The 56,392-nt window shown below is 60.9% G+C and carries 54 protein-coding genes, 1 tRNA gene, 1 pseudogene and 1 riboswitch (2 of these 57 cut by a window edge); of the genes and pseudogenes, 21 read left to right on the plus strand and 35 right to left on the minus strand.

The window, feature by feature from the left end; all coding sequences use genetic code 11:
• Positions 1-1,107: the 3' portion of a relaxase/mobilization nuclease domain-containing protein gene (locus JJ918_RS03735; protein WP_291883434.1), read on the plus strand. The gene continues 156 nt to the left of window position 1, outside the view; the window shows 1,107 of its 1,263 coding nt (coding positions 157-1,263); the start codon falls outside the window, past its left edge; the stop codon is at positions 1,105-1,107.
• Positions 1,108-1,259: 152 nt separating this feature from the next.
• On the opposite strand, the gene JJ918_RS03740 is transcribed toward JJ918_RS03735, so the two are convergent.
• The 9 genes from JJ918_RS03740 to JJ918_RS03775 all read right to left on the minus strand — a co-directional run bounded on the left by JJ918_RS03740 (position 1,260) and on the right by JJ918_RS03775 (position 13,521).
• Positions 1,260-3,116, minus strand: coding sequence for an ATP-dependent helicase (locus tag JJ918_RS03740; protein WP_291883437.1), 1,857 nt, complete (start codon positions 3,114-3,116; stop codon positions 1,260-1,262).
• Entirely contained in the window at positions 3,113-5,077 is a 1,965-nt protein-coding gene (locus JJ918_RS03745; RefSeq protein WP_291883440.1) for an AAA family ATPase, read from the minus strand. Before JJ918_RS03745 ends, JJ918_RS03740 begins: the two co-directional genes overlap by 4 nt.
• Positions 5,077-6,282: a GIY-YIG nuclease family protein gene (locus JJ918_RS03750; RefSeq protein ID WP_291883442.1), complete on the minus strand. Its 1,206-nt coding sequence runs from the start codon at positions 6,280-6,282 to the stop codon at positions 5,077-5,079. The genes JJ918_RS03745 and JJ918_RS03750 overlap by 1 nt, the downstream gene beginning before the upstream one ends.
• Complete coding sequence (locus JJ918_RS03755) at positions 6,275-8,332, minus strand: DEAD/DEAH box helicase (protein WP_291883444.1); 2,058 nt, start codon at positions 8,330-8,332, stop codon at positions 6,275-6,277. The genes JJ918_RS03750 and JJ918_RS03755 overlap by 8 nt, the downstream gene beginning before the upstream one ends.
• Before the next feature lie 31 nt (positions 8,333-8,363).
• A complete protein-coding gene (locus JJ918_RS03760; RefSeq protein ID WP_291883447.1) occupies positions 8,364-9,197 on the minus strand; it encodes a hypothetical protein in 834 nt (277 codons plus the stop codon).
• Positions 9,194-11,947 (minus strand): DNA methyltransferase, encoded by a 2,754-nt coding sequence (locus tag JJ918_RS03765; RefSeq protein WP_291883449.1) that lies wholly within the window; start codon positions 11,945-11,947, stop codon positions 9,194-9,196. The genes JJ918_RS03760 and JJ918_RS03765 overlap by 4 nt, the downstream gene beginning before the upstream one ends.
• Positions 11,934-12,119 carry a hypothetical protein gene (locus tag JJ918_RS17220; protein WP_367277628.1) on the minus strand — a complete coding sequence of 62 codons (186 nt, stop codon included), beginning with the start codon at positions 12,117-12,119 and terminating at the stop codon, positions 11,934-11,936. Before JJ918_RS17220 ends, JJ918_RS03765 begins: the two co-directional genes overlap by 14 nt.
• 539 nt (positions 12,120-12,658) lie before the next feature.
• On the minus strand, positions 12,659-13,306 hold the full coding sequence (locus JJ918_RS03770; RefSeq protein ID WP_291883452.1) for a Fic family protein: 648 nt from the start codon (positions 13,304-13,306) through the stop codon (positions 12,659-12,661).
• Entirely contained in the window at positions 13,303-13,521 is a 219-nt protein-coding gene (locus tag JJ918_RS03775; RefSeq protein ID WP_291883454.1) for a hypothetical protein, read from the minus strand. The genes JJ918_RS03770 and JJ918_RS03775 overlap by 4 nt, the downstream gene beginning before the upstream one ends.
• A 143-nt stretch (positions 13,522-13,664) precedes the next feature.
• On the opposite strand from JJ918_RS03775, the gene JJ918_RS03780 reads away from it, so the two are divergent.
• From JJ918_RS03780 to JJ918_RS03800, 5 genes are all read left to right on the plus strand, one after another.
• Complete coding sequence (locus JJ918_RS03780) at positions 13,665-14,063, plus strand: hypothetical protein (RefSeq protein ID WP_291883457.1); 399 nt, start codon at positions 13,665-13,667, stop codon at positions 14,061-14,063.
• 120 nt (positions 14,064-14,183) lie between these two features.
• Positions 14,184-16,271, plus strand: a complete 2,088-nt coding sequence (locus JJ918_RS03785) for a type IV secretory system conjugative DNA transfer family protein (protein WP_291883459.1) — start codon at positions 14,184-14,186, stop codon at positions 16,269-16,271.
• A gap of 133 nt (positions 16,272-16,404) precedes the next feature.
• Positions 16,405-16,605, plus strand: coding sequence for a hypothetical protein (locus JJ918_RS03790; RefSeq protein ID WP_291883462.1), 201 nt, complete (start codon positions 16,405-16,407; stop codon positions 16,603-16,605).
• A 189-nt stretch (positions 16,606-16,794) separates the two neighbouring features.
• Positions 16,795-17,046, plus strand: a complete 252-nt coding sequence (locus JJ918_RS03795; RefSeq protein WP_271186080.1) for a helix-turn-helix transcriptional regulator — start codon at positions 16,795-16,797, stop codon at positions 17,044-17,046.
• Positions 17,046-18,347, plus strand: coding sequence for a type II toxin-antitoxin system HipA family toxin (locus JJ918_RS03800; RefSeq protein WP_291883464.1), 1,302 nt, complete (start codon positions 17,046-17,048; stop codon positions 18,345-18,347). Before JJ918_RS03795 ends, JJ918_RS03800 begins: the two co-directional genes overlap by 1 nt.
• A 34-nt stretch (positions 18,348-18,381) precedes the next feature.
• Here JJ918_RS03800 and JJ918_RS03805 read toward each other — a convergent pair whose 3' ends face one another.
• The gene (locus tag JJ918_RS03805) at positions 18,382-18,882 is read right to left on the minus strand and encodes an antirestriction protein ArdA (RefSeq protein WP_271186082.1); all 501 of its coding nucleotides are present in this window, start codon (positions 18,880-18,882) and stop codon (positions 18,382-18,384) included.
• A 186-nt stretch (positions 18,883-19,068) separates the two neighbouring features.
• Positions 19,069-19,671 carry a hypothetical protein gene (locus JJ918_RS03810; RefSeq protein ID WP_291883468.1) on the minus strand — a complete coding sequence of 201 codons (603 nt, stop codon included), beginning with the start codon at positions 19,669-19,671 and terminating at the stop codon, positions 19,069-19,071.
• Positions 19,672-19,916: 245 nt separating this feature from the next.
• On the opposite strand from JJ918_RS03810, the gene JJ918_RS03815 reads away from it, so the two are divergent.
• Both JJ918_RS03815 and JJ918_RS17225 read left to right on the plus strand, forming a co-directional pair.
• Positions 19,917-20,213: a hypothetical protein gene (locus tag JJ918_RS03815; protein ID WP_286800108.1), complete on the plus strand. Its 297-nt coding sequence runs from the start codon at positions 19,917-19,919 to the stop codon at positions 20,211-20,213.
• A pseudogene (locus JJ918_RS17225) lies at positions 20,213-21,250 on the plus strand (recombinase family protein); the annotation flags it as partial. The gene JJ918_RS03815 and the pseudogene JJ918_RS17225, both read left to right, overlap by 1 nt.
• Positions 21,251-21,743: 493 nt before the next feature.
• Here JJ918_RS17225 and JJ918_RS03820 read toward each other — a convergent pair.
• Positions 21,744-21,820: transfer RNA gene (locus JJ918_RS03820), tRNA-Arg, on the minus strand.
• A 110-nt stretch (positions 21,821-21,930) separates the two neighbouring features.
• Positions 21,931-22,929: a P1 family peptidase gene (locus tag JJ918_RS03825; RefSeq protein ID WP_367277629.1), complete on the minus strand. Its 999-nt coding sequence runs from the start codon at positions 22,927-22,929 to the stop codon at positions 21,931-21,933.
• A 67-nt stretch (positions 22,930-22,996) separates the two neighbouring features.
• Here JJ918_RS03825 and ggt point away from each other — a divergent pair, with 67 nt between their 5' ends.
• Positions 22,997-24,754, plus strand: coding sequence for a gamma-glutamyltransferase (ggt, locus tag JJ918_RS03830; RefSeq protein WP_291883479.1), 1,758 nt, complete (start codon positions 22,997-22,999; stop codon positions 24,752-24,754).
• A 111-nt stretch (positions 24,755-24,865) separates the two neighbouring features.
• Here the strand turns inward: ggt and JJ918_RS03835 are convergent, their stop codons facing one another.
• From JJ918_RS03835 to JJ918_RS03850, 4 genes are all read right to left on the minus strand, one after another.
• A complete protein-coding gene (locus JJ918_RS03835; RefSeq protein ID WP_291883482.1) occupies positions 24,866-25,045 on the minus strand; it encodes a hypothetical protein in 180 nt (59 codons plus the stop codon).
• A gap of 256 nt (positions 25,046-25,301) precedes the next feature.
• Positions 25,302-26,360 (minus strand): DUF481 domain-containing protein, encoded by a 1,059-nt coding sequence (locus JJ918_RS03840; protein ID WP_291883485.1) that lies wholly within the window; start codon positions 26,358-26,360, stop codon positions 25,302-25,304.
• Positions 26,361-26,439: 79 nt separating this feature from the next.
• The gene (locus JJ918_RS03845; protein WP_291883487.1) at positions 26,440-26,859 is read right to left on the minus strand and encodes a hypothetical protein; all 420 of its coding nucleotides are present in this window, start codon (positions 26,857-26,859) and stop codon (positions 26,440-26,442) included.
• A gap of 285 nt (positions 26,860-27,144) precedes the next feature.
• A complete protein-coding gene (locus JJ918_RS03850) occupies positions 27,145-27,546 on the minus strand; it encodes a hypothetical protein (protein WP_291883489.1) in 402 nt (133 codons plus the stop codon).
• Positions 27,547-27,777: 231 nt separating this feature from the next.
• Between JJ918_RS03850 and JJ918_RS03855 the strand changes: the two genes are divergently transcribed.
• Both JJ918_RS03855 and JJ918_RS03860 read left to right on the plus strand, forming a co-directional pair.
• Complete coding sequence (locus JJ918_RS03855; RefSeq protein WP_291883492.1) at positions 27,778-28,194, plus strand: YkgJ family cysteine cluster protein; 417 nt, start codon at positions 27,778-27,780, stop codon at positions 28,192-28,194.
• Between the two features lie 142 nt (positions 28,195-28,336).
• Positions 28,337-28,768: a helix-turn-helix domain-containing protein gene (locus JJ918_RS03860; RefSeq protein ID WP_291883495.1), complete on the plus strand. Its 432-nt coding sequence runs from the start codon at positions 28,337-28,339 to the stop codon at positions 28,766-28,768.
• Positions 28,769-29,025: 257 nt separating this feature from the next.
• On the opposite strand, the gene JJ918_RS03865 is transcribed toward JJ918_RS03860, so the two are convergent.
• Positions 29,026-29,499 (minus strand): hypothetical protein, encoded by a 474-nt coding sequence (locus JJ918_RS03865; protein WP_291883498.1) that lies wholly within the window; start codon positions 29,497-29,499, stop codon positions 29,026-29,028.
• 273 nt (positions 29,500-29,772) lie between these two features.
• Positions 29,773-30,438, minus strand: coding sequence for a hypothetical protein (locus JJ918_RS03870; RefSeq protein WP_291883501.1), 666 nt, complete (start codon positions 30,436-30,438; stop codon positions 29,773-29,775).
• 731 nt (positions 30,439-31,169) lie between these two features.
• On the opposite strand from JJ918_RS03870, the gene JJ918_RS03875 reads away from it, so the two are divergent.
• From JJ918_RS03875 to JJ918_RS03885, 3 genes are read left to right on the plus strand one after another with little or no spacing between them, the layout of a single operon-like run.
• Positions 31,170-31,562: a hypothetical protein gene (locus tag JJ918_RS03875; RefSeq protein WP_291883503.1), complete on the plus strand. Its 393-nt coding sequence runs from the start codon at positions 31,170-31,172 to the stop codon at positions 31,560-31,562.
• Complete coding sequence (locus tag JJ918_RS03880) at positions 31,559-32,068, plus strand: ImmA/IrrE family metallo-endopeptidase (RefSeq protein WP_291883505.1); 510 nt, start codon at positions 31,559-31,561, stop codon at positions 32,066-32,068. Before JJ918_RS03875 ends, JJ918_RS03880 begins: the two co-directional genes overlap by 4 nt.
• A complete protein-coding gene (locus JJ918_RS03885) occupies positions 32,069-33,124 on the plus strand; it encodes a hypothetical protein (RefSeq protein WP_291883508.1) in 1,056 nt (351 codons plus the stop codon). It begins immediately after the preceding gene.
• Positions 33,125-33,214: 90 nt separating this feature from the next.
• Here the strand turns inward: JJ918_RS03885 and thiC are convergent, their stop codons facing one another.
• The 3 genes from thiC to JJ918_RS03900 all read right to left on the minus strand — a co-directional run bounded on the left by thiC (position 33,215) and on the right by JJ918_RS03900 (position 36,455).
• Positions 33,215-35,164: a phosphomethylpyrimidine synthase ThiC gene (gene thiC / locus JJ918_RS03890; protein WP_291883511.1), complete on the minus strand. Its 1,950-nt coding sequence runs from the start codon at positions 35,162-35,164 to the stop codon at positions 33,215-33,217.
• A complete protein-coding gene (locus tag JJ918_RS03895; protein WP_291883514.1) occupies positions 35,161-35,694 on the minus strand; it encodes a hypothetical protein in 534 nt (177 codons plus the stop codon). The genes thiC and JJ918_RS03895 overlap by 4 nt, the downstream gene beginning before the upstream one ends.
• A gap of 58 nt (positions 35,695-35,752) precedes the next feature.
• Positions 35,753-35,856: riboswitch (TPP riboswitch) on the minus strand.
• Positions 35,857-35,897: 41 nt separating this feature from the next.
• Positions 35,898-36,455 carry a hypothetical protein gene (locus JJ918_RS03900; protein ID WP_291883518.1) on the minus strand — a complete coding sequence of 186 codons (558 nt, stop codon included), beginning with the start codon at positions 36,453-36,455 and terminating at the stop codon, positions 35,898-35,900.
• Between the two features lie 168 nt (positions 36,456-36,623).
• On the opposite strand from JJ918_RS03900, the gene JJ918_RS03905 reads away from it, so the two are divergent.
• Positions 36,624-37,172 (plus strand): hypothetical protein, encoded by a 549-nt coding sequence (locus JJ918_RS03905; protein ID WP_291883522.1) that lies wholly within the window; start codon positions 36,624-36,626, stop codon positions 37,170-37,172.
• A 185-nt stretch (positions 37,173-37,357) separates the two neighbouring features.
• Here JJ918_RS03905 and JJ918_RS03910 read toward each other — a convergent pair whose 3' ends face one another.
• From JJ918_RS03910 to JJ918_RS03920, 3 genes are all read right to left on the minus strand, one after another.
• The gene (locus JJ918_RS03910) at positions 37,358-38,329 is read right to left on the minus strand and encodes a hypothetical protein (RefSeq protein ID WP_291883525.1); all 972 of its coding nucleotides are present in this window, start codon (positions 38,327-38,329) and stop codon (positions 37,358-37,360) included.
• Between the two features lie 98 nt (positions 38,330-38,427).
• A complete protein-coding gene (locus JJ918_RS03915) occupies positions 38,428-38,772 on the minus strand; it encodes an antibiotic biosynthesis monooxygenase (protein ID WP_291883527.1) in 345 nt (114 codons plus the stop codon).
• Positions 38,769-39,077, minus strand: coding sequence for an NIPSNAP family protein (locus JJ918_RS03920; RefSeq protein ID WP_291883530.1), 309 nt, complete (start codon positions 39,075-39,077; stop codon positions 38,769-38,771). Before JJ918_RS03920 ends, JJ918_RS03915 begins: the two co-directional genes overlap by 4 nt.
• Positions 39,078-39,187: 110 nt before the next feature.
• On the opposite strand from JJ918_RS03920, the gene JJ918_RS03925 reads away from it, so the two are divergent.
• Complete coding sequence (locus JJ918_RS03925; RefSeq protein WP_291883532.1) at positions 39,188-39,901, plus strand: helix-turn-helix transcriptional regulator; 714 nt, start codon at positions 39,188-39,190, stop codon at positions 39,899-39,901.
• Positions 39,902-39,950: 49 nt separating this feature from the next.
• Here the strand turns inward: JJ918_RS03925 and JJ918_RS03930 are convergent, their stop codons facing one another.
• On the minus strand, positions 39,951-41,276 hold the full coding sequence (locus tag JJ918_RS03930; protein ID WP_291883536.1) for a membrane dipeptidase: 1,326 nt from the start codon (positions 41,274-41,276) through the stop codon (positions 39,951-39,953).
• A gap of 237 nt (positions 41,277-41,513) precedes the next feature.
• Between JJ918_RS03930 and JJ918_RS03935 the strand changes: the two genes are divergently transcribed.
• Positions 41,514-42,608, plus strand: coding sequence for an acyltransferase (locus JJ918_RS03935; RefSeq protein ID WP_291883539.1), 1,095 nt, complete (start codon positions 41,514-41,516; stop codon positions 42,606-42,608).
• 277 nt (positions 42,609-42,885) lie between these two features.
• On the opposite strand, the gene JJ918_RS03940 is transcribed toward JJ918_RS03935, so the two are convergent.
• From JJ918_RS03940 to JJ918_RS03955, 4 genes are all read right to left on the minus strand, one after another.
• On the minus strand, positions 42,886-44,175 hold the full coding sequence (locus JJ918_RS03940; RefSeq protein WP_291883541.1) for an adenylosuccinate synthase: 1,290 nt from the start codon (positions 44,173-44,175) through the stop codon (positions 42,886-42,888).
• Positions 44,176-44,368: 193 nt separating this feature from the next.
• Positions 44,369-45,892, minus strand: coding sequence for a serine hydrolase (locus JJ918_RS03945; RefSeq protein WP_291883544.1), 1,524 nt, complete (start codon positions 45,890-45,892; stop codon positions 44,369-44,371).
• An 80-nt stretch (positions 45,893-45,972) separates the two neighbouring features.
• Complete coding sequence (locus tag JJ918_RS03950; protein ID WP_291883547.1) at positions 45,973-46,737, minus strand: AraC family transcriptional regulator; 765 nt, start codon at positions 46,735-46,737, stop codon at positions 45,973-45,975.
• Positions 46,738-46,816: 79 nt separating this feature from the next.
• Complete coding sequence (locus tag JJ918_RS03955; RefSeq protein ID WP_291883550.1) at positions 46,817-47,758, minus strand: LysR family transcriptional regulator; 942 nt, start codon at positions 47,756-47,758, stop codon at positions 46,817-46,819.
• An 83-nt stretch (positions 47,759-47,841) separates the two neighbouring features.
• On the opposite strand from JJ918_RS03955, the gene JJ918_RS03960 reads away from it, so the two are divergent.
• A complete protein-coding gene (locus tag JJ918_RS03960) occupies positions 47,842-48,411 on the plus strand; it encodes an NAD(P)H-dependent oxidoreductase (protein WP_291883553.1) in 570 nt (189 codons plus the stop codon).
• A 107-nt stretch (positions 48,412-48,518) separates the two neighbouring features.
• Positions 48,519-49,082, plus strand: coding sequence for a hypothetical protein (locus JJ918_RS03965; RefSeq protein ID WP_291883555.1), 564 nt, complete (start codon positions 48,519-48,521; stop codon positions 49,080-49,082).
• 515 nt (positions 49,083-49,597) lie between these two features.
• Here the strand turns inward: JJ918_RS03965 and JJ918_RS03970 are convergent.
• Complete coding sequence (locus JJ918_RS03970) at positions 49,598-50,170, minus strand: acyloxyacyl hydrolase (RefSeq protein ID WP_291883558.1); 573 nt, start codon at positions 50,168-50,170, stop codon at positions 49,598-49,600.
• Between the two features lie 46 nt (positions 50,171-50,216).
• Positions 50,217-51,410 (minus strand): phosphoserine transaminase, encoded by a 1,194-nt coding sequence (locus JJ918_RS03975; protein WP_291883559.1) that lies wholly within the window; start codon positions 51,408-51,410, stop codon positions 50,217-50,219.
• Positions 51,411-51,498: 88 nt separating this feature from the next.
• On the opposite strand from JJ918_RS03975, the gene JJ918_RS03980 reads away from it, so the two are divergent.
• Together JJ918_RS03980 and JJ918_RS03985 are read left to right on the plus strand one after the other, a co-directional pair.
• On the plus strand, positions 51,499-52,635 hold the full coding sequence (locus JJ918_RS03980; RefSeq protein ID WP_291883563.1) for an aminotransferase class V-fold PLP-dependent enzyme: 1,137 nt from the start codon (positions 51,499-51,501) through the stop codon (positions 52,633-52,635).
• A gap of 190 nt (positions 52,636-52,825) precedes the next feature.
• A complete protein-coding gene (locus JJ918_RS03985; RefSeq protein WP_291883565.1) occupies positions 52,826-53,731 on the plus strand; it encodes a DMT family transporter in 906 nt (301 codons plus the stop codon).
• A 4-nt stretch (positions 53,732-53,735) separates the two neighbouring features.
• Here the strand turns inward: JJ918_RS03985 and thiD are convergent, their stop codons facing one another.
• The 3 genes in view from thiD to JJ918_RS04000 are tightly spaced (at most 48 nt apart) and all read right to left on the minus strand, a layout consistent with a single transcriptional unit that may run on beyond the window.
• On the minus strand, positions 53,736-54,545 hold the full coding sequence (gene thiD / locus JJ918_RS03990) for a bifunctional hydroxymethylpyrimidine kinase/phosphomethylpyrimidine kinase (protein ID WP_291883567.1): 810 nt from the start codon (positions 54,543-54,545) through the stop codon (positions 53,736-53,738).
• A 25-nt stretch (positions 54,546-54,570) separates the two neighbouring features.
• The gene (locus JJ918_RS03995; RefSeq protein WP_291883570.1) at positions 54,571-55,554 is read right to left on the minus strand and encodes a hypothetical protein; all 984 of its coding nucleotides are present in this window, start codon (positions 55,552-55,554) and stop codon (positions 54,571-54,573) included.
• Between the two features lie 48 nt (positions 55,555-55,602).
• On the minus strand, positions 55,603-56,392 hold the 3' portion of the coding sequence (locus JJ918_RS04000; protein WP_291883573.1) for a hypothetical protein. The gene runs 89 nt beyond the window's last position; 790 of the gene's 879 nt are visible here — the last part of the coding sequence; the start codon falls outside the window, past its right edge — the gene reads right to left on this strand; the stop codon is at positions 55,603-55,605.

The following is a 56,392-nucleotide window of genomic DNA, read 5'->3' on the forward strand; positions in this document are numbered from 1 at the left end:
ACGCGCTGCAAACAGTTTTTGTTCTCGCTGAGCCTGAATCCACCCGAAAAGGAATTGGTGGCTGTTTCAGAATTTGAGGCCGCGATTGATAAGGTCGAGAAAAAGCTCGGACTTGAAGGCCAGCCTCGTGCCATCGTCTTTCATGAAAAGAATGGGCGTCGTCATGCTCATGCTGTGTGGAGCCGGATCGATACGGTCAACATGAAGGCGATCCAGCTCTCGCATTCTCATCGAAAGCTGAGAGACGTATCCCGCGAAATCTACAGAGAGCATGGTTGGGAGATGCCCTCCGGGCTCATTGATCGCGACGCCCGTGATCCGAAGAATTTCTCACTCGCCGAATGGCAACAAGCTCGGCGCATTGGGAAGGACCCACGAGCGATCAAATCAGCGCTGCAAGATGCCTGGGCAATCTCTGATTCCAAGTCAGCATTGGTGCAAGCGCTCGAAGAAAGGGGGTTCACCCTCGCCAAGGGCGACCGACGCGGCTTTGTTGTCCTGGATCGGGACTGCGAGATTTATTCACTTCCCAAGTGGCTTGGCATCAAAACGAAGGCCGTTCGCAAAAAAGTCGGGCCTTCTGCCCCTCTAATGAGCGTTGAAGCGGCCAAGGCCGAAATTGCAGTGGCCATGACCCCAGCCATGCAGCGCCTCGAAGCTGAACGACGCGCCAAAGCGAGATTGGAGCGTCAGGCTCTAAACAAGCAACGCAAAGAGCTTGTCCGCGTGCAGATTGCGGAGAGAAAGGCGCTAACAGAACGTCACCGCAAGCGCAGGATTGTTGAAGCCCAAAGGCGGCAAGACCGCTATCGCTTCGGGATCGCTGGCATGTGGGACATGCTGCGGGGCGAGACGCGTCGGCTTAAAAAGCAAAATGAATTTGAGGCTTGGCAGTGCCAGGTTCGCGACCGTTCCGAATTGGATGCGCTCATCTTTGAGCACTTGGAGCAACGCCGCGAGTTAAACCGTGAGCAGAAACAACAGCATCAACGTCAGGCCGACTTGAAACTTTCTCTCAATGATGAGCAACGCAGATACGAGCAAATGCGCAAGCATCTACAACGCTCTGCGAAATCTCGATCGTCGCGAAATCTGGATCGGGAATGACCTGAGACCCATTTGGTCCCGCTTATAAATTGAGAGCCTGTCGCATTGCAGATAGACAAAGAGCAAGAGCGAATTTCCCGTGGAACGGCTCATCACGTTCCTGGCTGAACAGGAGAGTGGAATGGCCACGGCAGAGACGCAGTAAATACTGACTAGGGGCTGACGAATTTAACGTCAGCGTCTTGGAGGTTTTTCACAAATTTCCCGACATTATTGAACCCCCGAGAATCTTTTGTGAAGGAAAACCTTATCTTTTCTCTAGCTCTTGATAGAGCGACAAAAAATACGTTTACATCATCATCATTGCCCCAAAACGATTCATCGTTGAATTCTAAGAATATGACGGTGTGGTACTCCAGTCCTTTGCTTTTATGGATCGTCATCAGCCGAACGCTGTCATTCCCCTCCATGTCGCAGATACAATCTTCCCATGTAGAAGCTTCGCTCGCGCATTCTCGTAGAAACTCTTTGAAGCCAGAAATCGCGTCAAACAATCTGTCACCGCCACCATATTCTCTGTAAGCGCGCTTGAACTCATTAGGTGTTATCTCCGCCATAATCCTGTCTGTGAGTTCGTTGAAAGAAATTTCATCTGGTCCGCGATTTCCTATATAAGTGCCGATGTTTTCAACTAGCGCCCTCACCATAATTAGTGAATCGCTGTGACCACGATCAGTGTTGATATCAATACCTCTGACGTCAGCAATAATATCTCTACAGACCTGAAAAGGACTGCCTACTCGCACATTAGTCGCAAGTTTCAAAACGGCGAAAAGAAACTCGTAAATTCGCTCTTTTACTAAATCTTGAATGGCTATTCCGCCAACGGATCTCGCTTCATTCCGTATCTTGATACCTTTGTTCTGGAACTCCTCACGAATTCGATTTTCAACATCATCGACTCTCATTCTGGCCAATATGACAATGTCAGACGGGTTTAAACTTTCGTTCTGTCCCAACTCTTTTTTTACAAACTCAGCTAAGTGACGCCCTTCATCGCTTCTAGTCTCGAAGACCCACCCTTCGATGGCATCTTCGCGCACAGGATCGTCCTTTCGCGCCGCTTCAGTTTCAACGTAGTCGTCGTCAAATGTTTTAGCCAAAGAGTTGATTAGCTTCACAATTGCGTTGTTCGAACGGAAATTGAAAAGCAGGCGATCGCTGTTGGCATGAAAATCTTGCTCGAAGCGATCAAAAATATCCGCCTTGGCACCAGCCCATCGCATGATGGCTTGGTTTGAATCTCCTACCGCTGTTATGACAGTTTTTGAATTTAAGAACGCCGCTCTGACCAAATCATATTGCTGATTGGTGACATCTTGAAATTCATCGAGGAACACGTGCGTATAAGTACTTTGCAACGCAGATTTTATCGTGCCTTCGCTCTTGATAATATATGCTGCGAGCAACATTATCATATCAAATGTTACGTTCGATCGTGCGGCATTTAAATTGTGATTCCACCATAAACCACGTATTTTCTGTTCGTCTGTGGTCGCATCTTCAAGTGTCGTTTCCGGTACCCGTTCATGCACAATTTTGGCCAATTGGGTGTTGTTATAGGCGCGGATGGATGGAACATCCGCGCTGCAAGCGGTTCCAAAATCCTCCCATATATCTCGATTAGGAAACATGACGCGATAATCGCTCGAAGGCTGGAGTTCTTTAGGCAAGGCTTCACGAAACTGATCGACTACCCTTTTCGCAAAAGCATGGAGGGTTAAAGATTCAAAGCGTCCAGCCAGCTCTGGGGAGCACCTTTGTTCTACTCGCTTTTGTAGGTTACGAGCAGCATCGACCTTGAACGATATTGCGAGAATCCGCTTCGGGACGGGACAAACTCCTGTAGTCAAGAGATACATGGCCCTTTGAGCTAGTAGCTCAGTTTTCCCCGCTCCAGGCCCCGCTAAGATGGAGGCAGAGGCATTTGCTGTCGCTATTTCTAGAGCTTTTCCGTCCAAGTTAATCCCGGGAGAGGGGCGCCAATCTTCAGGTTTTACGATGGTCATTCTGCGCCACCATCTGAGTTTTCTGCGGGAGCGGCCAGTAACACTTTCGCTCGCTCCACCAGCGCCCTGAGCGGTTCAGGACAATCTTTTACAATGTCTTGGTCAGATAAACGCCCTAAAGCATTGTAGTGAGAAGCTGGCTTTGCCCTGGATTTGAAGAGGTTTTTATAGGCGTGCAGCTCTTCAGCTGAAAAAGACTGCCCAATCCGGCCAAGGTCGGAATTTCCAAGTCCTTTTTCGCCGAAAACTGACACTGAGATTTTGGCGATGTCGTCCTTGGCTGAATCATAGGTTTTCGTTGGCTGATAGGCGTTAGGAAAGGCCTTGATCATCATCATGTCGAGATCGAGGTATGTGGAATAATAGACATCATGCTGTCGAAGCCATTTGGCCCAACGATCCACGGAAGTGCTATCTATTCCGTCATTCGATGGTATTTGAACGCTCGGATCATGTGATACACCAGCGCCCTCGAGCCACTTCGCGGCATTCATTATGCGCCCCATTCCTCCACCGTGCCGACCGAGATCGAAATCCAGAAGCGTTAGGCACGGAATGTTTAGGCCCGTCGCCAGTTTCCACAAATGCTGCGCGTGCCTGCCACCAATTGGGACGAATGCGATAAAAGACGGATCAAGAGGAATGCCTAGAGCTTGGGCAATTCGGGGAATCACAATTCTCTCGCTATCACCTTCCCCAATGATAATCAGTCTAGCAAAATAGATTTCAGGATTTGCGAGGATTGCTTGTGTAACAAACTTGTCTTCGTCGGAGCCAGATTTTGGTAGCGGAATGTCACGAATGTCAGAAACCAATTTCTGTCGGCAGTTTCTCACATACCTGACATTCCTTGGCGCTATCCGCGTAAGAATGCTCGTTGAATGACTAGTAACAAATGACTGGGCATCACCATCTTGATTAAGTTTTTCCAGCAAGGAAATGAGCCGGGGAAGATAGAACGGTGCCAGATGATTTTCTGGTTCCTCCAAAGCAAAAATCGTTAGGGGCGGAGGCGAGAAATCAAGCGTCTTAAACCCCTCAAGCTCTCCAGGAGTTGCTGCTTGCATTTTCCAAATTAAGTTATGCAGCGTTGCAGACAGCGCAAAGTACAGAAGCGAAACCTGCCCTTCGCTCAGCTCCTCAAGCTGTCTCTGACCGCCGCCTGGCGATTTCTCAAATCGTAAAGTGAGCTCCCGAATGAGCTGTTCAAATTCGGTAGCTACCACGCTCACGATCGGATCAGCGTCGTAGTGCCCATCATGAAGATCGCCCCAGAAAGACTTGAGGTCGTCCCTTACCGAGTCGACTGCTTTTTCGGCATTCAGACTGGCCTCTAAATCCTGAGCAAATTTCCGAGACTTATCTTTGGTTGCTTGATCCCAATCTGCTGAACGCTCAATTCGTTTCAGCACGTTTTTCAACGCATGTCGGGTTACCCCAAGAGAGTCGCGGTGCGCAGGGATATAGACCAGTTCTGCGAATTGTGTCGCGCGTCCGCGAAGCGGTGTTTTGCGTTCATCATCTGGCCCAAAAGGCACATCGTCGAGTGTCCTGATTGTGTATATTTTCACCTCGATATCATCTTCGAACGACTCAGAGCGCTTATAAAGACACTCAAGTGCTACTCGCACTTTCAGCGATTCATCCTTTGCGTTGAAGAATATATCGTTGAAAACGTGTGGTATCGCGTTGGCATCCATAAAGCCAAATACGACGTCTATAACCACTTCTCGTTCGTCAATACTTTGACTGTCCTCACCGTGGCCGAAATGTACATCTGCCTTTTGAATTCGGCGCTCAGAAGCGATGGGGGAGAAAAGTCGTTTTAAAGCCTCCAGTACAGCTGATTTTCCTGCACCATTGTCTCCGACAAGGCCTGTCAAGCCAGGGTTAATGGCTGTTTTGGCTGGTGTGTTTCCGAAACACCTAAAGTTTCTGATCGAGATAGATTCGATATGCACTAGCTCGCCTCCTTAAGAGAGGCGCTTTCAGGATCATAGACGTATTCACCGATGGTACCGTCCTTGAACTTTTCAATCGCTTCGTCGATCACGAAGAGCGGGACCAGAAACCACTCACGCGGCGCGACGGGATTTCCAAAACGGTCCTTGATATCGATCTTCAACTGAGCGGGCTCGAAGACGCGGTGCATAAGCCGTTCGAACTTCTTTCGATTGATATTGAACAGTTCATAGGTGGCGACGACCTCGACATCCGCCAGGAGATAGGTCGCGTCTTTTGAAGCATTGGCGATGCGCTTCTCTACACTACCGCCGGTAACGCCGATCTTGTGCAGCACCTCACGATTTTCGGCGACGACTGGATGGCTGGATTTGCTCCTGAGCACGTAAATTGTGCCACTGGCTAGGTCTTCTTCTTCCTGTTCTCCGCCGAATAGGGGGCCAGCAGACGGTTCAGAGACACTCCGGCTTGTCTCGTCCTTGTAGAGCGCGCGTTGGAGCGATCTCAGCAGCAAGTTGCTCTCTGTGCCATTCGAGTAAATGACCCGCAATCTGGCATCAAACTCGCCATTCGGTGCTTTGATCCGTTTTCCGACCTCAGCAACGTACGCCACTTGCCCACCGAGAATGAAAAACTGCCCCTGGGAGATATCAGTTTTGAGAAATCCCGCATCTTTGCGGATTTGGCGTGTGATCCGAACACCTTGGTCTAACTCAGTCTGGACCGCTTCAAATAGCGGCTTGAACCTCTCAAAATCCTCGCACTTCTCACGATTGGCGATTTCCTCGGCCGCTCGCTTCTCAGCAGCAGATCGCACATGACGCAATTCGGTGATTGATGCAGTTTCGCTCTCGACGCCCAGTTCGCGAAGAAGCGCATCATCATCAAGTTCTTCTACATCAGGCGAGTCCGCTGGCGATGTTCCTGCCAGAAGCCCTTGGTGATCCATCGGCTCAACCAAGGCCCGGCACTCTTCCAACTTACGGATACGATCTAACCGGACGGCATAGAGGCGTTCAAAGATATCTCGCTCTTCGCCGTGCTGCGGGACACGATCGTGCTCTTCGACAAAGCGCTGAATTTCTTCAAAACCAGCGATGATACGCTCCTCACGCGGTGTGCGTGTGACCGCTTTCTTGGCTTCGACCTCAACGCCTAGCTCGGCTAATAGGGCATCATCTTCTTCTGTGAACTCTTTAGCCATTAGCAGCCTCCGCTTTCATGCGGGCGAGGAAGGCGACGCCTTCGGCCATTTTCTTTTCCCAGGCATCCTGCGAGGTAATTGACGGCAAACGTCCACGTTCCTGCTTGAACTTCAGGGCGCGTTTAGCGAGGTCGCGCGCCTCTTCAGCGGTAAGCTTCACCTGCTTGCCAGACATGATCGCTTTAACGTGTTTCAAGCGATCTTCGTTCATAGTCTTGGAGAGGATGGCATAAGCCTCAGAGAACGGATTGATCCGGTCGATCAAGTCGATATCCAGCTCGCGAACGTCGGTGACATACTTACGGACGCCTTCGACAAACGCCGTGTTCGCCTTGATTTCGCTGTCGCCGCTTGAATTTGCGGCTTTCTTGGCTTCTTGAGTGAGGTTCAGCGCTGCGATAGCGCGTTGACGCACGGCCTCTTGATCATCTTCGTCCAGTTCGGGGTAGCGATCCTTGATGATCTTGCCCATACGCACCTGGGTCAGTTCTTCGGGCACAAGCTCTTCGTCGAACAAGCCGCGCTCGATGGAGGTTTTGTCTTGTACGAACGCTGTGATGACCTCGTTCAGGTCTTCGCTACAAATCCGTTCGGCCTCTTTGGATTTTGGCTCTTTCAGTCCGTTGATTTCGATTTGGAACTGGCCGCTGTCCTCGTTGAAACCGACATTGCATTTATTTGGATCGTAGCCGTCTTCGCCATAGTCGAAATCCGCCTGCGGACCAGTGTTCGGGTTCTTAGGTGTGAAGTTGAAGCGTGGCGCGAGAACTTGCTCCATGAGCAAGCTTGCGGCGATGGCTTTCAGCGTATCATTCACCGCTTCAGTCACGGCTTCTTCGGAGGCATCTGGCTCGGCGATCAGATTGGTGAAGCGCGCTCGTGTCTTGCCTTCAGCGTCACGGGTGGCGCGTCCAATGATCTGCACAATCTCGGTGAGGCTCGAACGGTAGCCAACGGTCAGCGCATGTTCACACCAAATCCAATCAAACCCTTCCTTGGCCATGCCCAGGGCGATGATGATATCGACATGATCGCGGTTATTCTTCTGGGCCGGGTCTTTCAGCGCGGCTGAAACCTTGTCCCGCTTGGAAGGATCGTCATCGACCAAATCAGCAATTTTAAGGATGCGCCCATCTGGGCGTTTCACCAGTTGGAAGCCAGTGACCGCGTCGGTCCCTTGCCAATCGCCCAGCTCCTCGATGATGTGCTCCACCTCGCGGATTTTGTCTTTAGTGCTCTCACGGGAGTTCACACTCGGAATGTGAATGATCGTCTTCTGATTGGGATTAAGTACTTTGAGAATGTCGTCGGCGTAAGCACCTGAATAGAAGAAGTAGCCTATGTCGAGCGACTTCAGCCACGTGTAGCCATTGAGCTGCTCGTAATAGGTGTAGGTGACAGGCTCAAATTTCACTTCGTCTTCCGGCATCAGAACCGGGTCGGCATCGCCACGGAAATAGGAACCCGTCATCGCGACGATATGAACCTTGTCGCGCGCGATCAGAGCGGCGAGATGCTGGCCAAGCTTGTTGTCGGGATTGGCTGAGACGTGGTGGAATTCATCAACAGCTATCAGACGGCCATCGAAAGCTTCGATCCCGAACTTATCGACGGCAAAGCGGAAGGTCGCGTGGGTGCAGACCAAAATCTGGTCGGCGCTATCTAGGAAAGCGCTGACGGAATTGACCTTGCCGCCGTCTTCCCCAGGCGCGTTGCAGAGATTCCACTTCGGAACAACGGTCCAGTCAGCCCAAAAACCGAATTTGGAAAGCGGCTCGTCGTTAAAGCTTGAGCCGATGGATTTTTCGGGCACGACAATGATCGCTTGCTTCACACCCTGATTATGCAGCTTGTCGAGCGCGACAAACATCAAGGCACGGCTTTTCCCCGAAGCAGGGGGGGACTTTATCAGCAGGTATTGCTCGCCACGCTTCTCGTAGACCTGTTCCTGCATTGGGCGCATGCCCAGTTCATTCGATTTCGTCGAATTACCATTGGCGGCATATTGAACCGAAACCGACGGAACGGATTTGTTAGTTTCTTGTGTCATTGCGTCACCGCCTTTCGTTTATTGTTCTTGCTCATCGGCGCTCTCCTGCCACGCTAGCCAACGCCGCCTTCAGAACCTGAAAGCAAACTTTCGCTGTGTGCTCGTCTGGGGTGAAGCCAGAAACCATCTCTTCATAGGGATGAATGTAATTGCGATAATCGCGCAGCCCGTGGCTGAATTTCTTCACGTCCGGCTTCAGCACACCGATTTCGCAGGCCACATCTATAAAACTGGCCAGTGTCCAATCTTGGAATTTCTTAACCGTGCCATCATCCGATTTTGGAGAAGCATTCGCTCGATTAAAGCTCGCTGGGTTGCTCTGCGCCGCGCCCAGCAAGACTCCCTCAAGAACGCTGCCACAAAGAAAAATGACGGATAAGTAGGCGCCCGTTCCTAGCGCGGTGCGTGCTTCTTCAAGGCGTCGTCGGATCACAGAGGCGACGGCCTGTTCTATTGGGAGCTTCTCGATATTCGGTATCGAGAACTCTTTGCTGAGAAATTCGCTCTCAGTCTCCGCATTGGTTCGATTGACCGGCTTCCCGCCAAGCCTTGCGACAATGGCCCGCGATTTTTCTAGGATCGGTTTATCCAGTTCCTGGCCATCAAGTTCGCAACTCGCCTCGTAGGAATCGAGCATCTCATTAAGGACCGTGCCAACCAACTCGTCCGACTCTTGTTCCCAAAACGCACGAAGCTTCTTCGCTTTGGAGGTTCCGTAGGTCTGATACTTTGGCCCGTGAATATCGATCTTATGTCGCTGAAAAAACTCGCTATAAGTTGGGTCAGTATAATCCAAAATATAGCCAGGCTGCGTGACGAGAAGCCTTTCAAGGTAACGCTTGTCAATGTCGGTCAGGCTACTCACGCAACCTCCTTCCGACTAGTCATTTTGGTGTAAAGCTCGAACAGTTTTTCGAGCCTCTCAGTGTCATTCTTGAAACGACGCCCGATGTAGATGCGTTCAAGTACTTCATCGTTACGCTCATGCGCAGCACGCAGGTCGTCAGGCATTTTCTCGGGGTCGTAGAGATCGGCGATGGTCGCGGGGAAATGCGCCTCGCGCGCCAGAAGAATATCCTCGGCACAGCGGGTCAGGTCTGCCTTGTTCTTCTCGGTCAGCTTGGGGATAGGGAATGTGTTCCAGCCAAGCGTATTCGAGTAGTTAAAACGTGTCTCTAGCTTACCGCATACAGCGTCTACCCAAACCCAGTGCAGTCTCGATGCGACTATCGCTAGATTCCAAATCGGCGCGTTGAATATGCCAAAATTCCGATTTGTTATAATGGTTCCTGGCTGAAGTAGCCCGCAAGGCAAGTAGTCACGACCTTCGGAAGATACCGCGGGCACAACAATGATTTGTTCTGTTCCGTCTTGCCTTCGCTCATCGAAGCGATGCGGCCAGGCAGCACCTGCTTGGGTGGCCGCTTTTTTGCTCTTTTGACGCATTTCTCGGACGGCAGATATTCTTGAACGAAGTTTGGGGTGATGAATCGCAACGTCTGCATCTTGGTCTCGCACCCATACGCAGTATCGCATCTTGCCGTTTATGAATTCGTCTGAGCCCACAATTCTTGCTGTGAATTTTGACTGATCATCCGGGGTTAGATTCAATTGATCGAGCTCGCTTCTGCTCAGCAATAGGTTCCCGCCATCAACCGGTTTGCTTCCAAATGTCATCTCGGCCACTCCGAAAAGCGGCTTAGAAGACTTTTGAACAATGACGTTATCTGCGGGGACCAAATACGCATTAATTTGATGGACGCTTTTTCGTTCGAGCGCACCATCTGGAGACACGGAGAAGAGAACTTTTTGCTCTCTAGTTCTCAATCCAATCCCTACTATGGCGACAGTTACTCCGGCGTTGTGGCTCGCCAAATTGGTCCATTTGAACGAAGTATGAGCAAATTTTATCTCATAGCCTTCTCGAAAAATTATAGGCCAAATGATCGGGACATGTTGGCCTTGGCAAATCGAGTTAGTGGAAACAAACGCTGAAACTGTTGGGGTTCGAAGTCCGTAGTCGACAGCTTTCATGAACCAGCCTGAGACGTAATCGAGAGACTTCCAGCTTGTGGTCCGGTCTTCAAAGATTGCTGCAAGGTCCGCTTTTTGCTCGGGCGATTGCCATGTCGATCCAAGATATGGTGGGTTTCCACAAATATATGTCTCACCCCCCTCATTCTCAAAACCTATCTCCGCTTGGTCTAGTGGCGTCTCGAAAAGATCATCCGATGAAATTTTTACACCGGTACCAGTTGGCGGGCATATGCTTAGCCAATCCAGACGAAGGGCATTGCCGCAAGTGATCCAATTCATGGCGTTGAGCGGTAGGAATTCTTTCAAAGCTTCCTGTTGTCCGCGATGAAGAACGTCACATTGGAATTCTGCGATGATAAGTGCAAGGCGCGCGATCTCTGCCGAGAAGTCCCGTAGCTCGATGCCACGAAAGTTCGTAAGCGGGATATCCGTTCGTCGCTCTTTCTCGCCGCGCCGCTTGTTGATTTCGGCCTCTATCGCACGCATTTCCTTGTAGGCAATCACAAGGAAATTGCCTGAGCCACATGCTGGATCGAAGACGCGAATTTTGGCCATTCGGTTTCGCAGATTGAGAAGCTTGCGTGAGTTGTCGCTTGCCTCCTCCAGCTTCTCGCGCAAATCATCCAGAAAGAGGGGATTAAGCACCTTCAGGATGTTGGGCACGCTCGTGTAGTGCATGCCCAAAGCACCGCGTTCTTCATCATCCGCGACGGCCTGGATCATTGATCCGAAAATGTCAGGATTGATTTTTTTCCAATCGAGACTGCCGATATGGAAGAAATAGCGCTGCGCGATCCGACTAAAGCGCGGCACGTCGGTCGAGCCAGAAAAGAGGCCGCCATTCACATACGGGAATTTGTCAGCCCAACGAGGAATCTTAGCGTCGGCGCGTTCCTCAAATTTCGTGTTCATCGAACGAAAAAGTTCGCCAATAACCTCATGCGTGTTTGAGGAATCGCGCTCGCTCATTTGCTCGATCGTCGCGGTGAAAAGGTTCTCACCGTCGAAGATGTCGGTGTCTTCCGCAAAGAAACAGAAGATCAACCGCGCCATGAAATGGTTCATGTCGTGTCGGCGTTCTTCTGTCCCCCATTCGGGATTGTCTTTCAAAAGCTCGACATAGAGCCGGTTCAGACGACTGGTGGCCTTAATGTCGAAGGCGTTTTCGCGGATTTGCTTGACGGTCGAGATACCCGCCAGCGAGAGAAAGAAGCCGAAATGGTCGGGGAAATCCTTGTAGGCGCAGGCGACGGTCTCGCCTCCAATCAGGTCTTCCGCCTCGAACTCGTTGCCATCGGTCGCCAGCACATACTTGGCTTTGGCCTTTGTCGTCGCAGGGCTTTCCTTCAACGCGCGAAGCGTCTCTGTCACCGCGCCAGGATTACAGACCTTGATATGGATGTTGTTGGTTTGAAGAACGCCGCCTTGGTCGGACTTGTTCGATGCGCCAGAGCGAAGCTTCTTGATCGTTGTGGCTTTGTTGCCGAATGCTTCAAGGAACGCGAAGGGAAACTCCTGCGGCTCAAATGGCTGCTCAGCTAGCTCCGAAATAGCTTCTTCAATTTCAACTGCGTTCACGGTCGGACGTATCCTTGTTGTCTTGTTCTTCGTCGTGATCCCGGATGTGCGCCCGCATATAGTCCCGAAGGACTTGCGCAGCTGGGCGATCCTGCGCGCGACAGACTTCTATGAATTTTTCACGGAGGTCTCGTTCCACGCGGATACGGAAACCGGAATCTTTTCCCGACATCTAGAAAGTGTATCCATTGTGGTCACGATTGTGAAGAGCAAATACAACTTAATGTAGCGCCTCATATCCTCGCGTTGATAGCAAAGGTTTGAACATACCGGGAAAAGGTTATGTGGGTTTCAAGGGGCGCGAAAGCCCTTTGATCGATGGGTGCAGGGAGAGCTTAATTCTCACCTGCGAGTAGTTCAGCGGCGATACGCTGACGGCATCCAAACGGCGCACGGTTGGTCTCGATGAAGTCGGCTCCATGACATGGCCATGGGGGTATCGGGGGAGCTTGGAGGCTCCCTTGATCTGCGATCGAACGGCAGGCTGTTCGGACATGGGGAGGTGTCGGAGGGGAGAGGTCATTCTCCGCCTCTGATGAGGGATCAATCGGCGATACGATTGGATGGTGCTGAGTAGGTTCAATACCTGGTCAGTGCCAAGGCTTGGGGTATCCAACAGGGGGCGCAGCAGCCCCTTTGGCAAGGTCGGCGTTGTAGTACAACGCACACCTTGCGCGTCAAGAAACGCGTCAGATAGGATAAGAGGGTCTTTTAACGCTCATGGTCACCGCGCTCTGTTCGCTTTAAGGCTATTTGATGCCGCAGCCTTACACGTTCATTCTCTATAATGAGGTCGCGAATACAGGCGCTTATTGGGGCATATTCGGCAACATTTGAGGCACGTGACGCTTCTATCCATTTTTGCTTATGCATGCGCCGTAAATCAATACTATGCCCTGCTTGGGCGGCAAGTTGCTTGAGATACTGTGTTTGGGTGCGACCATTGCCTTCGCGAAAAGGGTGAAGATGATTTACGTCCCCTAGAATGATGCCAGCCTTATCCGCGAAAGCATCGGCACTCAGCCCTTTTAGTCTGTTTTGTTCGCACAGCCTGCGATGTATGTCCGCCATACCGGATTCGAGCCGCTCTTTAGGCATGAACCAATGACCGCCTTTGCCTATATCAACCTGCCGTAATTGGCCTGCCCATTCGTATAGGTCTTGGAACAAGTGGCGATGAATGGCCTGCAAGTGCTGAAGGTCGAAATTTCCCGTGGGAGAGCCCTCACGGATTCGCATAACAACAAGACGGCGTTCTGCCTTATTCAGGCTGTCGGTATCGCGTAGATTCAGCTTGTTCTTAAGAATGTCGCTATCGGGATAGCGATAGAGCGCCTTGTCGCGCGTTTCGTTGTTCATTTATCCGTGAAATGGGACGCATTCCCGGTGAGTTCAGCAATGATGCGCGCGCGTTGCTCATCGTCACTTATGCCGTCCCGATCAAATTGCGCAAAAAGCGCGTAGTCTTCTGCTGTAAAGGGGTTTTCTTCAACAGCTTGCATATGCACCGCTTCCTCAAAGCGCTCACGCGCTTCTTTTGCAGCAATCAATTCAGACTCTGATGAATTACTCATTTGATAATCTTACCACAAACTTCCTCTGATTGCACGGTTTAGTCCGTATACCTATGAGAGATTATTTCGCTTCAAGCTTGGTTCTACTGCACTTTTGACGATTTCCGTGCTACGTCGATTCCCATCGAGACGTGGAGTGCGATGTGTCTGATAGCTGGGATGAGAAACACGCCCGGAACGAAGGAGCGGCGAAAAATGCCTTCGAAGAGAAGGCTTCGGACGCTCCAAAAGAGGAGCCGTCGAGCGACCTTTTGAAAGCGCTCGAAGGGCTCAATGACCGGCGATCGGGAGTCCCAGACCGCCGGAACTCTGACATTCACCGCATTGCACAAGAGCTGGATGACGAGGCTCAAAAGGAAGAAGAAGCCGAACTTCCCGAACTGGAAAAGCCGCGTCCCAGACCACCTTCGTTGAGCCTGGGCGGTGAAACTATCCGGCCAGCTCCAAAGTATGCCGCGCCTGAACGCGATGAAGCTGCACGCGATCGTATGCGGGCTCTTTTGCAACGCGGCAAAGAGCAGGATCGAGAACGCGACCGTTAGTGAAAAAATCTGCGGGCCTTGGCGGCTAATTTCGCAAAACGGGCGAATTGGTTAACTTTCAATAATAAACGGCACTCACACACGTTGACAGTTTTTCAACGTAAGAGGAGTGCCCAAACGATGGACCCAATAGTTTCGTGGTTCCGCTCTCTATGGGACGGCATACACGGTTTTATCGACCCAGAACGAGCGAAACAGCTTCGCGCAAAAAGAGCGACGGAAGCGTACCTTCGGAGCAAGCCAGGATCAAAATCATCTCCTGAGCAACAGCTAAAGGCCAAGCCAGACAGCAAGCCGTTTCTCAAATGGCTCGCGTGGGCCGCGCTCGCTGTCTTCGGTGTAGCCGTCACCGTGGCCGTCGTGAGCTTTGGTTTCAGCGGCGAAGAAAGCGGCGGCAGCCAAGTTCAATATGATGCCTATGGCATGCCAATCGGTGGCGGCGATCTTGGCGCTGCAATGAACCCAATGCGCGGCCTGACCTTGAGCAGCCTCATGGGCGGATTCGTGCTCGGGGTTGGATTGGTCGCAATCCTCGCCTTTTGGCGTTGGGTTGTTCACAAACATGGATGGGTGGCGCTCATTGTTCTGTGCGCGTTGCTCGTGCTCATCGGAGACACAAGTGACTCTGCATCGACAACATCCATGGCGTCGATGCTGGCCTTCATCACTGGCTTTAGCGCAGGCATTGCCCTGGCGGCGAAGTTTCTTCTCGTCATCAGACCGCCTACGGAAATCCCGGACATCTTTGGTTCGTCACGGTGGGCAACTTTCGATGACATCACAGATGCCGACCTAATTGGTTCAATGGATAAGGGAGACGGTCTTTTCCTCGGCAAAGAGCAAGAAAAAGGCATCCCACTCGTCTATCGAGGCGACATGCACGCATTGACAGTCGCACCAACGCGAACGGGTAAAGGCGCTGCTGCCATTATTCCGAACCTTCTCCGGTCAAAAGGCTCCATTCTCGTCATTGATCCCAAAGGCGAGAATGCGCGGCGTACGGCAGAAAAGCGTGCTGCGATGGGGCACAACATCAAGATTGTAGACCCGTGGGGCATAGCACAAGAAGCCGATAAATTTGGCCCTGAGGCCGATGCGGGCTTCCATGCCCATTTCAATCCTTTGGACGCTCTTCACGCAGATGATCCAGACCTTGGGTCGGACGCGATGCAACTCGCGGATGCGCTTGTTGTCTCAACCGACAAGGAGCCATTTTGGAGCGACGAGGCCAAAGCGCTGATTGCTGGTTTCATCCTCTATGTCGTTGTTGATCCCGAAGAAGAGGGCAACCGAACGCTTGGCCGAGTCCGGGATATTCTGTCGCTGCCTCCGGCTGCGGATACTGAAGATGAGAATCTTCCTGGCACAATGGATGAGATTTTGATGCGGATGGCGGTCTCGCCTCATCCGCTGGTGAGCGCCGCTGCTTTCCGCATTGCTCAAAAGGCAGAGAAGGAACGCTCTGGTGTGATCTCCTCGGCGCAATCGAACACGCATTTTCTCGATAGCCCGAAAATTCGTGACAGCCTGGCCAAGTCAGACTTCCGCTTCTCCGATCTCAAAACCGCCGATGCGCCGACGACGATTTATCTGGTGCTGCCGCTCGATCGTCTCTCGACGTTCAATCGCTGGCTTCGGTTGATGATCTCAAGCGCCATGATCGATCTGACCCGCACCCCTGCGAAGTCGGACGCTGAGCCGGTGCGCGTTATTCTGGATGAGTTTGCAGCCCTCGAAAGGCTCAAGATTATTGAGACGGCCTTCGGGACGATGGCGGGCCTCGGTGTGCAGCTCTGGGCGGTTACGCAAGACCTCTCCCAGCTCATGCGCCTGTATGGCGATAAGGGCTGGCAGACATTCGTCAGCAATGCGGGCGTGTTTCAGTATTTTGGAAGCCGCGACTATGAGACGGCGAAATACGCGGAACATTTGACCGGCATGACGACAATGAAAAAGCGGTCCATCAGCTTCGGATCGTCCTCATCGGCAACCACGTCTTACCCGAGTAGCTCATCCACTACGGGCCATTCGAAAACTATCTCGTACGATGATGTGCAGCGTCCGCTGGCTTATGCAGATGAGATGATGACTCTTCACCGCGATTTGCAGATTCTCTTCGTGGAGAACAACTATCCAATCATCGCTCGAAAACACTGGTGGTTTCGTCATGTGCAGGCCAGCAAGCCTGTGAAACCTAAATCCTCATAGCATCGCAGCCTTTACGGATACGCGGCGCTGAACCGAACCGATCGACACCCATTGCCTGAAAATTGTGTGGCGGGACAGGCGAGGTGCTCGAACGGTTCGGTCGCCGCAATTACAAACGTAAAGGAGCGACGCGATGTCTCTTCAAATCATTTCAAAGGCGGAAGCTGCCCGCATGCCGATAGCGCAGCTTCGAGCGCTGCATCAATTGCTCGCTGAAGAGCTGGCAAATAGCGAATGCGATTCAGAGCTTGCTCAAGCGATTGCGCACAATCTGCATATCGTCATCAACGAGCTTAGTGCTCGAAATCGGCTGAGCCGTCTGCCACGGCTTTAGCTGCTCTTTCGATTGGGTCGCCCGGCAGAGAGCGGGGCGACCTGGTAGCATGGGCCTCAAGTCAGACTCTTATGATCCATTTATCATATTTTGGTTTTATGATGATTGGATCATAATCGAGCTTTATGCCCTAAAGATCATATTGACATTTTATGAGTTTTAGATCATAATTCTGTTAAAGGAGTCGCCATGCAAAAAATAATCCGTTCTCCAAAAGATTTTGGTCAACTGATCCGCCATGTACGTAAGCAGGCGGGGATGACCCAAAGCCAGCTCGCCGTTCGTAGTGGGGTCTGGCAGGAAACCATTTCCAAGATTGAGAACGGCCATGCGGGCTCAAAGCTGGAGACAATCTTCGAGATTCTGGCCGCCCTTGATCTGGAGATTACAGGGCAAGAACGCTCGAAAGGATCAACAGACGATTTTGAGGATATGTTCTGATGGGGCGGCGTCGAAGCTACATACCGCTCAATATCTTTCTCAACAATCGGCTTGTTGGACAGATGGAACGTCAAAAGGGCGGCGCGATCAATTTTCAATATGCCAGGGAGTGGCTCGATTGGGATACGAGCATGCCCATTTCTCTGTCACTGCCGCTGACACAAGATCGCTACACAGGCGGCGCTGTTCTCGCCGTATTTGAAAACCTCTTGCCGGACAATGAAGCCATTCTACGCCGTGTTGCCGAACGCACGGGTGCGCAAGGCACGGACGCTTACAGCATGCTCTCGGCAATCGGGAGAGATTGTGTGGGAGCCCTGCAATTCGTTCCAGAAGGTGAGGATTCCACGCCTTCTGAAAAAATCGAAGGCCGTCCCCTGACGGATGCACAGATAGGCAATCTGCTTCAAAACCTTGATGTCAGTCCTCTTGGCATCCGACCAGAAAATGACTTCAGGATTTCGATTGCTGGGGCGCAGGAGAAAACAGCGCTTCTCTTCCATGAAGGGCAATGGATGGAACCAGTTGGCACAACACCAACAACCCACATTATCAAGCCGCAGATTGGCAAGCTGCCCAACGGCATGGATTTATCCAATAGTGTCGAGAACGAGTTCGTATGCCTGAAGCTGATGGAAAATTTCGGACTGCGGGTTGCCAAGGCGGAGATACAAACATTTGCTAAACAAAAAGCGCTTGTCGTGGAGCGCTTCGATCGACTTTGGACGCGCAATAAGCGCCTGATACGCTTGCCGCAGGAGGATTGTTGCCAGGCGCTGTCTGTCCCACCTACGCAGAAATACGAAAATGTCGGCGGGCCGGGCATCCCCGCGATAATGGAATTGCTACGCGCCAGCGACGAGCCGAATAAAGATCAACGCGACTTCTTCAAAGCGAACATCCTTTTTTGGCTGATTGGTGCCACGGATGGCCATGCGAAGAATTTCAGCATCAATATTTTGCCCGGCGGACGGTTCCGTATGTCGCCGCTTTACGATGTCCTGACAGCAGAGCCGGAATATGCCGCGAACCGCATTCGCCGTAAGGATTACAAACTAGCGATGAAGTGGGGAAAGTCGCGTCACTATAAAATCACTGATATACGCGCTCACCATATTCAAGAAACCGGCTTAGAGTCCGGTTTGTCCAGAGAGGCCATACAGGAAGTCATTCAAGAAATTTTGGATGACGCCGCACCTGCCCTTGAAAAAACAATTCGCGCGCTGCCGAAATCATTTCCGCAAGTGCTCATTGATGCGCTGTCCGGTGCCATCGAAAGCCGGTGTAAAATCCTTCAATAGAAAATCGCGGTATAGGAGCGATGTCACGTCCAGCTTATAGCTGGACGATCCATTGACGATTGCCGAGTTCCAGTTCGGTGACTTCACCGCCCAGGCGCATGTCGCGGGCAAAGGCCTCGACATCGAAATAGTAGCGCAGGCTTTCCGGTAGCTGGTCAAGAAGCCCGGTGCTCTCGACGTAATCCTCGGCGAATTCGAGAAGCGTGCCTTCAAAGAGCATCACTTCGTCCAGGCGATCGATGATCTCTTCCGGCGCGATACATTCGTATCCAGCGAGGTATATGGCGCGGGCGGCCTCGTCTTCGTCGAGGTCTTCAAATTGATCGAACCATAGAGGCAGATTTGCTTGGTTCACGCCGATTGCTTTGAACAGCTCGTAATTGTCGCCATCAATGAACTGAATCTCATATTCTTCGACGGGATCGCCGTACTCGTTGCGATGTCGCGATGCTTTTTCGCGGTACTCATTGAGCGTTTTGAAATAGAAGCCCACCGCTGAAATGTCGTAGGGCGTAGCATGATAAATGTTGGGCATATTGTCCTCCTTTGCTTTGAACGCAGGAGGCTCGGGCGACTGGAACAAAGGCACGCTGCAACTGCCTTCACGGTCACTGGTGCGGAAGGTCGGTTGCAGTGGGCCTGCCAGTCGCCACGGATGCGGTTATCTCAAAGCGGAGGACGGTTTTGCCCAGGCTCGGATGCCTCGGCTGACAGGAGGCGTTCAGGCTTTTCGTAGCGTTTGCTTACATGCCTCGAACATCATCGTCATATGATTGCGCCGGGTCGAACCCAATCGCTTCATAGCTTCATCGTCTTTGAGGGCACGGTCGAGTTCAATGTCGCGGAAACGGTCATAGACCAATGCCGTAAGAAACACCGATTTGAAGCTTCCTGTAGGCAGGCCGCGTTGCTCTGTTCTGAGATGCCGGAGTGTGCGGAGCAGCATGGGGCGCGGCTGGACGAGCGGAAGAAACTCGCACGCTGAACAAAGGCGTCTGTTGCCGAGAAGGGCTGTTCCTGGGCCATCGACGCTTTCGAACGACTCTCTGATTTCAGACGGACAGTCGAATACGCAAGTGTGAAGGCGCTGCCAAAGCGGATCGTCATCATCAGGCCAGTCAAGCGGTAGGCCAGTCTGATGGAATAGCGCGTCAGACCGGGCAATCATGTCGCGCAGTTTGCGCATGGTTTCGGCGGCTGATCGCACAGAAATACCTGCATTCTCACTGGCAATCGGCACAGAAAAGTTTGAGCAAACCGCCCAAAGGAGCGCTTCGACTTGTTCATTGCTCAGTTTTGAGCGGGCGATGTAACGGTTTGCCATAGAAAATATTATTTAATCTCAGAGGATTAACCTACTCTTCTTCCTCTGATCAGGACAGGTAATTGTCGCATCGCAATAAGCACCGCATTTTGAGTTCGAACATTGCGAAACGGTGCTTTTATGCCGGAAAAGTTATGCACAAAAAGGGCTGAAAGCCCTGAAAATGCTGGACTCTTTAATCCGTATACGGCATAATAAAAATAGAGCCCCCTTCGCGTGCGTGAGACACAAGAAAGGAGTTCAGGATGCCAGACGATCAAAAGAACATCCTGCAATCGTCAACCGTTGACGGTTTTAATCAGGAGGCTCGCAAGGTTCGTTTCGATCCTGAAGCGTACGCTCACCACATTGCACAACTCGACCTCACCGAGACGCAGAAGCTTACGCTCATGCGAACTGTTTGGGACCTTATGGTTCTGTTCGTGGATGCTGGCTTCGGAATCGATGGGCCGACTCTGGCAATGGCTGATAAAGAAAACCAAGAGGCTGAACGCGAGGACAAACCGCGCAAGCAGCTCGAAACGCCGGAGAGCACACCATGATGAATCTAACGAACAAGAAAAGCGAAACCGGCGGAATCGCAGTGATCTATTGCCGGGTGTCGAACGTCAAACAGACGACGCGCGGCGATGGCCTTGGAAGCCAAGAAACACGTTGCCGGGAATATGCTGGCTACAAGGGCTATCGCGTAGAGCAGGTCTTTACAGATGATATGAGCGGCGGCGTCGCTGATCGTCCTGGCATGATGGAGATGCTGGACTGGCTTAAAGAACACCATGCAGAAAATCCGGTTGTCATCATCGACGATGTGTCGCGTCTCGCACGGGGGCTGGACGCGCATATTCGATTGAGAACGGCAATCGGTGGCGCGGGAGGCCGGTTGGAAAGCCCATCGATCGAATTTGGGGAGGACTCAGATTCGGTGCTGGTGGAAAACCTTCTGGCCTCGGTGTCGCAACACCAAAGACAAAAGAACGCGGAGCAAACCACGAACCGCATGCGCGCTCGCGCGATGAACGGTTACTGGGTGTTTGCAGCGCCTAAAGGCTATCGCTTCGAGCGCTCCAACGAAGGCAAGGTTTTGGTTCGCGATGAGCCTCTAGCCTCAATCGTTCAAGAAGCTCTTGAAGGCTTCGCGTCTGGCCGCTTCGGCACCCAAGCGGAGGTGAAGCGCTATCTCGAAGCCCAGCCCCTTTTCCCAAAAGATTTGCCGGGCGGATTTATGCGCAACCAGCGTGTGAACGATCTACTCACTCAGCCGCTTTATGCCGGCCTGATCTCAATTCCAAAGTGGGGAATTGCGATGCGTGAAGGCCGTCACGAAGCATTGGTCTCTGTCTCGACCTTCGAGAGAATTCAAAAACGACTGGCAAACCCTGACCGTCAGATCATCCGTAAAGATATGCGGGAAGACTTTCCGCTTCGCGGGGCCGCGCTGTGTGGTGATTGCGATCACCCTCTGACGGCGGCGTGGTCCACGAGCAAGACCGGCACAAAGCATCCGTACTATCTCTGCTATAACCGTGACTGCGAGAGCCACAGAAAGTCTATCAGACGCGATGCAATCGAAGGGGAGGTCGAAGCGGCGCTCGCAAGCGTTACGCCTGCCAAGAGCCTGTTTGAGCTAGCGAGAGCGATGCTGAAAGACCTCTGGGATGGTCGTGTCGATCAAGAACAATCACGCGCGAAAGAAGCTCAAGCGCGTATCAAGGAACTCGACAAGAAGATCGATCAACTCCTCGACCGGATCGTTGATTCTAACTCTTCACGCGTAATCGCGGCTTATGAGGCCAAGATCGAAGGATTCGAAAAAGATAAGCTATTGCTTCGGGAACAGACCAATCGTGTAGGCCAAAAACCGCACACCTTCGAGGAGATGTTCGAACTCGCCTGCCAATTCCTCGCAAACCCCTATGAAATATGGACAAATGGTACTTTGGCGGTGCGCAAATTGGTGCTGAAAATGGTGTTTCCAGCAGGCATTACGTATGATCGGGAAAATGGACTTCGAACCCCAGATTTAGCCTTACCGTTCAAGGTGTTAGGCGGTCTCGATGGGGGTGATTGTAAAATGGCGCACCGGGGAAGATTCGAACTCCCGACCCCCAGATTCGTAGTCTGGTGCTCTATCCAGCTGAGCTACCGGTGCAGGCCGTATGGCTCCGAGGTCTCAGCCCCGAAGAGGCGCGGAAACTAGCCGCGGCTTTCACCGAATGCAAGTCCCGCAAAGCGGCAAATGCACACCCGTGTGCAGCGGCGTCATGCCGCCTGTGTGCGGGCTGCGTGGACGCCGCGCGCCACGGCCCGGGCCAGCGTGTCGGCACAGGCCGATCCCAGCGCCGCAAGGGCCAGTTCGGCACCGCTCTCCGGCAGCGGGCGCGCCGATGTCGAGAGGGCAAACACCACATCGCCGTCAAAGGGCGTGTGCACGGGCCGGATCGCGCGGGCCAGACCGTCCTGGGCCATGATGGCCAGGCGCCGGGCCTGGGCGGGCGTGAGCGCGGCATCGGTCGCCACGACGGCGATGGTCGTGTTCTCGCGCACGCCGGGATTGACCTTGGCCGCGCCCCAGTCGGCCGGTGCCGCTTGCCAGCCGGCCGGCGGGCGGCCGCCGCCGAACTCGCCGTCGATCTCGTGGGGCCAGGCCCAGTAGACATCGTCCAGACCGGGCATCGTCACCGAGCCGAAAGCGTTGACGCAGACCAGGGCGCCGACGGTGTAGCCCTCGCCCGTCACCAGGCTGGCACTGCCGGTACCGCCGGGATGTGTGCCGGCCATTGCTCCGAAGCCGGCGCCGGCGCGGCCGAGGGCGACCGGTCCGGACGACACGGCGGCCAGCGCGTCGCGTCCGAGATCGCGATAGGGCGGACTGGCGCCCCAGGCCTTGTCGCCGCCATTAGCCAGATCGTAGAGGATGGCCGAGGGCACGACCGGCGAGCGCGGCACGCCGGGCATGTCGAACAGGGCGAAGCCGCGGCCGGACGCACCGAGTTCAGCGGCGACGCCATCGGCGGCTGCCAGGCCGTAGGACGAGCCGCCGGACAGCACCACCGCATCGACGGCATCGACCAGGGTGTGGGCGTCCAGGGCGTCGGTTTCGCGTGTACCCGGACCGCCGCCGCGGACATCGACGGCACAGACCGCCCGGCTGTCCGGCAGGATGACGGTGACGCCGGTCTTTGCGCCCGCGGCCTCGGCCTGGCCGACGGCAATCCCGGAAACATCCGTCAAACTGTTGGTTTTTCCTGGCATCGCCATGATCGGCCCCTTACCTGTTGCGAACGCTGTGTCTATCGTGACCGGAAGAGAATGAGGGGCAAGTCACATGTTGCGTATGTTCGAGACCACTACTGCCATTGCCGCCAGCCTGTTGCTGGCCGCCTGTTCCCAGGCCGGACAGGATGCCGGACCGGCGGCCCCGGCGCCAGCGCCGGACAGTACCGCGCAAGCCCCGGCCGAAGGGCCGGCAATGGTGGCCGCGGCCAACCCGCTGGCTGTCGAGGCGGGTCTGGAAGCACTGCGCAATGGCGGCGATGCGGTGGATGCGGCGATCGCCGTGCAGGCCGTTCTGGGCCTGGTCGAGCCGCAAAGCTCGGGCCTGGGCGGCGGTGCCTTCATGCTCTACTACGACGCCCAGACTGGCGAACTGACCGCCTATGACGGCCGGGAGAAAGCGCCGGCCGCCGCCGGGCCCGATCTCTTCATCGATCCGGAGACCGGCGAACCGCTGAGCTTTTTCGACGCGATCTTCTCCGGCCATTCGGTCGGCGCGCCGGGCGCGGTGGCGATGCTGGCCATGGCCCATGGCGATCACGGCACGCTGGACTGGGCCGAGGGTTTCACGGCGGCGACGGACCTGGCCGAGAACGGGTTCGAGGTCTCCCCGCGCCTGCACAACCTGATCGCCGGTGTTGCGCCGCGCACGCCGCTGGATGAGTGGGAAGCGACCCGGGACTATTTCTTTACCGATGAGGGCGAGGCCCTGCCGGTCGGCCATGTGCTGCGCAATCCGGACTATGCCGCCACCACGCGGGCGCTCGCCGAGGACTGGCGCAATCTCTACACCGGCCGTATCGCCGAGGAGATTGTCGCGGCGGTCCAGGCCGGACCGCGCCCGGGCACACTGACGCTGGAAGACCTGGCGAACTACGAGCCGGTGCGGCGCGAGGCGATCTGCCGGGACTATCGCGAATGGTCGGTCTGCGGCATGCCGCCGCCGGCCTCGGGCGGGGTGTCGGTCAACGAGATCCTCGGCCTCCTGGAACCCTATGACATGAGCCAGACCGGCCCGGACACGGTGGAGGGCTGGCGCCGCTTTATCGAGGCGAGCCGCCTCGCCTATGCCGACCGTGACGCCTATATCGGCGATCCGGACTTTGTCTTCGTGCCCTCCGAAGGCCTGCTGGACACGGATTATATCGCCACCCGTTCGGCCCTGATCGACCGGGATACCGCGATCGAGCATGCCGTGCCGGGTATTCCCGAGGGCGTGGACGCGCCGGGCGCCGATGCCACGGCCGACGTTCCGGGCACCAGCCATTTCGTGATCGTGGACAGCGATGGCGATGTGGTGTCGATGACCACGACGGTGGAGAGTATTTTCGGCAGCCACCGCATGGCCGGCGGCTTCCTGCTCAACAACCAGCTGACCGACTTCTCGCGCGATCCGCGCGATGCGGAGGGGCGCCTGGTGCCGAATGCGCCGGATGGCGGCAAGCGGCCGCGCTCCTCCATGTCGCCGACCATCGTCTTCGATGCGGACGGCAATTTCGAACTGGCCACCGGTTCGCCCGGCGGCTCGTCGATCATCGGCTATGTCGCGAAAAGCCTGGTCGGCATGCTGGACTGGGAGCTGACGCCGCAGGATGCCGTTGCCCTGCCCAATGTCGTGGCGCGTGGCGACACGGTGCGGATCGAGGACGGGATGCCGGCAGAGGTGCTGGACGGGCTGCGCGAACTGGGCTTCAGCATTGATGCCAATCGCGGGGAAAACTCCGGCCTGCACGCGGTGCGGCGGCTCGAGGATGGCTCGCTGATCGGCGGGGCGGACCCGCGCCGTGAGGGCGCCGCTCTGGAGCCATAGGTGCTCCATACCTGCCCGATAGATACCCCATAAAGACAACGCCCGTGCCACAGCCAGTGACACGGGCGTTTCCTTTGGGGGATTTGGGGGATCTCGTGAAACAGGCGCGGATCAGACGCGCTCGACCTCGCGCTCGGCCTCGGCGGCGGCTGCGAGCTGGGCCGGTGTGCGTCCGGTCCAGAACAGGAAAGTGTCGAGCGGGCTTACCGGCGCGGACGCCGTGCGGCCCGGCTGGTCTTCGCGTTCAACCTTGTCGGCCAGCATGGCCAGTTTCAGCATTTCTTCCGACATGTACGCCTCCTGGCTTCAAGGGCGGCCGGACGGCCGCCGGGATCGGTACTCTGCTGCAGCGCCGGAAACCGGGGGACCGGCAGGGAAGGCCGGCGCATGCATAATAAATTCACGGAGACGGATTTGGTTCCCTCCGCCGGAGCGGAAAGCGTTTTCGATGCGCAACACTGAGACAGAACCGCGCCAGTATCGCACGGCCCGGAGGGGGTGGGGATAAGTTGGATCGCGGCCCGCCCTGGCGGCAAGCGCGGCCGGATCAGTCGAACGCGTAGAGCAGCGAGATGTCGAGGCGGACATCGGTGGGTTCGAAACCGGGACGGTCCTCGAACTCGTGCTCGATGCGCAGACCGGTCTGCACCGCCCAGTCGCCGAACAGGCGGTTGGTCAGCGTGAAGCGCTGGTCGATGCGCGAACCGCCGCCGGCATAGGCGGTGGTCTCGGAGGCAAAGCGCGAGGTTTCCGACAGATCATAGCTGAAGCTGGAACCGGCCTCGGCGACCCAGTCGGTCGTCGTCACACCGGTCGCAGCCGCTTCGCGGAAGCGCTGACCGGCACCGGCGCGCAGTTTCCAGTCCATGCGCTGGCGTTCCAGCACGTGCCAGATACCGCCCGCGGTCAGGAAGGCCGACTGCGAGTAAAGGCCGATCTCGTCGCGGTCATAGGACCCGCCGGCATAATAGCCCGTGCCATTGTCCAGCTCGCGCTCGACCCGCAGCTCGACCAGCCAGTTGTCGCGCGTGGTGCGGCCGTCATGTTCGGCGATGAAGTATTCGAACTGGCTGTCGACGCGCCAGCCATCCTCCAGCTCGCGGTCCAGCTCGACGGCGAAGGTGAGATCGGTGAGTTCCGAATTGCCCCGCTCCAGCTGGATGCCGGCCCGGATATGGCCGGCCCATGTGTCGTCCTGCAGAGCACGCAGCGGCGCGGCAAGCCAGCCGCCCGAGCCCTCGGGCGCTTCGGCCAGATCGACCGGGGCCTCGCCCAGATCGCGATGTTGCGGCTGCGGCGCTGCCGGAGCCGGCGCCGGCGCGGCCGGTTCCGGATCGGGCAGCGGCCAGTCGGCCACGACACCGGCGCGGCCCGGCAGATGCGCCAGGATGGCGGCATGCACTTCGGCGCGACCGCCATCGACCAGCACGGACACCATGTCGGCGGTTTCCAGGAAGCGGTCGTCGGACAGGTCGCGGCTGTCGGCTTCCTGCAGCAGGGCCAGATAGGTCTGCGGCAGTTCGGCCAGGGCTGCGGGTGCCAGACCCGACAGCAGGACAACAGCGAATGCGGCCCGGACACAGGGCTCGAAACGGCGCGACGGCATGACGTCCCCTCAAAACGGTGTTTCACCGCCTTGCTGGGCGAACAGGCTTAATATTTCGTTGGTTACGTCGTCAGACCGGTCAGTTCACCGAGGTGAGCGCACCTTCCTGAACAGCTTCGACCAGATCATCGCTCAGCCAGCAGGTGCCGTCCGGCGTCCCGTCCAGCGTGCCGTTATAGCCATAGTCCGGCCAGGCCTCGCAATGCCGGGTCTCGCCGGTATCCCAGGTGACGGTCAGCGCGCCATCGGCATCGAGGCTCCACTGGCCCACCGGGCCTTCGGGAAGCTCGCTGAAGGGCCGGCCGTCATGCGGCTGGGTGAGGACACGGATGGTCAGCGCGCCGCCGGGCTGGAATTTGTAGAACCAGTATTCGTCGACCGTCTCGCTGCGCAGGTCGATCGTCACCTCCACGCCCTCGGGCGGGGTCTGTGCCAGCGCCGTCCCCGCCGGCACGCATGTCAGGCCAAGGGCCGCCAGGCCCGCAAGTGCTCTCTTCATGAACGCCTCCCCGGTTTGCAGCCAGAAGATGAGCACGCGCCGGATTAACGGAGGGTGAGCGCCCTCTTCTCCCCGGCCGGGGAGAAGAAGTTACCCATTTTTCCCGGCCGGATGGCCCGCGAAGGCGGGCCGCAGAGCTTTTTCCCGGCCGCATGGCCCGCGAAGGCGGGCCGCAGAGCCGGGACCGACCGCGCATGCCTTCAAGCGATGAGTCTCCCGTCGGTCCCGGATCACGCTGGCGCGTGTCCGGGAAAAATGGAGAGTATTCGGGAGAGGAAGCGCCCCCTACTCCGTCCGTGTCACTGTTACGCGCAGGGTGCCGCCGCCCAGCTCGGGGTCTAGCCAGCAGGCGCCGTCGCGGCGTTCGCCGATTTCGAAATGCGGCCAGCCCCCGGCGCAGCTGGCATTCTCGAACCGCGGAGCGCCGGTGATCCGGAATTCGCCTTCGCCCGGCTCGCCGATCAGGGTCCAGCTGATCATGCTGGGATAGCCGTTGCAGTCCAGGCTGCCGATCCCCATCCGGTGCGCCGCATCGCGCGCCTCGACCGTATCGTCGAAACGCAGCGTGCAATGCTCCGTGGACACGGCAATGTCGAATTCCTGCCCGGCGGGCGTGTCCGAATTGTCCTGGGCCATGGCGGGCGTGCCTGCCAGCAAGGCCGTGATCGCGATGAGTGCTGTGCGCATGATGTCTCCCCCTGTGTGAGCGTCCAGCCAAACACGGGCCGGATTAATGCAGGGTGAGCGCCCCCTTCTCCCCGGTCGGGGAGAAGGAGTCTTCCATTTTTCCCGGCCGGATGGCCCGCAAAAGCGGGCCGGAGAGCCGGGACCGACCGCGCATGCCTTCAAGCGATGAGTTTCCCGTCGGTCCCGGATCACGCTGGCGCGTGTCCGGGAAAAATGGGAGAAAAATTTCAGATGCACGCAGCCGCGTTTTCAACTAAAGCCCCTCCGCCGCGGGCCGGGGCGGGCGGCCGCCTTCGCGCGGTGGATTTTGACACACCGATGTCGGACACGGCGTTTGACTGCGTCGCCTGCGGAGCCTGCTGTTTCAGCCGCAATCCGCGCTATCTCGTCCTGCTCCCGGAAGACCGCGGGCGCGACCTCCCCCGGGACAGCCTCGTCATCGACGGCGAGCGACGCTTCGTCGACTTCTCCTGCGGCCATTGCGTGCACCTGCAACTGGACCTGACCGCCGGCCAGGCGATCTGCACCGTCTATGACAACCGCCCCGAAGCCTGCCGCGCCTTCCGCGCCGGCAGTTTCGAATGCGGCAAGGCGATCCGCGCCAACGGCATACTGGGCGAAAAGGTGCGCGAGGTGCGGGTGGCTTGAGCGGCCCTTGCCCGCCCACAAACACAAGACGCATTGCCTGGACGGGCTGTCCTTGTCACCTTCGTGTCGCCTGCCTGTCGTGGGCGACAGGGGGCGGGGCGGCTAGAAGACGAGGCCGCAATTGAACGGGACGGCTCGACCGATGGGACTGAAATCACTGCGTCTTGAGAAAGGCTGGTCACAGGAACAGCTCGCCGCGATCAGCGGTCTGAGCGACCGCACGATCCAGCGGGCCGAGCGCGGCGAGACCCCGAGCCTGGAAACCGTGCGCGCCCTGGCCGCCAGTTTCGACCTCTCCCCGGCGCAATTGCGTGAGCTGATCGACACACCGGAGGAGCCCGCCACCATGGCCACGCCCGAGACATCCACCCCGCCCGCCGCATCCATCCCCGCCGCCTGGCAACGCGTCATCCTGGCAGCCGCGGCCTCGATCGCCGTCCTGACCGGGCTCGCCCTGATGCAGGCCTTCGCCGGCTGGGACCCCGAACTCCTGCCCGTCGCCGGCCTCATCGGCGCCGGCATCACCGCCACGCTGATCTTCCTGGCGATGGGACGCGCGAAGGGGGATGAGTGAGGGGTGAGTGAGCTTGTCATCCCGGATGAATGCCCCGCGACGGCGGGGCGCAAGTCCGGGACCCATACGCCCGGTGATCATCCAGATGTCGCCGGTATCGAACCTGCTTTCGGCCGTCAGCGAGCGTATGGGTCCCGGCCCTCCGGCCTGCCTGCGCAGGCCATACGGCCGGGATGACACGCTGTTGTGTTTGAAGAGAAAAGCGCCACTTCCCCCGGACGTGTTCCGGGGAAAGCGCTTGAGCCCCGGACAGCCTCCTACTGCCGCCGCTCCACGGCGGTGACATCGGGGTTGGTGATCCAGCACAGGGATTGCGGATCGGCGCTTTCGCCCACGGCGATCTGCGGCCATGCCTCGCACAGGGCCTGGTCGGACCCCGCAGCCAGCAATTGCAGATGATAGGCCGGGTGGGTCCCGAACGGCGGCGCGTCGGACAGGCCATCCACGCCATTGCCCGCGATCTCGACGAAGCCGCGGGCATACCAGCGGCCGTTTCCACCCGGCTCGCCATAGCCGTCAAACCCGTCCGGCCCGCGCGGGGCCTCTGAGGAGATCTCGGAACCGGCATGGAATGTATAGACCACGGTCATCCCGCTGACCGGCGGACTGTCCCCGAACGTCACGGCATAGACCTGCCCGGCCGGCGTGGCGTCCTCCCGGGCAAACCCGGCCGCCGGCATGGCCAGCGCCGCCGCGAGCGCGGTGAGTGTCAGGGTCGAAATCGGGTGCATGCTGTCCCCCTGTGTGCAAGCTGGCGCTCAGTGTGACCGGGCCGGAATGAAGACGGTATGAATGGGGGACGCCATTCTCCCCCACCGGGGAGAAGGTGCCGCGAAGCGGCGGATGAGGGCCGCGCGTCAGCGCCGCAAAGAGTCTTGAGTGGGCCGCTCCCGCGGCCGCCCCTCACCTTTGATTCCTCTCCCCGGCCGGGGAGAGGACGTGTCTGCCGCGACCACCAAGCGCCACTTCCCCCGGACCCCGTTCCGGGGCCTGCCAACGGAGGGTCAGGCTTGCTCCGCCAGGAGCGCGCTTTCGGGCCGCAGGCGCACGGCGTCGGCCCAGGCGGCGAGGTCGGCATTGCTCATCCCGTGGTCGCGCAGGAAGTGACCGAATGTCCTTGCCCAGTCGAGACCGCTGAAACCGCTGGAGGGGTGGCTTGCCCAGAAGACGGGGCGCCCGGCGATCCGGCCGGCCCAGTAGGGATCGCCCCGGCGTCCGTCCGCCACGAAATGCCCGGGCTGTTCGAACCCGTCCCACACCTGATCGCCCAGCAGGACGATATGCGTGGGATCGACCGCCTCGAACACCGCGACCAGCGCCGCCGAGTCGGCGGCCAGGTCGGCAGGATCGGCCGCCATCCGCGCCGCATCGAGATAGGACTGCAACAGGTTGGCAAAGCCGATCCGCGCATAGAAGGCGCCGCGATCCACATAGGCGTGGTGCAGACCGGTCGCCATCTGGATCAGCCCGGAATAGAAGCGCAACCCGACGGTCTCGCCAATGTGCAGATTGATCGCGTCGCGCGTCAGACCGGGCGTCACCGGCTGACCGCCAAACCCTTCCTCATAATGACTGTGCCCGACAAAGATCGGCCGGAAGCGCGACACCCGGAATTCAGCCCCGATCCAGGGCTCGGCATTGAGGCCGTCGATCTGCTGGACGAGGTTCATTGTGTCTCGCTTTGCTGCACGACGCCCCACTTCCCCCGGACCCGTTCCGGGGCCTGCCGCCCCTGGCAATAACGCACGAAACCGCGACGCTCACCAGACCCCGGAACGGGTCCGGGGAAAGCGGGTGCGTGTGCGAGGAAGAGCGCGCCCGGCGCGCAGCCAGCCATAAATCGCTTGCCAGCAGGGGGACTTCTCTTCTCCCCCACCGGGGAGAAGGTGCCGCGAAGCGGCGGATGAGGGGCCGCGCGTCAGCGCCACAAAGAGTCTTGAGTGGCCGCTCCGCGGCCGCCCCTCACCCTGCCCTCTCCCCGGTCGGGGAGAGGAGGCACCGGCCGCGACCACCAAGCGCCACTTCCCCCGGACCTGTTCCGGGGCCTGCCGCCCTCCCCCGTCCAGGCACCCCTGCGCGACCCTCACAAGACCCCGGAACGGGTCCGGGGAAAACGGGTGAGTGTGTGAGGAAGAGCGCGGCCGGCGCGCAGCCAGCCTTAAATCCCTTGCCGGCAGGGGGCCGTATTGAATTCCCGCGGTCAAGGGTGAGAACCGCGAAGCGGCGGCTCCGCCGCCCTTGACCGCGGGAATTCAATACGGCTGGGTCTCGGCATGGGGTTTATGGGGCGGTGTGGGGGGGCATCAGAAAACGGTGCGTGTCCTCGTTTTTAGTCCGAGCTCTTCCAATTTTCGGCAGAATCATTATGTTCCTAAATTGTTCTGCGCGAGGATGGGGTCGTATGCGCATTCCACTTATTACAATCATCGGCTTTGTCGCTGGCGCCTTGGTGCTTTTCATTCTCGCCGTTTTGGCAGGAACTTTTTTCAACTCCAATGTAGCGAGAGAGTCAGCATCTATAAACTACACAGATTTTATATCAATATTGTTATCCGCGATATCACTATTGATGACATTGCTTGCATTTTTTCTAGCTGTTCTTGGTTTCATCGGATGGAATGCTCTGAGTGAAAAAGTGTCAAGCAAGACTGAAGAATTCCTCGAAAACGGCTTCAAAACCGGAGAGGATCTACATAAGTTACTAGAATCAAAAGTAAAAGAAGTGATGTACCAAGGAGTTTCCCAAGTAGATGGAGATGCGGAGGAAGACGTCAGAGAGGAAGACCCACTATGAGTGGCCTCATTATAGACCGCGCAAATGAAGATGAGCTGAAAATCGTTCGAGATTTCACTTCAGAAAAACCCGTGCGAGTCGCTCGGCTTGCGCGAGCCCTTGGCTTAGACGTCAAACTCGCAAGCCTAAAGCCGAACATTTCTGGAATGATTCGACCTAGCGACGTGTCGCCGTCTGGCTTCGAAATTCGCATTAACAAATTTGAGATGCCGGAAAGGCAAAGGTTCACTATTGCCCATGAAATTGGACACTTTTTGCTACATAAAGAGCACATCGGAAATGGTATTGTAGACTCTGTTCTATACAGGTCAAAGCTCTCAAATACGCTTGAGGCACAAGCCAACAAAGCCGCTGCAGACATAATTATGCCCGCAGCACTAATTCGCGAAGACCTACGCAAGCTGCGCTCGCGAGGCGCCTACAGCGAGAAAGAAATTCTGGACGTGCTTGCAAGAAACTATAACGTGTCAAAGCAGGCAATGAGTATCAGAATTGGCGCGAAATAAATGCTTGAAGCGATCGACTACGTTCCCATTTTACATACGCGGGTTGCGGAGATCAAAGCGCTAAAGAATGTACCCACCCTTCTCAAAGATCTGACCCTTCCCGTTCTGGTCTTGCGCCCTTGGCAGAACGCTTCGCGCATTAATTTTTTTTGGGACAAGGTAGAAGACGCGATCGCCCGAAGGCCATTCGCTCTGGATTTGGATTGGGGCTACGAGCTACGCGAGAATCGTAGCGCCGACCAAGAGTTTGGAGAGCTGAGAAACCCGGACAACGGGTTTCAACAATATTTTGATTTCGTTCGGGGCGGCTCAAACTTCGCGATACCCGTCATCCAGCACCGAGGCGCCGACGGCGACTGTTTTCGGGAGCAGGTTGATAGAGCCAACACACTTGGCCGTGGGGCCTTCTACCGTATGCCGGTGAACGACGCGGGAGCGTTGGTGGCTCTACAGCGATACTTGTTGGATGAAGTAGAGCGGTTGGTCATCGTAGTAGATGCCGGTTGGGGCTCCCATATTCTTGAACATGAGCTATCCGCTAGCAGGCTGGTGGAAATGGGTTTGGCCGCAACAAACCCGCCGGAATTCGTGATTGCGGGAAGCAGCTTTCCCGATAGCTTCGGACACATCTTGGGACGTGCAGAGATACCTATACGCGAGCGGCAACTATACAACGCAGTTTCGCGTCGACATAACGAAGCAGAACTCACCTATGGCGACTGGGGAAGCACCCGCCCGCCCAGTCGCGGCGGCGGAGGCGGTGAAATTCCGCCTCGGATTGATTGGCCTCGTCTAGCAGAATGGGTGTGCTTCAGAGCCTCTGGTGGGGAAACCTACCAAGATATGGCGAACGCTGTTCTTGAAGAAGACGATTGGGACGCCGATCACAGCAGTTGGGGGATGTACCTAATTCAGGCAACTGCCGAAGGCGCTCCGAATGCAATTCGCACTCCGGGCGCAGCAGCAGCCGCGAGAATAAACCTGCATTTGATTTCTCAGGCGGCACATGAAGTGCACGACTGGACGGAAGATGACGAACCTTATCCAGACGACTAGTTAGTAGGTCGCTCCTCCGACTTCGTCACCCTCTCACCACTTTAAAAAAAGAGGGACGTGTACCCAAGGTACATGTCCCTCCGCCGAGCCTCAATCAATCGGCTCCCGCACGCTCCCATCCTCACTCAGATAAATCTCCCCGCCCAGCGCCTTGAACTCCTCGGCCTTCTCCGCCATCCCGGCTTCGGCATCCACCGAATTCGGAGCCCGCGCGCTCCCGAACGTATCCCGGATCTCCTGGGTGATCTGCATGGAGCAGAATTTCGGGCCGCACATGGAGCAGAAATGGGCGACCTTGTGGGCCTCTTTGGGCAAGGTCTGGTCGTGGAAGTCGCGCGCCGTCTCTGGGTCGAGGGCGAGGTTGAACTGGTCTTCCCAGCGGAATTCGAACCGGGCGCGTGACAGGGCGTCGTCGCGGATCTTGGCCGCCGGGTGGCCTTTGGCGAGGTCGCCGGCGTGGGCGGCGATCTTGTAGGTGACGACGCCGACCTTGACGTCATCGCGGTCGGGCAGGCCCAGATGCTCTTTCGGCGTGACATAGCAGAGCATGGCACAGCCGAACCAGCCGATCATCGCGGCGCCGATGCCAGAGGTGATGTGGTCATAGCCCGGGGCGATATCGGTGGTGAGCGGGCCGAGCGTGTAGAAGGGCGCCTCGTGGCACTCCTTCAGCTGTTTATCCATGTTTTCCTTGATCTTGTGCATGGCGACATGGCCCGGCCCCTCGATCATCACCTGGCAGCCCTTGGCCCAGGCGATCTTCGTCAGCTCGCCCAGCGTCTCCAGCTCGGCGAACTGGGCGCGGTCGTTTGCGTCGGCGATGGAGCCGGGACGCAGCCCGTCGCCCAGGGAGAAGGAGACATCGTAGCTGCGCATGATGTCGCAGATCTCCTCGAAATGCGTGTAGAGGAAACTCTCCTTGTGGTGCGCCAGGCACCATTTCGCCATGATCGAGCCGCCGCGCGAGACAATGCCGGTGACGCGGTCGGCGGTGAGCGGCACATAGGCCAGGCGCACGCCGGCATGGATGGTGAAATAATCCACCCCCTGCTCGGCCTGCTCGATCAGCGTGTCGCGGAACACCTCCCAGGTCAGGTCCTCGGCGATGCCGTTCACCTTCTCCAGCGCCTGGTAGATCGGCACGGTGCCGATCGGGACGGGCGAATTGCGCAGGATCCATTCGCGCGTGTTGTGGATATTCTTGCCGGTGGAGAGGTCCATCACCGTGTCGGCGCCCCAGCGGATCGCCCAGACCATTTTCTCCACCTCTTCCTCGACCGAGGAGGCCACGGCGGAATTGCCGATATTGGCGTTGATCTTGGTGAGGAAATTGCGGCCGATGATCATCGGCTCGAGTTCCGGGTGGTTGATGTTTGCCGGGATGATGGCGCGGCCGCGGGCGATCTCGTCGCGCACGAATTCCGGGGTGACGTGTTCGGGGATGGAGGCGCCGAAGCTCTCGCCGTCGGCGATGCGCGCGGCAGCGCCCTCCACCGCGGCCTTGCGGCCCAGATTCTCCCGCTCGGCGACATAGACCATTTCCGGCGTGATGATGCCGGCGCGGGCGAATTCATACTGGGTGAGCGGCGCGCGCTTCGTGCTGTCCCAGCTGGTGTCCTCGCCCATCGAGCAGGGCGAGGAGGCGCTGTCCACCGGCGCGGCCTCGGCGCGGGCGCGCAGCGGCTTGTTGCGCACGGGGAATTCGCGGGCGAGGTATTTGCCGGTCGCCCCGCCATTGTCCAGCGGCGACAGGGGACGGCCCTCATAGGCCTCAACCTGGCGGTCGGTATACCAGTCCAGACGGTGGCGCGGCAGGCCGTGCTCGACGTCCAGCTTGTGGTCGGGATCGGAATAGGGACCGGAGGTGTCATAGACGCGCACCGGCGGCTCGTTGGCCGTGGGGTGCAGGTCGATCTCGCGATGCGGCACTTTCAGCGCCGGCGCCGTCGCCGGCGAGGTATAGACCCGGCGCGACCCCGGCAGCGGCCCGGTGGTGACTTTTGGAGTCTCGAATTGCGATTGGGAGGTGGGCTTGTTCATGACACGGGTCCTTGCTTGGCGGCGAGGGTTTCGATGATGAGTTTCTCGACGGCGGGGCCGTCCGGGATGGCTTGGAAGCAGAGTTCGAGCATGTCCACCGAGGTGTGGATCGTGAGGTCGTAGACTTCGCCATTGGGCTGCAGGTCGACGAAGGCCACACCCGGGAGCACGCTCGCGCGGGCATCCGATGCGCCCACTTCAAGCGCACGCCGGTTCGTCACCACATAGGTCAGATCGTCCGCCACAGCGTCCGGGCGCCGTGATGACCGAAGCGCGAGAAAGGTCCACAGGACTATGGCCGTCAGAAGGGCGAGGAAAATCCCGATCTCGCCGAAAATGAACGGGTTTCCGAGGAATTCCGCGAGGAAGCAGAGGACGGTTGCGGTAAACAGGCCAGCAATCCAGCAGGCGTGCTGACGTCGCCCTTGCGCCCAGGTCTTCGGCCGGTGCTTGGCCCGGGCAAAATCCGGCTGACCGCGCCAGAGCACGGTTTCACCGTCGATCAGGATGTCGTCGATGGGATCGCTCAAACCGCCCTCGCCGCGTGAACGGTCAGACAGGCACGGGACGGTGCATCAATGCCTCATGGGAAAGGCAAGGTTCCATCCCGACGCCGGCATGACCCGGATCCGGTCCTAAGGGTGAAGTCTCAGCCCCTGCCCGCATGAGCAGGGACACCCCTTGGAACTGTTGATGGCGAGGATGGAGAAGCGCGGCCGATTTGGCAACCGGGTCAGGCCTTGGCGACCTGCTCACGGATCAGGCGTTCGACGCCGCGCGGGTCGGCGATGCCGAAGAAGCCGAAATCGGTGAGATGGCCGGCCTGCTCTTCCGGATCGCCGCTGCCGCGCGGCAGGGCATCGCGGAAGATGATGTCGCCGCGGCGGGTGCCGCGCCGGAACAGCGAGCCCAGATCGCCGGCGCCGAAACTGCGCGACCGGCCGCCACCGGTCAGCACGATCGCCCGCTTGTCGGTGAGCGCATACAGCGTGCCGCGCACGGCGAAGGCCTTGATCAGCGAGGAGACGAACAGCCAGATGCCGAACAGGAAGAAGAGCGGCCCGATCACCATCGCCACGCGGAAGAAGACCTGGCTGTCCTCGCGTCCGGCGGAGAACAGCCAGGCGATGCCGGTCCACAGGATGGAAAAACCGGTCCAGGGAATGGCGAAGAGCGCCGTCTTGCCGCCACGCAGCCAGGCGAGCCGGATGATGTTCGGCCGCCCCGTCCACAACAGTTTTTCGCCCGCTGCCAGTTCCGGCCGTACGGCCGCCTCGATCGCTGGATTCATCCCGGTCTCCCTTGTCCCGCCGCCGGAGATCAATACCCGGTTCGGCCGGTTCCGCTATTGCCCGCGTGCGGGGGACCGTCACTCCCCTGTTCAGGGCATTCAGCCGGCATTCAGGAATGCGGAGCGAGGGTCTGATATCCGCGCATGAGGCATGAGGAGGACGCACCGATGATCCTGGCCATGACACTCGCCGCCAGCCTGGCGCAATCCTGGATGCGCCCGCCGGTGGAAAATCCGGCCGGGCCGGACATCTCCGGCCGCTATGCCGAACTGCAGGCCAGCGGCGTGTCGGGCTGCAATACGGCCGGCGTGCCGCGCACGCTGGATATCCATATCCTCGCCGAACCGCCCCATTATCGTTCCGCCAATATCGGCGAGATGGCCTATGATCTGGGCGAAGGCGACGCGCCGGGCGGCAGTTTCACCGTCGCCGGGCAGCCGGACCGCACAGCGCTGGCCGACGGGTCCGAACGCGTGGGCTTCGGCGGCGGCTGGGTTCACACGGCCGGGCGCTATGTCGACGGGATAACCGACGGGCAATTGCGCGGCCGGGTCGAGGTGGAACTGGACCGGCTGGCCGACGGCACGTTGCGCCTGGTCTCGATCACCCGGGCCGAACGCCAGAATGATGAGGGCGTACCGGTCGTTACGGATGGCCGCCTGCCCGACGGCACCGAACTGCGCCCCTTTTCACGCTGCGGGGACACGCGGCACTAGCGCCGGCGGAGGGACACCGTCAGACGCCGCCCGCCACGCGCAGCGAGGCCGGTGCAGACTGCACGATTACCGCGACGATCACCGCCGCCAGCAGGGCGACTGGCAGAAGAAGTTTCAGCAAGGCTTTCATCGCCGGCCAGACTAGCCGCCCGGCCGGCGCGGCACCCTCCCCTGAAGAGGGGACGCTAGTCGGCAGCGCCGTCCTCGGACGCGCCATCCGGTGCGATGACGAGCATGTAGGGCGAGCCGGCATTGATGGCCACGGGGATGTTTTCCGGGAGCGCCTGCATGAGATCGATCCCGCGCATGACCCGGTAGCGCAACGGCGTGCCGTGCTGCGCCTCGAACGCCGCGGCATAACCATCGGCAAGAGCGCGCCGGTCGAACACGGCCAGCCGGTAAACCTGGCTGCCGTCCGGGCGGGTCTCGCCCTCCAGCGCCAGACGGTCGCCGCCGCCGGACCCGTCATTGTCCTGCTGCGGCAGGGATTGCACATTGCCGCTGTTCGCCTGCGCATACAGCGGCACGTAGAAAAGCTGACCGTCGACCAGATGGCGCAGATCCGCCGCCGTCTCGCCGCCACCGTCAGCCTGCGCCCGGGCATGGGCATGCCGTTCCAGCGGGGTCGCCGGCACCGGCTCGCCCTGGGCAAGTGTGACCTCCTGACGTGCCTGGCGCGCCCGCGCGGCCAGAAAGCGGAGGAAGACGGGATCGATCACCAGCGGCTGGTCGTAACTCGCATTGATATACAACACCGCCTCGCCGCTCATCTGCTGGTTCAGCAGAACCAGAAAGCCGCCGGCCTGCCCGCTGAACTCGCCCATCGGCTCACGCTGTTCCTCGGTGAAATTGGCCTCGGCCCAGCGCAGGAGGCGGCCCGGCGTGTCAAAGCCCGACAGGGCCGGCAGATCGCCCTGGCGGCCGACCAGAAAACGGCTGCCCTGCTCCGCCCCCGGCAGGCGCACAAAGTAGAGCGTGCTGTCCAGCAGGGCGTCTTCGACCGCCCGGCGCGCTTCCACCCGGCGCTCCTGCGGCGCGCTGTCCTGAGCCGCCAGCGCCCGGTCGAGCGGCGTTGTTCCGGCCTGCGGCAGCGCGGCGCCAGCCATGAGCGGGATCGCCGCGAGAACGGCGGCCAGTGTCCGGATCGTGCGGAGCATTCCGCCCCTCCCCTTTTTGCTGGCCGGGACCCTCGCACGCCATCCCGCCGCCCGCCATCCCCGGACTGCGGGAGGCGCCGGGTTTTCAGGCAGAAGCGCTAGCCATGAAGCGCCCGGCTGTCGGCCGGGGCTTCGGTCCGGTCGTCGAGGCCGTAATCGCGGATGACCTGTGCCACGCGCAGCCGGTAGGCGGCGATCACGCCCTCGCGCCCGGCTGCCTGGGCCTTGCGATGGCTCGCCCGGTTGCGCCAGTCGCGCACGGCGGCCTCGTCACGCCAGGCCGACAGGGAGAGATAGCGGCCCGGCACAGCCAGGCTTTCGAAACGCTCGATCGAGATGAAGCCGTCGATGGATTCCAGTTCCGGCTTCAGCGCCGCGGCCAGATCGAAATAGGCCTCCCGGCCGTCCTCTGCCGGGTCGAGTTCGAACAGGACCAGGATCATGCTTCCACCCGGCGCAGAAAACTGCGCGCCTCGCCCAGGATCAGCCGTTCCGCTTCGGCGAAGGCAAAATTGGCCCGGCCATCCTCATCGCTGCGCAGCCGCGCCCGATAGGCCTCGTAGTCCGCCAGGCTGTCGAACTCGATCAGGCCCAGCGCAATGTCATTCGTGCCCTCGTGCGGCATGAAATAGCCCAGCAGCCGGCCGCCGCAGGCCGGAATGACGCGCAGCCATTCGCGGGCATAGGTCTCGAACGCCTCCCGCTTGAACGGATCGATCCGATAGCGGATGCAGCATAACAGGCTCATCGCCCCCACTCCTTCGTGTTTGTGCGGGGCGAGACTAGGGCCGGCGCACCGGCAATGTTTCGCCCGGGAACGAAGTATGGAACCGCCGCAATCATGCTAGCGTCGCCGCCATGAGCCACGGACCGGACATTGCCCGCATCGGCGCCCTGATCGGCGACCCCGCCCGGGCCGCCATGCTGACCGCGCTGATGAGCGGCAAGGCGCTGACAGCCAGCGAGCTGGCCCGTGTGGCCGGCATCGGTGCGCCGACGGTCTCGGCCCATCTCGTCAAACTCACCGAAGGCGGGCTGATCGCGGTCGAGAAACAGGGCCGTCACCGCTATGTGCGGCTGGCCGGCGCCGAGGTCGCCGAGGCGCTGGAAGCCTTGCTGGGGCTGGCCCAGTCACGCGGCCACCTGCCCTTCCGCCCCGGCCCCGACGACCAGGCCATGCGCCGGGCGCGCGTGTGTTACGACCATCTCGCCGGCGAGATGGGCATCGCGCTCTATCGCGCCCTGCAGGCGGGCGGTGCCCTTGCGCTGACCCCGGACGGGCTCGCACTGACCGATCGCGGGCAGGGCCTGCTGGACGGGCTGGGCCTGGACATGCCGGCCCTCATGCGGGCGCGCCGCCCCGCCTGCCGTACCTGCCTGGACTGGAGCGAACGCACCCATCACCTCGCCGGCGGGGCAGGCGCGGCCCTGCTGACCCGTTTCCAGGAGCTCGGCTGGCTCAGGCCGCGCCAGACCAGCCGTGCCCTGCGCGTCACGCTGGAGGGCGAACGCGAATTGCCCCGCCTGTTCGAACGGCTGGGGCAGGCAGGCCAGGGTCCACCCGGGCCCTGACACCGGGCTCGCCCCGCTTGCGGGGGAAGACGGAGATCGCGCCTTCGCCCTACTCCGCCGCCGCTGCTTCCTCGACGGCCCGCATCACGCGCAGGATATTGCCGGACCACATCATCTCTATCTCGTCGGGCGTGTAGCCGCGGCGCAGGAGTTCCTCGGTGACCGCTGCGGTCTCGCTGGCGTCTTCCCAGCCGCCAACACCGCCACCGCCATCGAAGTCGGACGCGATACCGACATGCTCGATCCCGGCGACCTCGACGGCATGGTCGATATGGTCGGCCAGCACAGCGATATCGACATCGCCATGCTCTTCGCGCAGCGCGGCCAGACCCTCGCGATAGGCGGCGATGATTTCCGGCGTCGCCGCCTCGCGGCCTTCCGGCGTGTCGAGACCCAGCTCAGCGGCCAGGGCACGCTGGCCGTCGGTAACGGCCTGCGGCATCTCGCCGATATAGCGGCGGAAGGCGACCATGTGCGCCACACCGCCATTGTCGCGGATCGCGCGCAGCTGCTCGTCGTCCAGATTGCGGGCATTGTCGTAGACGGCGCGGGCGCCGGAATGCGAGGCCATGACCGGCGCGCGCGACAGCTCGATCGCGTCGAGCATGGTCTGCTTGCCGACATGGGAGACGTCGACAATGATGCCGTGATCGTTCAGCGCGGCGACCAGTTCGCGGCCCAGATCGCTCAAGCCCGGATCCTCGGCCGGCTCGCCGGCCTCGGTGTCGGGATTGGAGGAGCCGCCGAACTGGTTATTGCCGAAATGGGTGATCGACATGTAGCGCACGCCGCGCTCGGCCCACATGGGCACGTCGTCGACGCTTGGCCCCAGCGGATAGGCGTTTTCCATACCGATCAGGGCGACCAGACGTCCGGACGCGGCGATCTCTTCCACCTCGTCGGCGGTGGTCGCCAGGGCGATGCGGTCGGGATCATTGGCCAGCATGCGCGAGATGCCGCGATACTTCTCCTCGGCCGCCTCGCGCGCCGCGGCATAGCCCTCTTCGGTCAATTCATCCTGGCCGACATAGACAATGAAGAAAGCCGAATCGAGCCCGCCCTCGACCATTTTCGGCAGGTCGACCTGGGCATGGGTGTGCTCACCCGGATCGAGCGCCTCGGTGCCATAACCCGGGCCGATATCGACATGGGTGTCGAGCGTGAAGGTGCGGTCGTGGATCTGCGCCGCGGTGGAGACGGGATAATCGTCCTGCCCCATCGCCGTGTCCGTGGCGGCGCTGTCCTCAGCAGCGGCCGGCGCCGCAGCGGGCGCCTCTCCGGCCGGCGCATCGGCTTGCTCCTCGCCGGCAGGCGCGCACGCCCCCAGAACCAGAGCCAGAACCAGCGCAGACACTCCGAAACGATCGACCCGCATGACATATCCCCTCTCAAGCGTTGGCGCGAAGTCTAGGGGCCTGCGAGGCGAAGGCAAGGCCAAGCCTTTGGCATTCCATCCCGTTTTGGGTCAGCCCGGTGGCCTGTTTTGAGAGCCGGTTACCGGAAAGCCTCGAATGTGCCGGGCTATCTTCATGTTTCGTTTACGGATTTGGCGAGACCCGCCCATCCGCACGCCGCTTGCACCGCGACCGGGGATAACCGGGAGTGGGATCATATGAGCAAGCTTGGCTTTCTGTTCCGCGACGGCCTTGGCCGTCTTGAAGACAAGTCCAACAATTTCACCGCGATGCGCATCGTTTTCGCGCTGATGGTGCTGTACGGACACGCCATCCTGATCCCGCTGGGCAAACCCTATACCGGCAGCTGGAGCCTGACGGTCGACTTCGTCGTACAGTGTGCGCTGGACGGTTTCTTCATCCTGTCCGGCTACATGATCACCGCCAGTGCGATGAAGACGAAAGAGATCTCGCGCTATGCCACGGCGCGCATCTTCCGCATCTTCCCGGGCCTGATTGCGGCCGTGCTGATCGTGTTTGCGGTCTACCCCTTCTTCACCTCGCTCTCGCAGGCGGAATACTGGTCGAGCGCGCAGACCTGGGCCTTCCCGCTGAAGCTGATCGGCCAGGTCGATCCGCTGGCCGGCCTGCCGGGCACGTTCGAGAACTCCCCCGTCGGCCACAGCGCCAACGGTCCGCTCTGGACGATCCGTTATGAGCTGATGGCCTATCTGGGTGTCGGCATCCTGGCCCTGATCGGGCTGTATTCCGACCGGCGCCTGGTGGTGTTCTGGGCCGCACTGACCTGCGTCTTCGGCGCCCTGGTCGCCACGTTCGGCTATACCGGCATCGGCGAAGGCACGATCACCACGCTGGCGCGCTTCGGCCCGGCCTTCATGATCGGCGCCTTCTTCTTCGCCGCTCGCGACCTGGTGCGCATCACCCCGGCCTTCATCGCCCTGGCGGGCGTGGCCGCGCTGGCCGCCCACGAACTGGCGATCGGCTGGATGATGCTCGACATCTTCCTGGCCTCGGCCTTCCTGTGGCTCGGCCATGCGCATATCGGCGGCCGGATCGGCCATGCCGTGCGCAATGTGGAAGACGTCTCCTACGGCATCTACATCCTGCACTGGCCCATCGGCCTCGTCGCCTTCGCCCTGATGCCGGGCCTCAACACGACCCAGCTCGCCCTCATCATGGCCCCCGCCGCCATCCTCGCCGGCTGGGTCCTGCGCGAAACCGTCGAGAAGCCAGCCCTGGCCTGGAAGGACAGACTGCAACCGCGGCGGAAGGTGCGTGTGGCGGCGGTTTAGGCATCGCTCTCTCGCCCCCACCATTTTTCCCGGAAGCGCGTCAGCGCTGTCCGGGACCAACGGGAGACTCATCGCTGGAAATGACGCGCGGTCGGTCCCGGCTCTGCGCCCGGCCCAAGGCCGGGCTCCGGCCGGGAAAAATACGGGTTGTTGAAAGCGCGGCGTCGGACAGGGGCAGCCGCGCAAGCGGCCACGCAAGCCTCTTCTCAAGCGCGGCCTTGCCGCGCGCCCCTCATCCGGCCTCCGGCCACCTTCTCCACCGTCGGGGAGAAGGGGTTTACCCCCTGAACGGGTCCTGCATCAGGATGACGTCTTCGCGCTCGGGGCTGGTGGAGACCAGGGCGATCGGGCATTCGATGAGTTCTTCCAGGCGGCGGACATATTTCACCGCTTCGGCCGGCAGATCGGCCCAGGAGCGGGCGCCGGCGGTGGAACCCTGCCAGCCTTCCAGCTCTTCATAGACCGGTGTCACCTTGGCCTGGGCTTCCTTGCCGGCAGGCAGATGGTCGAGACGGCGGCCGTCGAGCTCGTAGCCGACACAGACCTTGATCGTCTCGAACCCGTCCAGCACGTCCAGCTTGGTCAGGGCGACACCGTCGACACCGCCGACCTGCAGGGTCTGGCGGGTGATCACGGCATCGAACCAGCCGCAGCGGCGCTTGCGCCCGGTGACGACGCCGAATTCATGGCCGCGTTCGCCGAGCCGCTGGCCGTTCTCGTCGAACAGTTCGGTCGGGAAGGGTCCGGAACCGACGCGGGTCATGTAGGCCTTGGCGATGCCCAGCACATAGCCGACATCCTTGGGACCTACGCCCGTGCCCGCCGAGGCCTGGCCCGAGACGGTGTTGGAGGAGGTCACGAAAGGATAGGTACCGTGATCCACGTCCAGCAGAGCGCCCTGGGCGCCCTCGAACAGGATTTTCTGGTCGCTATCATTGGCATTTTTCAGCACGCGCCAGACCGGTGCCGCATAGGGCAGGATTTTCGGCGCGATATCGAGCAGTTCCGCGACCAGCTTGCCGGCGGGATATTCCTCATGCCCCAGGCCGCGGCGCAGGGCGTTGTGATGGTGCAGGATTTCGGTGACACGGGCACGCAGCGCCGCCTCGTCGGCCAGGTCGATGACGCGCACGGCGCGGCGGCCGACCTTGTCCTCATAGGCCGGACCGATGCCGCGGCGGGTGGTGCCGATGGCCTCGCCGTCATCGCGGTTCTCGCGCAGGGCGTCGAGTTCGCGGTGGATCGGCAGGATCAGCGCGGCGGTCTCGGCGATCTTGACGACTTCCGGGGTGATCTTCACACCCTGTTCGGCGATCCGGTCGACCTCGGCCACGAAAGCCCAGGGGTCGACGACGACGCCATTGCCGATCACGGAAAGCTTGCCGCGCACCACACCGGAGGGCAGCAAAGAGAGCTTGTAGACCTTGTCGCCGACGACCAGCGTATGGCCGGCATTGTGGCCGCCCTGGAAGCGCGCCACCACATCGGCGCGGTGCGACAGCCAGTCGACCAGCTTGCCCTTGCCTTCATCGCCCCACTGGGCGCCCACGACGGTAACATTGGCCATTTCTGCCTCCGCGACTATGCCCGCCGCCCGAGAGACATCGCCTGCCGGACCGCGGGGTCCGGACGGGGGCCGCAGGGCGGCAGATGTCGGTCGTCAGATCAATGAAACGGCGGGCTCGAACGGGCGGCAGGCTTAGAACAGATTGCGGGGCCTCACAAGAGAGGGATCAGCCCCGCAACCGGCGTCCTGTGGATCAATCCACACGTTCGTAGACATCCCCGTCCCAGTCGAGCCGGACGATGGCGCCGGAGGCGTCGCGCTCGAAGGCGAAACGGTCGGGTCCGTAGAAGGCGTGGGCGACGCCGCCGAACAGATCCGGGCGGGCCGGCTCCAGCTGCAGCCGCATATCACCGAGGCTGGCGACAAGGCCGCCGCCCTCTTCGACAATCGTCACGACGCCATAGGGCTCGCCGGAGGTATAGGTGCCGGCATATCCGGCCCGCTCGGCAGCTTCCGGCTGCCAGGTCCAGCCGCCCCAGGCCTCGTCGGCGCGGTTCTCGGCCTCGCGGTTGGTGCGATGTTCCAGATAGCGGGCGATCTGCTCAGGATAATACTCCACCCGCGTATCTGCCCAGCGTTCGGCATCGGGATGTTCGGTCAGGAATTGCAGGAACATCACGATGGTCCGGCCCGACAGCCAGCCCGTCATGTTGTCGGAATTGGAGAAGGCGGCGATGCCGACACCCAGATCCGGCGAGAAGGCCATGCCCGTCCGCGCCCCGGTATAGCCGCCGCCATGGATGTAGAGCGTATGGCCGTCGAAATCGCAGATATTCCAGCCCAGCGAATAGCCCGAGCAGGGCAGTTCATAGGCGTTGCGGCCGTCTTCCATGTGCGTGTCCACACCGGATGCATGCGCTTCGGCGACCACCGCATCGGTGAGCCCGCTGCCGTCGGGCCCGTGGCCGCGCAGCTGCAGCTGCAGCCAGGCCGCCATGTCGGTCGTCGAGGTCACCAGGCCGCCCGCCGACTGCATCATGCCGTCGGTCTTGGGCGGCACGTCGTACCAGCCGGCGTCCTCGCCCTGCCAGATGTGGTTCCAGGACTGTTCCTCGAGCAAAAAGTCGGAGGTGCGCCCGGAGGTACGCGTCATGCCGGTCGGCTCGAAGATCACGTCGTCCAGCCAGTCCTGCCAGGTACGGCCGGTCGCGGTTTCCAGGATGGCGCCATAGATGTTGTAGCCCAGATTGTCGTAGTCGAAGCCGGGCTCGCGGGCCTCACCATATTGCGCGATCAGGGCGGGATAATCCGCCGGATCGACCCGGGTGACATAGGCTTCCAGCATGGTCAGCTGTCCGACCGAGATCGGCACCTGGTGGGTCAGGAGATCGCGCAGCGTCCAGGCGGACGGGTCCACGCCTTCCGGGAACTCCACATCGGGCCAGTGATCGGTGATGGTGGAATCCAGATCGAGAATGCCCTGCGCATCCAGCCAGCTCGCCAAGAGGCCGACATAGGCCTTGGTCTGCGAGGCGATATAGAGCGGCGTATCGGTCGTCAGCGGATCGCCGGTCGACACGCGGCGCACGCCCTCCACCCGGTTCAGCAAGACCTCGTCGGCCGTCACGGCGACCACGGCATAGCCCGGTTCGATACCCTCGAACCGGTCGAGAAAGGCGTCCAGCCGGTCGGCCGCACCCCGGGGTGTTTCGGCCTGGGCAGCAGTTGCGGCAACAAGGGCGGCCGCAGCAACGGCCAGCGGGGAAGAAAAACGCATCTGTGTCTCCTGTCAGTCCGCTCCACACCTAACCGGCCGGCAAGCGGCGGTCTTGAACGGATGCAACCCGGCGAACCGGGTCAGGCGGCGAGGAGAAAACGGCGCAGGCTGCCGGGCGTCAGCCCGGTCTGGCGTCTGAGGCAGCGCGTCATGTGCGCCTGGTCGGCGAACCCGGCCTCGGCGGCCGCGTCGCCGGGCGCCGATCCGGTGGCCAGCAGACCGACGGCGCGTCCCACCCGGCGCTGCAGCCGGTAGGCCGTCGGAGCCACGCCGTAATGGGCCGCGAACACCCGTGCGAGATAGACACGGTGCACACCGGCCTCGTCGGCAATGGCGGCGATCCCGGTCAGATCGGCAGGATCGTCCAGCCGGTCGCGGATCCGCTTCAGCCAGGCCGGTGGCGAAGTGCGGTGCGTCCTCCGGCCGGGACCGAGTCGGGCCAAGAGATCGACCACCGCGTCGCCGGCCGCATCCCCGTCCGCAGCCAAAAGCGCGTGAAGCTCGCGCATCCGGTCCGGCGGCGTATCCGGCGACCAGTGCCAGTCGTCCGGACCCAGGCCGGCCAGCGCGGCATCCGCGCCCGGCTGCAGATTGATGGACAGGATGAGCGCACCGTCGCGCCCGTGATAGCGGTTGTCATGCTCGAAACCCGCCGGCTTCAGGCCGATCCCGCGCTGATGCATTTCGCGCGAGGCCCCGCCATGTCCCTCGCTCAACCCGCCGCCCAGCAGGAAGGAGACCTGGTCGAAATCATGACTGTGCGCCCCCATGCCGAGGCCGGGGCCGTAATAGCTCAGCTTCACATTGAGCGCGTCGGTCTCGTAGACCCGCCGTGTCCGGAACATGCTGCCCATCCCGCCCGTCTTCCTCGTCGCTATAGCAACCGGATGCTCGCCAAGCCCTGATTGGATGATGACATCTTCGTCATTCCGGAACGCGCGTATCTCCGGACGCTGCAGCATCGCCATGCGCCGCGTCGATGATACCGCGTATCAGGCCGGCAACATGGCGGATCGCCGGGTCGGCGTCATTGCGCCGGTGCCAGGTCAGATCGACCATGAAACCGTCCATCTCCAGCGGCGGATCGCAGACACAGAAGCCGCTCCCGGCATTCTCCGGCAGACAGGTACTGGGCAGGAGCGCGATCATGTCGGACCGCGCGACGATTTCCGGCACCGCAAGAAAGCTGGGCACAACGATACCGACCCGCCGCTTGAGACCGCGTTCGGCCAGCCGGTCGTCGAGATGGCTGCGCCGCTCGCTGCGACCGGACACCATTACGTGCGGCCACTCCAGCCAGTTCTCCAGAGTCAGCTGCCCGGCAGCGGGATGGTCGCGCCGCAGGATGGCCCGATAGTGCTCGCGGAAGAGTTCCATGCGCACGATATCGGGGTCTGGATCGTCGACCACGGCAAGGGCCAGATCGGCGTCGCCCTGGCGCAGGGCCTCCACCGTGCGGGCCGGGCCGCGCCAGGGCTGGATCACGAGATCGATCCCCGGCGCGGTCTCCGCCAGCCTCTCCAGGAGAGGGACAATGGCCTCGCGGGCCGGCATGTCGGCCATCACCATGCGCACGACCTGTCTGAGCGAGCGCGGATCGGGGGGCGGCGGATCGAGCACCCCGGTGACCCCCGCGAGCAGGGTTTTCAACGGACCGCGCGCGGCCTCGGCCCTCGGCGTCAGCACCATGCCTGCCGCCGTGCGCTCCAGCAGGGGATCCCCGAACAGGTGCCGCAGGCGGGCGAGTGCGTTCGACGCCGCCGGTTGCGACATGCCCAGACGCAGGGCAGCCCGCGATACATGGCGCTCGTCGAGCAGGGCATCGAGAACGACCAGGAGGTTGAGATCGATCGACCTTAAATTCATAAGATGAATAGTGACTGATATCGGATATCCATTGGATCGATTATGCAGCCGCGACCAGTCTGTCCGCAAGACAGGAGGTTGCGATGACGCATACACGGATCATGCTTTTCCACCCGGATCTGACCCGCTCCACCGCCAATGCCGCGCTCGCCGAAGCGGCCTGGGGCATGCCGGGGGTCAAGGTTGTCGACATGTATGGCCGTTATGGCCGCAGCGGTGTCGACACCGACCGGGAGGTCCGCGAACTGCTCGCTGCCGACCGGCTGGTGCTGCAATTCCCGGTACACTGGTATGCCCCGCCCGCCCTGCTGCAGGACTGGCAGGCCGCTGTCCTGACCCGGATGTTCTATATCAACGCCGAAGCCGAGGGCCGCTGGCTCGAGGGCAAGCCGCTGCTGATCGCCGCGACGGCCGGCAATGTGCCCTCCGCCTATTCCGCAAGCGGCCAGAACGGGTTTGCGCTGGAAACCCTGTTGCAGCCGCTGCAGGCCACGGCGCGGCGTTGCCGATTGCGCTGGGCTGCGCCCTTCCTGCTCTACGAGGCGAACCGGTTGAAGCCGGCCGGACTCGAGCGTGCGGCCCGCGACTATCGCCGGCATCTGCGTCACTGGATCGACGAGACCGCGCCCCTGCAACTGACCGCTGCGGAATAGTCCCTGCGGCCAGCCGCGCGGATTTGCCGGTGAGTGGACGGGGGCCGGCTTGCCGGTCTCCGGCCCGCGTGCCAGCCTGATGTCAGGACCGAGCGGGGAGGCACGGCATGACGATCTTGCGGACATTGGCGGCTGCAGCTGCGCTGGCTGCAGCGCCCGTCCCGGCAGCATGGGCACAATCCGGCCCGCCGCCGGGCTGCGCCGAAGCGGTGCACGACGATTTCGATTTCTGGCTGGGCACGTGGAATGTCTACGCCCCCGATGACGGCCCCTATCAGGGCCGCAACACGATCGTGAAATCCCAGGGCGGATGCCTGATCACCGAACGCTGGGAGGGCGCCGGCGGTTCGACGGGCGAAAGCCTGAACGCCTATGACCCGCTGGCCGGCGCCTGGCGGCAGGTCTGGGTCAGCCCCGGCAATTTCATCGACTATACCGGCGGCCTCGACGCGGCCGGCGCGATGGTTCTGGAAGGCGAGATCTTCTACCCCGGCAATGGCACCCGCGCGGCCTTCCGCGGCAGCTGGACCCCGCTGGCCGACGGCACGGTGCGCCAGCACTTCCAGCAACAGGACGCAGACGGCGAATGGGCCGACTGGTTCACCGGCATCTATGTCCGCGTGGAGGACGATCCGCGGGCGGACGAGGCGGAAGCGGCGCGGACGGGTTGAGCATTTGTCAGAGCCCATGCCCCTGAACCGTCATCCCGACGAAGGTCGGGACCCAGATCACAAAGCGAGATTTGGGCTGGATGAGGTCCGGCGCGAGTTCGCATCGTAAAGACAAGTGCGAGATCGCGACGACCCAGCCTTATGAACTGGGCCCTGACTTTCGTCAGGGTGACGGTAGATGTGGCGAGGGATATCGGTACTCCCTCACTCCGCGTCCCCCTCAGTCTGCTGAAGCGGGAAACTCCCCAGCAAGCGCGCCGAGCCCTTCTTCAACACCCCTGCCTCAGTGCCTACAGACCGTCATCCTGACGAAGGTCAGGATCCAGATCGTGAAGCGAGATTGGGGCTGGATGAGTTCCGGCGCGAGCTCGCATCATAAAGACAAGCGCGAGATCGCGACGACCCAGCCTTATGAACTGGGCCCTGACTTTCGTCAGGGTGACGGCAGATGTGGCGTACGCGGTACGGCTTGAAGACTGCGGGTCCCCCTCCCCACGATGTGGGGAGGAAAATTCCTACCGTCCCCAGCGATAACCGATGCGGATGCCGGCATTGTCCAGGGCCTGGTTGCGGCCGGAGGCCAGGATCTGGCCGTGGGAGATGTGTTCGTAATAAGCGCCGACCGACCAGTGATCATTGAGATCGTAATCGAGCCCGATCGCGTTGTGGAACAGGATCTCATTGCCCATCAGCGAGCGCGTCGTGGCGAGGCGGATACGCGTCGGATCGTCCGGCGGGGAGTTCGGGTCGATATCCTCGACGCCGTCATTATAGCTCAGCCCGGTGCGGAATTCGAAATTCCAGTTCTCGGAAAACGCCCAGTTCCAGGCGAGACCGGTCGCGCCGAAATTGGTCAGCCCGTTCGTGTTGAACGAACCATAGAGATAGGGCCGCGGCGACCAGATCAGCTCGAGAAAGTCCGGCGAGGCGAACAGCGCGTCGACCGTGATGTTCGGCCCGTCCTCGACATGGTCGGCCAGATCGTGGGCCGTCACGCCGAGACGGAATTCCATCCCGCGCTCATCGTCGGCAAAAGCCGGAGCGGCCAGGCATGCAGCGGCCAGTGCGGCCAGTCCCAAACGCGTCATAAGTGTCCCCCCTCAAGAGTGTGCCGGCGCAGCGATACAGCGCCGGTCAGAGTGCGTCCAGCGCTTCACGATAGGCCCAGTCGAGCCACGGCCCCAACGCGGCCAGATCGTCGGCCTCGATGGTCGGGCCGCACCAGATGCGGATCCCCGGCACCGAAGCCCGGTGCATATTGACGTCCAGACCCGCATTCTCGCGTTCGAGCAGTGTGGTAATGCCCTTGGTCAGCGCCCATTGCTGTTCGGTATCCAGCGCGGCGGCCTCCGGCGCAACATATTTCAGCGCAACCGAGATCGGCGACCGGGCGCGCTCGTCCTCGCACAGATAGCCGGCCCAGTCCGACTGGCGCACCCAGGCGTCCAGCGTCTCGAAATTGGTCTTGCTGCGGCGGATCAGCTCCGGCAGGCCGCCAATGCGCGACCCCCATTTCAGCGCGGCGAGATAGTCCTCGACCGCCATCAGGGACGGCGTGTTGAGGGTGGAGCCCTCATAGAGCGCCATATCGGCCTTGCCGTTCTTGTGCAGCTGCAGGATCGCCGGGATCGGCCGGTCGGGGCGGAAGCTGTTGAGACGTTCGATGGCCCGCGGCCCCATCACCAGCATGCCGTGCTGGGCTTCCCCGCCCATGCATTTCTGCCAGGAGAAGGTCAGCACATCGATCTTCGACCAGTCGATATCGACGGCGAAAGCGGCGGACGTCGCGTCGCACAGGGTCAGGCCCTCGCGGTCGGCATCGATCCAGTCATAATCCGGAATGCACACACCGGCCGCCGTGCCGTTGAGCGTGAAGACCGCGTCGCGCTTGCCGTCATACTTGGAAAGATCGGGCAGAGTGCCGGCCGGGGTCTGGAAAGTGCGCAGATCGTCCAGCTTCAGCTCGTCGCGGGCATCGCTCGTCCACTTGTTGCCGAACACATCCCAGGAGAAGACGTCCGTGCCGCGCGCGCCGAGCAGCGACCACATCGCCGCTTCCATCGCACCGGTGTCCGAGCCCGGCATCAGCGCGACATGATAATCGTCGGGCAGTTCCAGCAGGGCTCGCGTACGTTCGAGCGATTCCTTGATCCGCTGGATCGCGGTACCGGCGCGGTGGGTGCGCGAGAGCGGCGCATCGGCCAGCGCTTCCCAGCTCCAGCCGGGGTATTTCTTGACCGGTCCACAGGAAAAACGCGGATCGGCGGGCCGCAGCATCGGCTTGGGATTGTCGGTGCGGGCGGGGGCGGTCAGCGTATCGTCGGCCACAGGGCTCTCCTGGCAGCGGGAAACAAAGGTGTATTCGTGACGGGCTGCACGTTGACGCCCTCTTCCCGCCGGGGCAAGAGGCTAGGCCATGATCCCGTCCCAGCGTGACCTTTTCGACATCCCGCGCGAGCGCGTCTATCTCAACACGGCCTATATGGGGCCGATGCCGAAAAGCGCCATCGCAGCCGGCCTGGCCAGCTATGCCGCCAAGGGCCAGCCCTGGGCCTATGACGTGCAGCAGGACTTCTTCGGCCTGCCCGAGCAGCTGCGCGAGCGAGCGGCGCGTCTGTTCGGTGCGCAAGCCGCCGATATCGCGCTTGTGCCCTCCGCCTCTTACGGCCTAGCCACGGCAGCGCGGAACCTGGCCCCGCAGAGGCGCTCGGAAATCCTCGTGCTGGACGGCCAGTTTCCTTCCAATGTCTATGTCTGGCAGGCGCTTGCTGCGCAGTATGGCGCCCGGCTTGTCACCGTGAAACGCCAGTCCGGCCAGGGCTGGACGGAAGCCCTGATCCGCGCCATCGGTCCGGCGACCTCGATCGTCGCCTGCCCGCACGTGCACTGGCTGGATGGCGGCCAGCTGGACCTCGCCCACATTTCCAACACGGCCCGCCGCCAGGGCGCCGCCCTGGTGCTGGATCTCACGCAGTCGCTGGGCGCTCTGCCCTTCGACATGCCGTCGATCCAGCCCGACTTCGCCGTCGCGGCGGGCTATAAATGGCTGCTGGGCCCCTATTCCACCGGCCTGCTCTACGTTGCCCCGCATCACCACGCCGAGGGCGAACCGCTGGAGCAGAACTGGATCACCCGCGAGGGCGCGGACAATTTCAGCCGTCTGATCGACTACACCGAAGCCTACGCCCCCGGCGCCCGGCGTTTCGATATGGGCGAGCGCTCGGCGATGCAGCTGGCGCCGGCAGCCCTGGCCAGTCTCGACCAGGTGCTCGACTGGGGCGTCGACGCCATCGCGCAGACTTTGGCAGAACGCACGGCCGCCATCGCCGAGGCCACAGCACCGCTCGGCCTCGCCGACGACATGATCGAACGCGCGCCGCACTATCTCACCCTGGGCCTGCCGGCCGGTGCTCCTGACGATCTTCTGGCCCGTCTGGCCGCGCGCAATATCCATATCTCCCAGCGCGGCGACCGCCTGCGCATCACCCCGCACCTGTTCAATGACGACACCGACATCGCCGCCTTCGCCGACGGGCTGAGGGCGGTGTTGTGAGGGCGGGAAGCCAACGCAAGGCTTCCCCTGCGCAGCGGGGGAAGTGGCCGAACCCGGCCTGGGGCCGGGTGAGGCCGAAGGGGGTGAGTCCATGCGCGCTGACGCGCTTGGCGCCGCTGCGCGTCGCCCCCTCAGCCGGCTGCGCCGGCAGCTCCCCCGCACGCGGGGCGAGCCCTTGCCGGAGCACGCCTTGAAGCCCGCTCATGCCCACCTGCCGGGCCTGATGGACTGGGCGGCGCTGGTCTTGCTCACCGTGCTGTGGGGGTCGGCCTTTGCCTTTATCAAGCACGGGGTGGAAACCCTGCCGCCCGGCGGGCTGATCTTCGTGCGCATCGCGCTGGCAGCCCTTTTGCTGGCCGGCTGGGCGCTGTTGCGCGGTCATCGCCTGCCGGCACTCAATGACAAGCGCTGGCTGTGGTTCGCAGGGCTGGGCTTTTTCGGGAACACCTTGCCCTTCTATCTGGTCAGCTGGGGCCAGCAATATATCGACAGTGCGCTGGCCGGCATTCTGGTGGCCACCATGCCGCTGGCGACCGTGGCGATGGCGCATGTCTTGGTCCCCGGCGAACGCCTGACCCTGCGGCGCCTCGCTGGCGTGATCACGGGCTTCGCGGGCGTTGTGCTGCTGCTGGGACCGGCCGCACTGACCGATCTGGGCGGCGCCGATGTCTGGGCCCAGCTGGGCGTGGTCGCAGCGGCGGTCTGCTACGGCATCAATGCGATCCTGGCGCGGCTGATCCCGCCGACTTCACCCTCGGTCTCCGGCGCGGGCATGCTGATCTGCGGCGCGCTCTTCGCCCTGCCTGTGGGATTGTTCGAACTGGCACAGGCCGGACCGGTCGCCCCCACCGCCTGGCTTGCCGTCATCTGGCTGGCCGCCGGACCGACGGCGCTCGCCTCGGTGGTTCTGATGCAGGTGGCGGGCACGGCAGGACCGAACTTCCTCGCCATTGCCAATTATCTCACCCCGATCGCCGCGATGATTACCGGCGTGCTGATCGGCGAGACCATCGGCTGGCATGCCGTGCTCGCCCTGGCGGTGATCCTGACGGGTGTCTGGCTGGCCCGGAAGCGGGCGGCGGATCCCGCTCGCTAGAAGGTCAGGGCCGCACCACCCACATGTGGTCCACCGGACCGTGGCCGGCGCCGAAGCCCGGCGCGCGGCGTATCGCTTCGTGCAGATAATCGCCGGCCTTGCGCACGGCTTCCGGCAGCGGTTCGCCGCCGGCCATCCGCGCGGCAATCGCCGAGGCCAGGGTGCAGCCGGTGCCGTGGGTATGCTTCGTGCGGATGCGCGGACGTTCCATCAATTCCATGCCGCGCGTGGAGACGAGCACATCGGTGACGGCATCGCCGTCCAGATGCCCGCCCTTCACCAGCGCCGCCTTCGCGCCCATGCCGACCAGCGCTTCGGCAGCCGCCAGCTGCCCCTGCACATCCTCCACCGTGAGCCCCGTCAGGCGGGCCGCTTCGGCCGTATTCGGCGTGACCAGTGTGGCCAGAGGCACGAGCCGGTCACGGATCGCAGCCTCGGTCCCGTCATCGACCAGCCGGTCGCCCGATGTGGCGATCATCACAGGGTCGAGCACGAGCGGCAGGGCCGGATCGGCGGCTTCCAGCGCCGCGGCGACGAGTTCGACAATCTCCACCGTCGCCAGCATGCCGGTCTTCACCACGTCAGCACCGATATCGTCGAGCACGGCCCGGATCTGACCTTCAACGATGGCATTGGGCACCGGATGGATGGCGCTGACGCCCAGCGTGTTCTGGACGGTGATCGCCGTGATCGCCGTCGCCGCATAGCCGCCCATGGCCGAAATCGCCTTGATATCGGCCTGGATACCGGCGCCGCCGCCACTGTCTGAGCCGGCGATGACGAGCACCCGGCCGGCCGGTTCGTCTGCTTGCATGATGAGTGTCCTGACTGGCTGGAGATCAGCGCTGCTGGAGTTCGCGCAGCCGGGCCCGCGCCCGGGCGGCCTCGGCGTCGGAGATGGCATAGGACGCCGCCTGCGAGTAGAGCTCGCGGGCTTCGGCGGTCTCGCCCTGTTCGGCCCGCACTTCGGCCAGTGCGATCAGCGCCCGGAAATCGTCCGGGGCAAAGGCGAGCATCTGTTCATAGATGATGGCCGCCGGCTGCAGCTCGCCGGTCCGCGTCAGGCAGGCTGCGTGGCGGTGCAGGCTTTCATCATCCCAGGGGTTTTCGGCTACCGCCGCACCGGTCTCGGCACACTCACCCGTCGCGTTGGACGCGGCGGCGGCCACCGGATTGGCCGGTGCTGCCGAGCTGGAAGGCGCGGGCGTATCGCTGGCCGGGGCGTGCGTGTCGTCTGCAGCCGGCGCATGCCCGTCCCCGGCATCGGCGGCATGATCGTCCACCGTACCGGCAGCGCCCGCAGCCCCGCCGGATGCGGCATGACTGTCGCTACCCGAAGCCGGCTGGCCATGGCTGGCCGCGGCGTCCGTACCGTGATCCGAGGGCGCCGCCGATACTGCCGCGGTAGTCGTCGCAGGCGCGTGTGACGGTGAGGCCGGGCGGGTCTCCGCGGCGATCGGAGCATCCAGGCTGAAACTGACGAGCACACCGCCCTGGCGCAGTTCGGCGCGAACATCCTGCCAGGCGGCGGCCTGGCCAAGTTCCACCAGGGCACCATCGGCCACCGGGGTGATCGAGACACGGCTGACGAGGTCGGCGCGGTAGGGCGACACTTCCCGGCTGCGCACGTCGACGCCCCCGATCATCAGGCTGACGCGCCCGGCCGTCTGCGACAATTCCGCCGATCGCGGCTGTTCGTCAAAGGCGAGCCAGACCTGACCGTTCAAGCCATCGGCACGGGTCAGGACATCGCGCAGCTCGGCGCTTGCCGGGCCGGCGATCAGACCGGTGCAGAGCGTGGAGATCAGAAAGGCTCGGTGCATGCGTCTTGTCCTCAACCTGTCGCGTGCCGCAAGGCTGTATCTGGCGGGCTAGCCCGCAGCAGCGGCCTGCGCCGTCGTTACCGGCACCGCATTGCAAGCGTCATAGCCCAGCGCGCCGATCAGCGTTCCATCGGCCTCGCGAACCGACTCGTAGACATAACAGCCCTCGCCGAAGTCGGGAAAGACGCCGCGCACGAATATCGGATCACCTTCCCCGAACAGCGCGTCCGCCGAATCGATCTGGCGAAGCGAATTGACCGCCCGGCCCTCGTCCCGCGTGGCGCATTCCCAGGTCTGCGTGCCGGCATCGACGATCCGCACCCCCGTTGCACCGCCACTCATCGTATAGGCCAGCGAGACATGGGCCGGCCGGTCGCCGAACTCGGCCAAGCAGGCATCGATGGCCGGCAGATAGCTCATGATATAGTTCGACCAGCGATCGTCCTGCGCCTGTTCCCGGGCACAACCGGCCTGGACCGTCTCGCCGATCCGCAGCGCCGCAAAATGCGTGAAGCCGCTTTCACCCGCCGCCTCGCAGGGGCCGGCCTGCAGCTGCAGCTCGGCCGGTTCGCCCGAAGCCGTTGTGCCGTGGAAACGCCGGACGCCGCCATCCAGATAGGGCATGGCAATTTGCAGATCCGCCGCCTGTTCTGCGCCGTCGGCATCGGCGAGAAGCAATGCGACCCGGATGGCACCGCCACTATCGTCCTCATAGGTCAGATCGCCCGACCAGCCCGACTGTCCGGTAAGTTGATAGCCAAAGCCGCGCGGTGCACCGCGCCGGTCGGCCCGCGGATGGTCGAAGACGGAACCGGCAACATCGTCCGGTCCGCCGCCC

Origin of the sequence: Maricaulis sp. (assembly GCF_017642925.1) — a bacterium.
GTDB lineage: Bacteria > Pseudomonadota > Alphaproteobacteria > Caulobacterales > Maricaulaceae > Maricaulis.

Coding starts and splice junctions, on each gene's coding strand:
- JJ918_RS03925 (WP_291883532.1), top strand. CDS start 39,188: ATGAGCCACGGACCGGACATTGCCCGCATCGGCGCCCTGATCGGCGAC.
- JJ918_RS03785 (WP_291883459.1), top strand. CDS start 14,184: ATGGACCCAATAGTTTCGTGGTTCCGCTCTCTATGGGACGGCATACAC.
- JJ918_RS03950 (WP_291883547.1), bottom strand. CDS start 46,737: ATGTTCCGGACACGGCGGGTCTACGAGACCGACGCGCTCAATGTGAAG.
- JJ918_RS03790 (WP_291883462.1), top strand. CDS start 16,405: ATGTCTCTTCAAATCATTTCAAAGGCGGAAGCTGCCCGCATGCCGATA.
- thiC (WP_291883511.1), bottom strand. CDS start 35,164: ATGAACAAGCCCACCTCCCAATCGCAATTCGAGACTCCAAAAGTCACC.
- JJ918_RS03815 (WP_286800108.1), top strand. CDS start 19,917: ATGCCAGACGATCAAAAGAACATCCTGCAATCGTCAACCGTTGACGGT.
- JJ918_RS03960 (WP_291883553.1), top strand. CDS start 47,842: ATGACGCATACACGGATCATGCTTTTCCACCCGGATCTGACCCGCTCC.
- JJ918_RS17220 (WP_367277628.1), bottom strand. CDS start 12,119: ATGTCGGGAAAAGATTCCGGTTTCCGTATCCGCGTGGAACGAGACCTC.
- ggt (WP_291883479.1), top strand. CDS start 22,997: ATGTTGCGTATGTTCGAGACCACTACTGCCATTGCCGCCAGCCTGTTG.
- JJ918_RS03915 (WP_291883527.1), bottom strand. CDS start 38,772: ATGATCCTGGTCCTGTTCGAACTCGACCCGGCAGAGGACGGCCGGGAG.
- JJ918_RS03860 (WP_291883495.1), top strand. CDS start 28,337: ATGGGACTGAAATCACTGCGTCTTGAGAAAGGCTGGTCACAGGAACAG.
- JJ918_RS03920 (WP_291883530.1), bottom strand. CDS start 39,077: ATGAGCCTGTTATGCTGCATCCGCTATCGGATCGATCCGTTCAAGCGG.
- JJ918_RS03980 (WP_291883563.1), top strand. CDS start 51,499: ATGATCCCGTCCCAGCGTGACCTTTTCGACATCCCGCGCGAGCGCGTC.
- JJ918_RS03740 (WP_291883437.1), bottom strand. CDS start 3,116: ATGACCATCGTAAAACCTGAAGATTGGCGCCCCTCTCCCGGGATTAAC.
- JJ918_RS03800 (WP_291883464.1), top strand. CDS start 17,046: ATGGGGCGGCGTCGAAGCTACATACCGCTCAATATCTTTCTCAACAAT.
- JJ918_RS03755 (WP_291883444.1), bottom strand. CDS start 8,332: ATGACACAAGAAACTAACAAATCCGTTCCGTCGGTTTCGGTTCAATAT.
- JJ918_RS03900 (WP_291883518.1), bottom strand. CDS start 36,455: ATGAATCCAGCGATCGAGGCGGCCGTACGGCCGGAACTGGCAGCGGGC.
- thiD (WP_291883567.1), bottom strand. CDS start 54,545: ATGCAAGCAGACGAACCGGCCGGCCGGGTGCTCGTCATCGCCGGCTCA.
- JJ918_RS03905 (WP_291883522.1), top strand. CDS start 36,624: ATGATCCTGGCCATGACACTCGCCGCCAGCCTGGCGCAATCCTGGATG.
- JJ918_RS03955 (WP_291883550.1), bottom strand. CDS start 47,758: ATGAATTTAAGGTCGATCGATCTCAACCTCCTGGTCGTTCTCGATGCC.
- JJ918_RS03965 (WP_291883555.1), top strand. CDS start 48,519: ATGACGATCTTGCGGACATTGGCGGCTGCAGCTGCGCTGGCTGCAGCG.
- JJ918_RS03835 (WP_291883482.1), bottom strand. CDS start 25,045: ATGTCGGAAGAAATGCTGAAACTGGCCATGCTGGCCGACAAGGTTGAA.
- JJ918_RS03810 (WP_291883468.1), bottom strand. CDS start 19,671: ATGGCAAACCGTTACATCGCCCGCTCAAAACTGAGCAATGAACAAGTC.
- JJ918_RS03910 (WP_291883525.1), bottom strand. CDS start 38,329: ATGCTCCGCACGATCCGGACACTGGCCGCCGTTCTCGCGGCGATCCCG.
- JJ918_RS03795 (WP_271186080.1), top strand. CDS start 16,795: ATGCAAAAAATAATCCGTTCTCCAAAAGATTTTGGTCAACTGATCCGC.
- JJ918_RS03930 (WP_291883536.1), bottom strand. CDS start 41,276: ATGCGGGTCGATCGTTTCGGAGTGTCTGCGCTGGTTCTGGCTCTGGTT.
- JJ918_RS03850 (WP_291883489.1), bottom strand. CDS start 27,546: ATGCGCACAGCACTCATCGCGATCACGGCCTTGCTGGCAGGCACGCCC.
- JJ918_RS03995 (WP_291883570.1), bottom strand. CDS start 55,554: ATGCACCGAGCCTTTCTGATCTCCACGCTCTGCACCGGTCTGATCGCC.
- JJ918_RS03865 (WP_291883498.1), bottom strand. CDS start 29,499: ATGCACCCGATTTCGACCCTGACACTCACCGCGCTCGCGGCGGCGCTG.
- JJ918_RS03935 (WP_291883539.1), top strand. CDS start 41,514: ATGAGCAAGCTTGGCTTTCTGTTCCGCGACGGCCTTGGCCGTCTTGAA.
- JJ918_RS03775 (WP_291883454.1), bottom strand. CDS start 13,521: ATGAGTAATTCATCAGAGTCTGAATTGATTGCTGCAAAAGAAGCGCGT.
- JJ918_RS03870 (WP_291883501.1), bottom strand. CDS start 30,438: ATGAACCTCGTCCAGCAGATCGACGGCCTCAATGCCGAGCCCTGGATC.
- JJ918_RS03750 (WP_291883442.1), bottom strand. CDS start 6,282: ATGGCTAAAGAGTTCACAGAAGAAGATGATGCCCTATTAGCCGAGCTA.
- JJ918_RS03875 (WP_291883503.1), top strand. CDS start 31,170: ATGCGCATTCCACTTATTACAATCATCGGCTTTGTCGCTGGCGCCTTG.
- JJ918_RS03945 (WP_291883544.1), bottom strand. CDS start 45,892: ATGCGTTTTTCTTCCCCGCTGGCCGTTGCTGCGGCCGCCCTTGTTGCC.
- JJ918_RS03845 (WP_291883487.1), bottom strand. CDS start 26,859: ATGAAGAGAGCACTTGCGGGCCTGGCGGCCCTTGGCCTGACATGCGTG.
- JJ918_RS03805 (WP_271186082.1), bottom strand. CDS start 18,882: ATGCCCAACATTTATCATGCTACGCCCTACGACATTTCAGCGGTGGGC.
- JJ918_RS03970 (WP_291883558.1), bottom strand. CDS start 50,170: ATGACGCGTTTGGGACTGGCCGCACTGGCCGCTGCATGCCTGGCCGCT.
- JJ918_RS03855 (WP_291883492.1), top strand. CDS start 27,778: ATGCACGCAGCCGCGTTTTCAACTAAAGCCCCTCCGCCGCGGGCCGGG.
- JJ918_RS03825 (WP_367277629.1), bottom strand. CDS start 22,929: ATGGCGATGCCAGGAAAAACCAACAGTTTGACGGATGTTTCCGGGATT.
- JJ918_RS03885 (WP_291883508.1), top strand. CDS start 32,069: ATGCTTGAAGCGATCGACTACGTTCCCATTTTACATACGCGGGTTGCG.
- JJ918_RS03770 (WP_291883452.1), bottom strand. CDS start 13,306: ATGAACAACGAAACGCGCGACAAGGCGCTCTATCGCTATCCCGATAGC.
- JJ918_RS03840 (WP_291883485.1), bottom strand. CDS start 26,360: ATGCCGTCGCGCCGTTTCGAGCCCTGTGTCCGGGCCGCATTCGCTGTT.
- JJ918_RS03880 (WP_291883505.1), top strand. CDS start 31,559: ATGAGTGGCCTCATTATAGACCGCGCAAATGAAGATGAGCTGAAAATC.
- JJ918_RS03940 (WP_291883541.1), bottom strand. CDS start 44,175: ATGGCCAATGTTACCGTCGTGGGCGCCCAGTGGGGCGATGAAGGCAAG.